This is a genomic window from Fibrobacter sp. UBA4309, from assembly GCF_002395745.1.
Classification (GTDB): domain Bacteria; phylum Fibrobacterota; class Fibrobacteria; order Fibrobacterales; family Fibrobacteraceae; genus Fibrobacter.
This window is the reverse complement of sequence record NZ_DGUN01000077.1, coordinates 1-57,671: the sequence shown is the minus strand read 5'-3', so window position 1 is coordinate 57,671 and position 57,671 is coordinate 1. Positions and strand designations below refer to the sequence as shown.

At 53.9% G+C, this 57,671-nt stretch carries 43 protein-coding genes (1 of these 43 running past the window's edge); 24 read left to right on the top strand and 19 right to left on the bottom strand.

All coding sequences use genetic code 11. From position 1 onward, the window contains the following. From B3M32_RS11380 to B3M32_RS11325, 12 genes are all read left to right on the top strand, one after another. On the top strand, window positions 1-1,031 hold the 3' portion of the coding sequence (locus tag B3M32_RS11380) for a radical SAM protein (RefSeq protein ID WP_290746976.1). 325 nt of this gene lie to the left of the window's left edge; only the last 1,031 of its 1,356 coding nucleotides appear in the window; the start codon falls outside the window, past its left edge; it ends in the stop codon at window positions 1,029-1,031. A 22-nt stretch (window positions 1,032-1,053) separates the two neighbouring features. Then, on the top strand, window positions 1,054-2,271 hold the full coding sequence (locus tag B3M32_RS11375) for a hypothetical protein (protein WP_290746973.1): 1,218 nt from the start codon (window positions 1,054-1,056) through the stop codon (window positions 2,269-2,271). Then, window positions 2,268-3,002 (top strand): WbqC family protein, encoded by a 735-nt coding sequence (locus tag B3M32_RS11370; RefSeq protein WP_290746971.1) that lies wholly within the window; start codon window positions 2,268-2,270, stop codon window positions 3,000-3,002. The genes B3M32_RS11375 and B3M32_RS11370 overlap by 4 nt, the downstream gene beginning before the upstream one ends. A gap of 81 nt (window positions 3,003-3,083) precedes the next feature. Then, the gene (locus B3M32_RS11365; RefSeq protein WP_073188957.1) at window positions 3,084-4,358 is read left to right on the top strand and encodes a saccharopine dehydrogenase family protein; all 1,275 of its coding nucleotides are present in this window, start codon (window positions 3,084-3,086) and stop codon (window positions 4,356-4,358) included. A 122-nt stretch (window positions 4,359-4,480) separates the two neighbouring features. Continuing rightward, window positions 4,481-6,379, top strand: a complete 1,899-nt coding sequence (gene speA / locus B3M32_RS11360; RefSeq protein WP_290746967.1) for a biosynthetic arginine decarboxylase — start codon at window positions 4,481-4,483, stop codon at window positions 6,377-6,379. 60 nt (window positions 6,380-6,439) lie between these two features. Beyond that, on the top strand, window positions 6,440-7,270 hold the full coding sequence (locus B3M32_RS11355) for a glycosyltransferase family 2 protein (protein ID WP_290746964.1): 831 nt from the start codon (window positions 6,440-6,442) through the stop codon (window positions 7,268-7,270). 8 nt (window positions 7,271-7,278) lie between these two features. Continuing rightward, a complete protein-coding gene (locus B3M32_RS11350) occupies window positions 7,279-7,977 on the top strand; it encodes a glycosyltransferase (protein ID WP_290746961.1) in 699 nt (232 codons plus the stop codon). 24 nt (window positions 7,978-8,001) lie between these two features. After that, complete coding sequence (locus B3M32_RS11345) at window positions 8,002-9,084, top strand: GGDEF domain-containing protein (protein ID WP_290746958.1); 1,083 nt, start codon at window positions 8,002-8,004, stop codon at window positions 9,082-9,084. Between the two features lie 15 nt (window positions 9,085-9,099). Next, the gene (nudC, locus tag B3M32_RS11340; RefSeq protein WP_290746955.1) at window positions 9,100-9,936 is read left to right on the top strand and encodes an NAD(+) diphosphatase; all 837 of its coding nucleotides are present in this window, start codon (window positions 9,100-9,102) and stop codon (window positions 9,934-9,936) included. Window positions 9,937-9,956: 20 nt separating this feature from the next. Continuing rightward, window positions 9,957-11,384, top strand: coding sequence for a ribosome biogenesis GTPase Der (gene der / locus B3M32_RS11335; protein ID WP_290746952.1), 1,428 nt, complete (start codon window positions 9,957-9,959; stop codon window positions 11,382-11,384). Next, window positions 11,290-11,967, top strand: coding sequence for a glycerol-3-phosphate 1-O-acyltransferase PlsY (plsY, locus tag B3M32_RS11330; RefSeq protein WP_290746950.1), 678 nt, complete (start codon window positions 11,290-11,292; stop codon window positions 11,965-11,967). The genes der and plsY overlap by 95 nt, the downstream gene beginning before the upstream one ends. A 158-nt stretch (window positions 11,968-12,125) precedes the next feature. Then, window positions 12,126-13,154 (top strand): NAD(P)H-dependent glycerol-3-phosphate dehydrogenase, encoded by a 1,029-nt coding sequence (locus tag B3M32_RS11325; protein WP_290746947.1) that lies wholly within the window; start codon window positions 12,126-12,128, stop codon window positions 13,152-13,154. A 12-nt stretch (window positions 13,155-13,166) separates the two neighbouring features. On the opposite strand, the gene B3M32_RS11320 is transcribed toward B3M32_RS11325, so the two are convergent. From B3M32_RS11320 to B3M32_RS11310, 3 genes are all read right to left on the bottom strand, one after another. After that, window positions 13,167-14,456: a hypothetical protein gene (locus B3M32_RS11320; RefSeq protein ID WP_290746944.1), complete on the bottom strand. Its 1,290-nt coding sequence runs from the start codon at window positions 14,454-14,456 to the stop codon at window positions 13,167-13,169. 91 nt (window positions 14,457-14,547) lie between these two features. Next, the gene (locus tag B3M32_RS11315) at window positions 14,548-16,431 is read right to left on the bottom strand and encodes a hypothetical protein (RefSeq protein ID WP_290746942.1); all 1,884 of its coding nucleotides are present in this window, start codon (window positions 16,429-16,431) and stop codon (window positions 14,548-14,550) included. Then, window positions 16,428-17,408 carry a lysylphosphatidylglycerol synthase transmembrane domain-containing protein gene (locus B3M32_RS11310; protein ID WP_290746939.1) on the bottom strand — a complete coding sequence of 327 codons (981 nt, stop codon included), beginning with the start codon at window positions 17,406-17,408 and terminating at the stop codon, window positions 16,428-16,430. The genes B3M32_RS11315 and B3M32_RS11310 overlap by 4 nt, the downstream gene beginning before the upstream one ends. A gap of 64 nt (window positions 17,409-17,472) precedes the next feature. Between B3M32_RS11310 and B3M32_RS11305 the strand changes: the two genes are divergently transcribed. Then, on the top strand, window positions 17,473-19,440 hold the full coding sequence (locus B3M32_RS11305) for a LamG-like jellyroll fold domain-containing protein (RefSeq protein ID WP_290746936.1): 1,968 nt from the start codon (window positions 17,473-17,475) through the stop codon (window positions 19,438-19,440). 11 nt (window positions 19,441-19,451) lie between these two features. Then, complete coding sequence (locus B3M32_RS11300; protein WP_290746933.1) at window positions 19,452-20,420, top strand: glycosyltransferase family 2 protein; 969 nt, start codon at window positions 19,452-19,454, stop codon at window positions 20,418-20,420. On the opposite strand, the gene B3M32_RS11295 is transcribed toward B3M32_RS11300, so the two are convergent. Together B3M32_RS11295 and gmd are read right to left on the bottom strand one after the other, a co-directional pair. Beyond that, the gene (locus B3M32_RS11295) at window positions 20,417-21,304 is read right to left on the bottom strand and encodes a GDP-mannose 4,6-dehydratase (protein WP_290746930.1); all 888 of its coding nucleotides are present in this window, start codon (window positions 21,302-21,304) and stop codon (window positions 20,417-20,419) included. The genes B3M32_RS11300 and B3M32_RS11295 overlap by 4 nt on opposite strands. Further along, window positions 21,304-22,323, bottom strand: a complete 1,020-nt coding sequence (gene gmd / locus B3M32_RS11290; RefSeq protein WP_290746927.1) for a GDP-mannose 4,6-dehydratase — start codon at window positions 22,321-22,323, stop codon at window positions 21,304-21,306. Before gmd ends, B3M32_RS11295 begins: the two co-directional genes overlap by 1 nt. A 177-nt stretch (window positions 22,324-22,500) precedes the next feature. On the opposite strand from gmd, the gene B3M32_RS11285 reads away from it, so the two are divergent. Further along, the gene (locus B3M32_RS11285) at window positions 22,501-26,373 is read left to right on the top strand and encodes a DNA polymerase III subunit alpha (protein WP_290746925.1); all 3,873 of its coding nucleotides are present in this window, start codon (window positions 22,501-22,503) and stop codon (window positions 26,371-26,373) included. After that, window positions 26,373-27,476, top strand: coding sequence for a hypothetical protein (locus B3M32_RS11280; RefSeq protein WP_290746923.1), 1,104 nt, complete (start codon window positions 26,373-26,375; stop codon window positions 27,474-27,476). The genes B3M32_RS11285 and B3M32_RS11280 overlap by 1 nt, the downstream gene beginning before the upstream one ends. On the opposite strand, the gene mutL is transcribed toward B3M32_RS11280, so the two are convergent. After that, window positions 27,429-29,216, bottom strand: a complete 1,788-nt coding sequence (mutL, locus tag B3M32_RS11275; RefSeq protein ID WP_290746920.1) for a DNA mismatch repair endonuclease MutL — start codon at window positions 29,214-29,216, stop codon at window positions 27,429-27,431. The two genes, B3M32_RS11280 and mutL, sit on opposite strands and share 48 nt — an antisense overlap. Window positions 29,217-29,350: 134 nt before the next feature. On the opposite strand from mutL, the gene B3M32_RS11270 reads away from it, so the two are divergent. Further along, window positions 29,351-30,625 (top strand): hypothetical protein, encoded by a 1,275-nt coding sequence (locus B3M32_RS11270; RefSeq protein WP_290746917.1) that lies wholly within the window; start codon window positions 29,351-29,353, stop codon window positions 30,623-30,625. A 608-nt stretch (window positions 30,626-31,233) separates the two neighbouring features. Here B3M32_RS11270 and thrC read toward each other — a convergent pair. After that, on the bottom strand, window positions 31,234-32,574 hold the full coding sequence (gene thrC, locus B3M32_RS11265) for a threonine synthase (protein ID WP_290746914.1): 1,341 nt from the start codon (window positions 32,572-32,574) through the stop codon (window positions 31,234-31,236). 137 nt (window positions 32,575-32,711) lie between these two features. Here thrC and B3M32_RS11260 point away from each other — a divergent pair, with 137 nt between their 5' ends. From B3M32_RS11260 to B3M32_RS11245, 4 genes are read left to right on the top strand one after another with little or no spacing between them, the layout of a single operon-like run. Further along, window positions 32,712-34,118 (top strand): hypothetical protein, encoded by a 1,407-nt coding sequence (locus tag B3M32_RS11260; protein ID WP_290746911.1) that lies wholly within the window; start codon window positions 32,712-32,714, stop codon window positions 34,116-34,118. Next, window positions 34,118-35,359 (top strand): hypothetical protein, encoded by a 1,242-nt coding sequence (locus B3M32_RS11255; protein ID WP_290746908.1) that lies wholly within the window; start codon window positions 34,118-34,120, stop codon window positions 35,357-35,359. Before B3M32_RS11260 ends, B3M32_RS11255 begins: the two co-directional genes overlap by 1 nt. Window positions 35,360-35,382: 23 nt before the next feature. After that, window positions 35,383-36,480 carry a DUF4912 domain-containing protein gene (locus B3M32_RS11250; protein WP_290746906.1) on the top strand — a complete coding sequence of 366 codons (1,098 nt, stop codon included), beginning with the start codon at window positions 35,383-35,385 and terminating at the stop codon, window positions 36,478-36,480. 27 nt (window positions 36,481-36,507) lie between these two features. After that, a complete protein-coding gene (locus B3M32_RS11245; RefSeq protein WP_290746904.1) occupies window positions 36,508-38,142 on the top strand; it encodes a glycoside hydrolase family 57 protein in 1,635 nt (544 codons plus the stop codon). Here B3M32_RS11245 and B3M32_RS11240 read toward each other — a convergent pair. The 6 genes from B3M32_RS11240 to B3M32_RS11215 are packed head-to-tail and all read right to left on the bottom strand — an operon-like array spanning window position 38,139 to window position 46,210. Next, window positions 38,139-39,767 (bottom strand): hypothetical protein, encoded by a 1,629-nt coding sequence (locus B3M32_RS11240; protein ID WP_290746902.1) that lies wholly within the window; start codon window positions 39,765-39,767, stop codon window positions 38,139-38,141. The two genes, B3M32_RS11245 and B3M32_RS11240, sit on opposite strands and share 4 nt — an antisense overlap. Continuing rightward, a complete protein-coding gene (locus B3M32_RS11235; RefSeq protein ID WP_290746899.1) occupies window positions 39,757-41,595 on the bottom strand; it encodes a UbiD family decarboxylase in 1,839 nt (612 codons plus the stop codon). Before B3M32_RS11235 ends, B3M32_RS11240 begins: the two co-directional genes overlap by 11 nt. Window positions 41,596-41,618: 23 nt before the next feature. Next, window positions 41,619-42,113 (bottom strand): hypothetical protein, encoded by a 495-nt coding sequence (locus B3M32_RS11230; protein WP_290746896.1) that lies wholly within the window; start codon window positions 42,111-42,113, stop codon window positions 41,619-41,621. Window positions 42,114-42,159: 46 nt separating this feature from the next. Continuing rightward, window positions 42,160-43,092, bottom strand: coding sequence for a glycosyltransferase (locus tag B3M32_RS11225; RefSeq protein WP_290746893.1), 933 nt, complete (start codon window positions 43,090-43,092; stop codon window positions 42,160-42,162). A gap of 17 nt (window positions 43,093-43,109) precedes the next feature. Next, window positions 43,110-44,327 carry a glycosyltransferase gene (locus B3M32_RS11220; protein ID WP_290746890.1) on the bottom strand — a complete coding sequence of 406 codons (1,218 nt, stop codon included), beginning with the start codon at window positions 44,325-44,327 and terminating at the stop codon, window positions 43,110-43,112. After that, entirely contained in the window at window positions 44,327-46,210 is a 1,884-nt protein-coding gene (locus B3M32_RS11215; RefSeq protein WP_290746887.1) for a CHC2 zinc finger domain-containing protein, read from the bottom strand. Before B3M32_RS11215 ends, B3M32_RS11220 begins: the two co-directional genes overlap by 1 nt. 100 nt (window positions 46,211-46,310) lie before the next feature. Here B3M32_RS11215 and ruvC point away from each other — a divergent pair, with 100 nt between their 5' ends. Genes ruvC through mpaA form a run of 3 tightly spaced genes read left to right on the top strand, consistent with a single transcriptional unit; the run spans window position 46,311 to window position 48,266 of the window. Beyond that, complete coding sequence (gene ruvC / locus B3M32_RS11210; RefSeq protein ID WP_290746884.1) at window positions 46,311-46,883, top strand: crossover junction endodeoxyribonuclease RuvC; 573 nt, start codon at window positions 46,311-46,313, stop codon at window positions 46,881-46,883. Beyond that, window positions 46,880-47,557 (top strand): M15 family metallopeptidase, encoded by a 678-nt coding sequence (locus tag B3M32_RS11205; RefSeq protein WP_290746881.1) that lies wholly within the window; start codon window positions 46,880-46,882, stop codon window positions 47,555-47,557. Before ruvC ends, B3M32_RS11205 begins: the two co-directional genes overlap by 4 nt. Before the next feature lie 10 nt (window positions 47,558-47,567). After that, the gene (gene mpaA / locus B3M32_RS11200; protein ID WP_290746878.1) at window positions 47,568-48,266 is read left to right on the top strand and encodes a murein tripeptide amidase MpaA; all 699 of its coding nucleotides are present in this window, start codon (window positions 47,568-47,570) and stop codon (window positions 48,264-48,266) included. On the opposite strand, the gene B3M32_RS11195 is transcribed toward mpaA, so the two are convergent. The 6 genes from B3M32_RS11195 to B3M32_RS11170 form a co-directional block, all read right to left on the bottom strand. Continuing rightward, window positions 48,263-49,051, bottom strand: a complete 789-nt coding sequence (locus tag B3M32_RS11195; RefSeq protein WP_290746875.1) for a CDP-alcohol phosphatidyltransferase family protein — start codon at window positions 49,049-49,051, stop codon at window positions 48,263-48,265. The genes mpaA and B3M32_RS11195 overlap by 4 nt on opposite strands. A gap of 77 nt (window positions 49,052-49,128) precedes the next feature. Beyond that, entirely contained in the window at window positions 49,129-50,904 is a 1,776-nt protein-coding gene (locus B3M32_RS11190; RefSeq protein WP_290746870.1) for an ABC transporter substrate-binding protein, read from the bottom strand. Window positions 50,905-51,055: 151 nt separating this feature from the next. After that, window positions 51,056-53,578 carry a tetratricopeptide repeat protein gene (locus tag B3M32_RS11185; protein WP_290746867.1) on the bottom strand — a complete coding sequence of 841 codons (2,523 nt, stop codon included), beginning with the start codon at window positions 53,576-53,578 and terminating at the stop codon, window positions 51,056-51,058. Between the two features lie 4 nt (window positions 53,579-53,582). Then, window positions 53,583-54,290, bottom strand: coding sequence for a response regulator transcription factor (locus B3M32_RS11180; RefSeq protein WP_290746864.1), 708 nt, complete (start codon window positions 54,288-54,290; stop codon window positions 53,583-53,585). A gap of 2 nt (window positions 54,291-54,292) precedes the next feature. Beyond that, a complete protein-coding gene (locus B3M32_RS11175) occupies window positions 54,293-56,356 on the bottom strand; it encodes a sensor histidine kinase (RefSeq protein WP_290746861.1) in 2,064 nt (687 codons plus the stop codon). A 122-nt stretch (window positions 56,357-56,478) separates the two neighbouring features. Further along, window positions 56,479-57,642, bottom strand: coding sequence for a LysM peptidoglycan-binding domain-containing protein (locus B3M32_RS11170; protein ID WP_290746859.1), 1,164 nt, complete (start codon window positions 57,640-57,642; stop codon window positions 56,479-56,481). Window positions 57,643-57,671: the final 29 nt, after the last annotated feature.

Sequence of the window (57,671 nt, the reverse complement as noted above, 5' to 3'; positions counted from 1 at the left end):
GCTGCCAGTACTGCTTGGTGACCGACGGCGTCCATGAACAGAAGTTGGTCGCTTACGAGAACTACCACCTGTACGTGCGCAAACTGCTCGAAGACATGAATGGAGACCCCTGGGGCCCGGTGACCGAAGAGGATATCCACAAGAAGAACGTCCTTCTGCAGGACCTCGCGACCGCCATCGAGGAAGCTCCGGAACGCAAGCAGGAAATCGAAGCGAAAATCGTAGGGCTGAGCCGCGGCAAGAACTGGAACCACTATTACTACTTCTCGCCCAAGACGGAAGCTTTCCAGGAACCGACGGTACAGACCGGCATTGCGCACAGGATTCTGAAGGAATTCATTGAACACTTCAAGAAACATCCCGATTCCAATGCGAGGCTCTTTATCGCATCGAAATCCGGCCCCAAGCACTTGATGTACGAGTACGAGGGCGAAACCATCCTCGACCTTTTCGAACAGCTCAAGGGGAAGATGCAGTTCAATACCAGCGTTTCCATTATGCCCACCGAGTTCAGGAACCTGCTGGAACCCTTTGCGGCTCCCATTGATGAACGCTTGCAATCCGTGAAGCTGTGCCGTGAACGTGGAATTCAGGCGAATTCGGCGCTTATCCAGCCGATTGTCATGCCCTACCTTACCGACGAACATATCAAGGAATTTTTCGACAAGTTGCACGACGCAGGCATTATCAACTACAAGCCGGAATTCCTGACCGCCTGCATGGAGAACCTGGCCATGCTCGGGCAGTGGCTCGGGCACTTTGACAAGAATCTGGAACGAGAACTTTACGAAGTCTACCTGAAACCCAGCAATGCTGACCACCGCAAGCAACGCGGGCGCACTGCCCCCGAAAGGGAACTCTGCATCGCCGCTATCAAGCGGATGATGGATTACACGCAGACGCTCGGCATGTCGACCAGTATTTGTTATTGGGTTCGCAAGCAGTTACAGATTCCGAACACGCTCATCCCCATTATAAACCAGAACGGGTTCCAGTGCCTTGGATACCAGTCCAAGCTGTTCCAGAAATAGCAACCCGTAATGAAGGTTTATGATGGCAAAGACTAACTTTTGGGAAGTCTGTAACGGGTTGTTCGGCGACCAGGAAAGCTATTACCACAGGTGGTATCACGAAAAACCTCTGGTCATTACCCCGGAACGCAACGAAGAACTGCGCGAGATGCACCGCGTCCTCTACAAGTGCGTTGAATATATGGCGGCCAACTATGCCGAATTTACGGACAAGTACATGCCGCTTTCCGAAAAGGAAATGGAAATCCTCGAATACCAGAGCAGGTATCCGTTCTTGGCGGGAACGTTCCGGCCCGATTACTTGATTGCCGATGACGGGGAACTCAAGCTTTGTGAGATTACAAGCCGATTCTTCGGACACGGGATATTCATGTCGTACTTTGCCGAGGCTGCCGCCAACAAGTTTATGGAAAAGCACCCCGGATGCCACAGGGAATCGCTTTACGAGCAGATGATGCAAAGCGCACTGGAAATCGTCGGTGACAAGGACGAAATCTTTGTGCTCAAGAGTTCCGATAAGACTTCCGAAATCAAGCTGTATAAGCCTTTCTACGAGCACTTCGGAAAAAAGGTCACCATCCTGGAAGCCGACGAGGTCGAAGCGCGCGTGAACGACTGGAACGGAAAATTCGTCATCAGCGCATTGAACCAGAAGGATATCCTCAGCTATTCCATGGACACCATCAAGGCCATGGTCGATTCCCGAATGTACAACGATTTCCGCACGGTATTCGTGATACACGACAAGCGGTTCATGCAACTCTGGTACACGCCCGAATTTACGCAGAAGTTCTTGACAGACAAGGAGGCGGAATTCCTAAGGGCGCATGCTATCGAAACGTACATTTGCAAGGACAAGGCTTCGGCCGGGATTCTAGAAAAAGCGTATGCGAACAAGGATGCCTATATCTTGAAGCATTACCGCTTGGGCAAGAGCGAAAAGGTTTATGCGGGTCCGCTGACAAGCGAAAGTGATTGGAAGGCGCTCTTTGATGGGGGTGACGTCAAGGACATGATTATCCAACCGTTCTTGCACCAGAAAACGTACCGCACCGTATGGGAAGGGACTCCTTTTGACGATTACATTTGCGGCATGATGCTTTGCATCGATGACAAGTATTTCGATTCCGGGCTTTTCCGTACGTCCAGTTGCCCGGTGACAAACATGGTCGACGATCGCAAGGCGTTCCCTGTAGTGACAAACGATGAGCGTATCATTTCTTGCGGAGACGTGCTTTGATTATCGCTGGAAACCAGCCCTATTTTTTCCCGTATATCGGCTTCTGGCAGCTCGTCAATGCTGTCGACCTGTTCCTGATTGGCGATAATTACAATTTCATCAAGCACGGGTGGATTCAACGGAACCGAATTCTCGTTTGTGGCAAACCTTTCTTTTGGGGCCTAGAAGTAAAGCATATCAGTTCGTTCAAGAAGATAAACGAAACAGAATTCACGGACTTTAACGTTTCTCAGAAACTGAACACAATCTACTACGCTTATTGCAGGGCCCCGCAATTCGATGCAGGTTACGCACTCATCAAGGAAATATTGAACTATCCCGAGCGCAATGTCGCAGAGTTCCTTTTCCATTCCATAAAGGCTGTCTGCCTGTATCTCGGAATAAACACGAAATTCGTAAAAAGTTCAGAAATAACGGGAAACGACAATTTCAAGCGGGAATACCGCATCTATGACTTCTGCCAACGGCTTGGGGGCGACACCTACATAAACGCCGTAGGCGGGCAGGACCTGTACCATTTTGAAGACTTCGAGAAGCACGGGGTCTCGTTGAAGTTCATACACCCCAATATCCGGCCATACAAGCAGTTCTCTAACGAATTCGTTCCGGGACTCTCGATTTTGGATGTCATCATGTTCAATCCGCTGGATGCAATAAAAGAGATGCTGGTCGATTGTAGCTTTATCGAGAAGGAGACTTCGCGGCAGGACAAGCCTCATTTGTGGTTTTAATCTTGACGTGCATCATTCGCCTTGCGTAAAAGTTCCTAAATTTATGGGGCTAACAATTCCATAATGAGGTAAAAACGAAAAATGGCAAGAGCATTGATTATCGGTTGTGGCGCTGTCGCCACGGTTGCTATCAAGAAGTGCTGCACGGCAAGCGAAGTGTTCAGCGAAATCTGCATCGCTAGCCGCCACCGCGAAAACTGCGAGAAGCTCGCCCAGGAACTGCGCCCGAACACGAAGACGGTCATCACGACTGCCGCCGTGGATGCGGACAAGGCCGAAAATGTCTCTAAGCTCATCAAGGAATACAAGCCCGACCTGGTGATGAACATCGCGCTCCCGTACCAGGACCTCGCCATCATGGACGCATGCCTCGAATGTGGCGTGAACTACATGGACACGGCGAACTACGAGCCCGAAAACATCGACGATCCGGAATGGCGCAAGGTCTACGACAAGCGCTGCAAGGAACAGGGCTTCAGCGCCTACTTCGACTACAGCTGGCAGTGGGCTTACAAGGAAAAGTTTGAAAAGGCCGGCCTCACGGCGCTGCTCGGTTCCGGCTTTGATCCGGGTGTTTCCCAGGCCTACTGCGCCTACGCTTTGAAGCACCAGTTCGACACCATCGAAGAAATCGACATCCTCGACTGCAACGGTGGCGATCACGGCTACAAGTTCGCGACGAACTTCAACCCCGAAATCAACCTGCGCGAAGTTTCCGCTCCGGGCAGCTACTGGGATACCGACGCAAACGGCAAGGGCCACTGGGTTGAAATCCCGGCCATGAGCATCAAGCGCGAATACGTGTTTGACGAAGTGGGCAAGAAGGACATGTACCTGCTGCACCACGAAGAAATCGAATCGCTCGCCCAGAATATTCCGGGCGTGAAGCGCATCCGCTTCTTCATGACGTTCGGCCAGAGCTACCTCGACCACATGCGCTGCCTCGAAGACGTGGGCATGCTCAGCACGCAGCCCATCAAGTTCCAGGGCCAGGAAATCGTGCCTATCCAGTTCCTCAAGGCCCTCCTCCCGGACCCGGCAAGCCTCGGCCCCCGCACCGTCGGCAAGACGAACATCGGTTGCATTTTCAAGGGCACCAAGGACGGCAAGCCGAAGACCTACTACCTCTACAACGTCTGCGACCACCAGGAATGCTACAAGGAACTCGGTAGCCAGGCTATCGCTTACACCACAGGCGTTCCTGCGATGTGCGGCGCCATGATGGTGCTTACCGGCAAGTGGAACAAGCCGGGCGTGCATACCGTGGAAGAATTTGACCCGGATCCGTTCATGGAAGCCCTCACCAAGTACGGCCTCCCGTGGAAGGAAAACTTCAACCCTGTGCTGGTGGATTAGACGAAAGAACGGCGCAAGCGCCTTTAGACGAAAGTTTTTTCAAAAAATCTTTCATAATAAGCATTCTCTTTCGTCTATCGTCTTTCGTCTATCGTCTAGATTTTAATACCTGAGGCCTAAAAATGAAAAAATGGCGCATTGACGATTCCCGTGACTTGTACAACGTCAAGGGTTGGGGCGTGAACTTCTTCGACATCAACGAGAAGGGCCACGCGACAGTTCACCCGCTCAAGGAAGGCGGCCCGGACATCGACCTGTACGAACTCGTTCAGGAACTTTCGCTCCGCGACGTCTCCACCCCGATGCTGCTTCGCTTCCCGGACATCCTGGACAGCCGCATCGAGAAGATAAACGAGTGCTTCAACAAGTCCCGCCAGGAATACGGTTTCAACGGAAGCTACTACAGCATCTTCCCGATCAAGGTGAACCAGCAACGCGCTGTTTTGGAAGAAATCGTCAGTCACGGCAAAAAGTACAACATCGGTCTCGAGGCCGGTTCCAAGCCGGAGCTGCATGCGGTGCTCGCGAACATGGACAACCCGGATTCGCTGATTATCTGCAACGGCTACAAGGACGAGGACTTCATTGAACTTGCCCTCCTCGCGCAGAAGATGGGCAAGAAGATTTTCATCGTCGTCGAGAAGATGAACGAGCTCCACTTGGTGGTGGAACTTTCCCGCCGTATCGGCGTGCGCCCGAACATCGGCATCCGCATCAAGCTTGCAAGTTCCGGTAGCGGCAAGTGGGAAGAATCTGGCGGATACCATAGCAAGTTCGGCCTCAACAGTTCCGAACTGCTTGAAGCGCTGGACTACATCAAGCAGGAGAAGATGGAAGACTGCATGAAGCTCATCCACTTCCACCTGGGTAGCCAGATTACGAACATCCGCCACATCAAATCGGGCCTGCGTGAAGTCTCGCAGTTTTACGTGCAGATTCGCAAGATGGGCATGAGCCTTGAATTTGTGGACGTGGGCGGCGGCCTCGGTGTTGATTACGACGGCACCCGCAGTTCCAATGCGAGCTCGGTGAACTACTCTATCCAGGAATACGCGAACGACGTGGTGTATGCCATGTTCGAAGCCTGCGAAAACGGCGATGTGCCGCACCCGAACATCATTGCGGAATCGGGCCGTGCTCTTGCGGCGCACCATTCCATATTGGTATTCAACGTGCTGGAAACCGCCGGCCAGGCGTTCTTTGACGAGAACGCTCACGAGATTGACGACGACGCTCCCGACGCATTGAAGGATTTGTACGGCATCTACAAGGGACTTACCCCGAAGAACCTGCTTGAAAGCTGGCACGATGCCATCCAGCTGAATGATGACGTGCTCAATGGTTTTAAGGTGGGCGATTACGACCTGCCGACGCGCGCCATGTGCGAACGCTTGTTCTGGAGCATCGTGCGCAAGGTGGACCAGCTCGCGAAGGATTTGCGCCATCCGCCTTACGAACTCGGCGAACTTCCGCGCCTCTTGGCACAGAAGTACTTCTGCAATTTCAGCTTGTTCCAGAGCCTGCCCGACAGCTGGGGCGTGGACCAGGTTTTCCCGCTCATGCCTATCCAGCGCCTGAACGAGGAACCGACGGTCGAGACGACTATCCAGGATGTCACTTGCGACTCCGATGGTAAAATCGACATGTTCGTCCGTGGTGGCGACGTGAGCCGCACGCTCCCGCTGCATGAACTCAAGAACGGCGAACCGTACTACATCGCGGTCTACCTCGTGGGCGCCTACCAGGAAATCCTCGGTGACCTGCACAACCTCTTTGGCGATACGAACGCGGTCCATATCGTGTGCAACGACAAGGGCGGTTACGAAATCGACAAGGTGATTGACGGCGAATCCGTGGAAGACGTGCTCGACTACGTGAACTTCAGCGACAAGGCGCTCGTGCGCACCATGGAAAACTGGGTGTCGCGCTCCGTGAAGGAAGGGAAGATTAGCCTGCAAGAAGGCAAGGAATTTCTAAACATCTACCGCGGCGGCCTTTACGGGTACACGTATCTGGAGTAATTCGGAATGGTACTTGAGCTGAAGCGAAAGTACAATTAGAAATAAGGAATTATCTAGTCAGTGGAACGGAATGGTCGACAGATTGCTGTGTTGCTTGCGACTTACAATGGCTCCAAGTATTTGGCAGCTCAGCTTGAATCGCTGTTCCGGCAGACTTGCAAAGATTTCCACCTGTATGTCCGTGACGACGGCTCTACCGACGATACGCTGAAAATCGTAGATGACTTTGTCCGCATGTATCCGGACCGCATTACCGTCGTGCGTGAATGCGTGAGCCATTGCGGTGCGGCACGCTCCTTTATTCGCCTGCTTCGGGCGGTGGACGCCGATTACTACATGTTCTGCGACCAGGACGATATTTGGCACGAAGATAAAATCGAAAAGACTTTTGCCTGCATGCGCAAGGTCGAAGAGGAAGTGGACAACGGGGTCCCTGTTGTGGTATCGACGGACCTCCGCGTGGTGGACGAGAATCTGGCCGTGATGAAGGAATCCTTCAACGCGAACTTGAAGATTGACGTGTTCAGGAAACATCCGCAGATGCTCTGCGTTCGCCATGTCGTTACGGGCTGCACCATGATGTTCAATGCCGATGCGAAGGCAGTTTCGTTCCCGATGTCGTCGCTTTCTACGATGCACGACGAGTGGGTCGCCCTATGTACGCAATTCAATGAAGGCAAGGTCTTCGTGATGGACGAGGTGACGGTTGACTACCGTCAGCATTCCTCCAATACGCTCGGCGCCGCGACGGCAGGTCGGGGATTTTTCAAGCGTGCGCTGGCACGCGAGGGCTGGAAGCAGTTCTTCCAGAGCGTTAGGTTGCTCCATAGGGAATTCGGCGTGTCGTTCCCGCGCTTTTTGCTCTACAAAATTTTATATAGTTGGATGTAGGTAACTATATGCGAAGCGTCTGCATGGCCACCTACAATGGCGAAAAATATATCCGTGAACAGCTGGATAGCATTATTCCGCAGCTGCGGGACGACGACGAACTGGTCGTTTCGGATGACGCTTCTACGGACCGTACGTTGGAAATTGTCCGCAGCTATAACGATCCGCGTATCAAGTTTTTTCAAAACGAGAACCACGGGGTCGCGCACAATTTCGAGAACGCCCTGCGCCATGCGTCTGGCGATATCCTCTATTTTGCCGACCAGGACGACGTGTGGCTCCCCGGCAAGCTCGACAAGATGGAAAAGTTTCTTGTGGATGGCGGTTACGACACTATCCTGTGCAACTGTTCCCGGACCGATGCGAACCTGAACATTGTCAAGAAACGTCATTATGACGACGCCTGGCCGATGAAGAAGTCCCTGCTGCAAAATCTCGTCAATAACTGCTGGCTTGGGGCCTGTATGGCCTTTACCCGGGAGGTAAAGGACGCCTGCCTGCCGTTTCCGCCCAAGGCGGTGGCTCACGACCTGTGGGTTTCGTACTATTCCCAGAAGCATTTTCGGTGCGGATACCTGGACGAAGTCCTTCAGTTGTACCGTCGCCATGACGGAACCGTATCCTTTACCGGCGGTAAGAGCAAAAATAGTCTATATTTTAAATTGTCCTATAGATTGTACCTGGCCTGGCATTTGCTTTGGACGTAGGATGAATCTATATTCCCTGATGTTATGTTCTATAATAGAATTGAACAGTTCCTGTCGAAGCAGAAGACCTTGGAAGAAAAGTTCTTCTGGTGTGTCGTTCTGTTCTCGGGAATTGCGGCGGGAATAGCGACCCTTTTTACCATATACGAGGATATCGGCTGGGCTCCCGTTGTCATGAGTGCGATTTGCGCATTGATGTTCGTTTTGGTTGGAGTTGCCGCGAAACTGACCGGTCGCGTGTCGGTTTGGTATTTTGTGTCGTGTATATTGCTGAACGTGATCATGCTTCCGCTCCTGTTTTTTATGACTGGCGGAGTTGCTAGCGGAACCATCTTCTATTGCTTTATGGGCATTTTCGTCTGCTCCCTGTACAATCACAAGAAGCGCCGCTTCCTTTTGATTGTTATTTCCTTGTGCTCTTACGAGATAATGTTCCTCCTGGCGAGGCTTTATCCGAATCTAGTGACGCAAGTGAAGCCGGAAATGACAAACCTGGACTACGCCTTGTCGTTCCTGTTCATGGCGGTTGTGCTTTACGCCGTAGTAGCCTTCTTGGTGAATGTGTTTGACAAGGAACGCCGACAGAAGGATGCCCTTCTGAAAAGACTCGATTTCTATTCGAAGCGGGATCCGATGACGGGCTTGTTCAATCGCAAGCATTTTATGAATTATCTCGACAAGATGATTTGGCCGGAACGCGACGGTTTTTATATGCTGATGTACGATATCGATGATTTTAAGCAAATTAACGATAAGTATGGACATGCCTTTGGAGACCTTATTTTGAGCGTCGTGGCCAAAAATGCCTCTGCCGAAAGGATTGTCGGTTTCGGTGAATGCGCCGTGCGCTACGGCGGCGAAGAGTTTGGCCAACTCTTCTATGCAAAGACTTTTGAGGAAGCCTTGCAGAGAGCCGAACAGCTGCGTAACAAGATTTCTGCGCTTTCTTTTGAAGAACATCCCGAGGTGCGAATCACTGTCAGTGGCGGCTTTGTGGATTGTACGAACGAAAGCTTCTATCATCCGAACAAGATGTTGAGTGTCTTGGATAAATTGCTCAATCTTGCAAAGTCACGTGGCAAGAACCAAATTTGCTTTAGGGAATAAAATTATATTTCGGCCATGCTGCACGAAATAGCTCCTCACAAGTTGCATAATGAATTCCGGACGCAATTGCCGAAACCCGACGATTGCGTGATTCTCTTTGATGGCGAAAAGAGCTTGTTGAAAAAACAGGGCGAATCCTTCGTGATTCCCAGGATCAAGGATTTTGGCGAATCGCCCTTGCCGTGCCATTATCTTTTTTGTGTGGACGATGTCGGCTATTTCTTGGCGGAACCCGCTTTTGCAGAAGCGATGGCGCGCTCGGTGCCAGCGGGTTTCGAGTTCAAGCCTGTCAGGACTTTCCGCTATATGGAAAGCCCGTTGGAACGTCTGGGCGGAGCTACGGCGGCCCATATCGCCAAGTGGGAATCCCTGAACCGTTTTTGCGGACGTTGCGGCTGTGCGACTGTACGCGGTGAACGTGAACGTTCTATAAATTGCCCGAAGTGCGGCAATGTCGTCTACCCGAAAATTTCCCCGGTGGTGATTGTTGCGGTCCATAATGGCGACGAACTCTTGATGGCTCGCAATCTGGACAATCCCGACAAGAGCCGACTGTTCTTGATTTCGGGATTTGTGGAAGTGGGAGAAAACTTGGAACAGGCGGTCCATCGCGAAGTCCTGGAAGAGGCAGGCGTGCATGTGAAAAATGTCCGCTATTTCGGTTCGCAACCTTGGCCGTTCAGCGAATCGCTTATTGCCGGTTTTACCGCCGAATTGGACGGGGATCCGACGCTTCGCGTCCAGGAATCGGAGTTGGCGACTGCGGCATGGGTCAAGCGCGAAGATATTCCTCCGTATGACACGAGCGTAAGTATCAGTTCGTGCCTCATCGAGAATTTCCGCCACGTCTAAAATTGCTAAATTTACAAACGATGAAATTACCTGTCGTTTGTATTATTGGACGCCCGAATGTGGGGAAGTCCTCTCTCTTTAACCGAATCCTGGGGCGACGTGCCGCGGTTGTCTCTGACCGTGACGGCGTTACCCGCGATAGGCATTACCAGACCGCAAACTACAAGGGTCACGAATTTACCGTTGTCGATACGGGTGGATTCTTGCCCGATGATTCGATTGACGTGTTGGCGGATAGTGTCCGTACGCAGATTTTCAATGCCGTGAAGGAATCCGACCTGGTGCTTTTCATGGTGGATGTCCGTGTGGGCATCACCAAGCTCGACCAGCAGTTTGCCCGTCTTGTCCATAAAGAAGACAAGAAGGTGATTCTCGTGGCGAACAAGAGCGAACAGCAGGGTGACCGTCAGGAAAGTTACGAGTTCCTGAAGCTGGGCTTCGGCTTGCCGCGTACGATCAGCGCCTTGACGGGTTACGCATGCCTTAGCCTGCTTGACGAAGTCGTGTCCGTGTTGCCGACACCCGTGCGCGGCGAACGCCGTGAAGAACGTCCGATCCGCTTTGCCATTCTGGGACGCCCGAACGCTGGCAAGAGCACCCTGTTGAACCGCCTTCTGAACGAAGAACGCGCCGTGGTTTCGGATATTCCGGGAACGACCCGCGATTCCATCGACTGCGATTTTATCATAGATGGCCAGAAGTTCGTGGTGACGGATACGGCCGGCCTCCGCAAGAAGGCGAAAGTCGAAGACGAAGTGGAAGTCTTCAGCAACATGCGTACGCTCGAAAGCATCCGCCGTTCAGACCTTTCCGTGCTGATGGTGGACTGCACCCGTGGCATGGAAGTCCAGGATTACCGCATCATTACCGAAATCCGCAAGGCGGGCAAGGGTCTTATCATCGTCTTGAACAAGTGGGATATTCTTCCCAACAAGACGGAAAAGTCCTTTGACCACATGATCAAGGACCTCCTGGAGAGGGACCCCATGCTGGAATATGTGCCAATCCTTTCGATCAGCGCCAAGGAAGGTTTGCGTATAGGTCGTGTCATCCAGGCGATTCGGACTGTCTATGCCAACTGCCGCAGGGTGCTGGGCCGTGACCGCGTTGTCGAGGCCTTTGCGAATTTCTTGCAAGAAAAGGCTCCGCCGAGCCACAACGGTCGCGTGGTGATGCTTACCCGAGCCTGCCAGATAATGGTGGAGCCGCCGGTAATCGCTATAGAGACGCGTACGCCGGATTCCGTTGACGAATCGTACAAGCGTTATTTGCTCAAGAAGTTTTATGAGGAATTCCAGTTGCAGGGTGCGCCCCTCCGCTTGAATTTCGATAGGAAGTTAACCCTTAGAAAGGATGAAGAACTTGAACAGTTTACTGAGTCTTCCAATAGCGTACTTGCTGGGGTCGATCCCCAGCGCCATATGGATCGCAAAACTCGCGAAAGGTAAAGATTTCGATATCCGCGATTACGGCTCCAAGAACGCGGGTTTGACTAATACTTTCCGCGTCTTGGGATGGAAGCCTGCGCTTCCGGTAGTTTTCATGGATTTGCTCAAGGGGTTCTTTGGCCCCTGGATTGCCATGAAGTTGTGCGAAATGCAGGTGGCGGCGGGCGGTGACGATTATTCGCACTGGGTGCCGCTTGTCGCGGGCATTCTCGTGATTCTTGGCCATAGCTTTACCTGCTTTGCCGGTTTCCGTGGTGGCAAGGGCGTGCTTGCCGCTTTGGGCGTGTTCCTCGCGCTCTGCCCGATTACCGCGCTTTCTGCGTTTGGCGTGTGGATTGTCCTCACGGCTTCAACAAAGTACGTTTCGGTGGGTAGCATCGGCGCGTGCGTCGCACTCGGCGTTTTTGCCGTGATGGGGTTCCTCAAGTTGCCTTTCCCGCCCGATGATATCAACCTCGGGCTCATGATTACCTGCCTGTTGGTGGCTGTTTTCGTGATTGTGAAGCACAAGTCGAACATCAAGCGCCTTTTGAACGGCACCGAGAACGGATTTGGCAGCAAGCGCAAGACCCCGAAGGCATAAATATTGTAGATTGTTAATATGAGACGAAAGAACGGTGCTTCGCACCTACAGACGAAAGACGAAAGAATAAAAATGACGCTTCGCGTAAAATATAAAGTGTTCTCTCTCGTCTCTCGTCTCTCGTCTCTCGTCTAACGTTTTTATTAGGGAAGAATACTATGAAGGTTACAGTTTTAGGTACAGGCGGTTGGGGACTGACTCTCGGTCAGGTGGTCTATGAAAATAAGTGCGAAGTTTCGTTCTGGACAAACTCGCAGGCCGAAGTTGATTTGCTCTCGACGGAACACCAGTACAAGGACAAGCTCCCCGGCGTAATTTTTCCGGCGGATTTCAAGTACACGACCGACATGAACGCGGCCCTGGATGGCTGTGACATGGTGCTCATCGTGGTGCCTTCGCAGTTCATGGGCGGTGTCGCGAAGAATCTGGGCAAGTGGACTCCGGCAAAGGGCAAGGAACCCATCGTCGTCTGCGCCACCAAGGGTATTCTCGAAGGTACGAACCAGCTGATGAGCGAAGTGCTGCTCTCGAACGTGCCGTGGCTCACCGACGACAAGATGGTCGCCTTCAGCGGGCCTTCGCATGCCGAAGAGGTTAGCCGCCATATCCTTACTGCGATTGTGGCCGCCTGCGTGAACGAGGAATCCGCGAAGTTCGTGCAGAAGGTGATGAGCTGTTCTTACCTGCGCGTTTACAGTTCTACCGACATCGTGGGCATCGAACTCTGCGGTTCCGTGAAGAACGTGATTGCGATTGCCTCCGGTGTGCTTTACGGGCTCGAGGCGAGCGGCAAGTACAAGATTGGCGACAATACGCGTGCAGCCCTCCTTACCCGTGGCCAGGCCGAAATGTGCCGCCTGGGCAAGGCTCTCGGTGCAAAGTCCGAAACGTTTGCGGGCCTTGCCGGCATGGGCGACCTTATCGTGACCTGCCTCTCGCAGCATAGCCGCAACCGCTATGTGGGCGAACACATCGGTAAAGGCGAAACCATCGATCAGGTGCTTGCCGGCATGAAGATGGTGGCCGAAGGCGTGCCCACCTGCAAGAGCACCAAGGCGCTCGCCGACAAGCTCGGAATCGAGATGCCCATCGTGAATGCCGTCCACGCGCTCCTCTTCGAAGGCAAGAAGGTCGACGACGTCATCAAGGACATGTGGGGCCGTGAGCTCAAGGAAGAAGTCTGGTAATCGGCAACCTGCCTAGAACGAATAGCGGATTGCGAGGCTGCTTGCAAATCCATTCCTGAAGAGCCCGGTCCCAGACCGGGTTTTTAACGATTTGTCGGAATTCCTTTCTGATTCGCCGTCGCTGTATTCCTTTGAAAAATCAAAATCCAGGGGGACGATCTGGCTGGCGTTCCAGTCGAGCGATATCGTGTGCGATGAACCGGCGAAAGATTTTTCCCAGGAAAGTCCGAGACTGATGATGGTCCCGAAGCTTTCCAATTGCCAGTGCCACGATTCCTTCCTGGAATCAAAGGCGATAAGCCTTGTCGTTTCGGATGTCTTTTCCACATCCATTTCGTCGTAGGTGTAATATCCCTGGATGTCAATGGAGGGGACGATAGTGTGCCCGGCAAAACTCAGGCGTGGGTTGATCTTGGCTCCGGCGGCAAAGGCGAAAATGTCGATGTCGGCGCCCACACGGTAGACCTGCTGGAGAAAGGTGAAGGAGAGCGCCTGTATGATGGACGGGGCGAGCAGACGGTTCGGAGCGAAGGTCTCGAAAAATCGTTCGTCTTTTTTTTCCATTTGTACGTTTGCCCGCAGTGCCGAAGCGTGCAGGGCGTAGTGGAGGCGTTCCCACGAGAGCTCTGCCAGATGCAGGTTCGCATCGAGCGGAACGAACATGAAACGCTTGGTGCTGCTGTCGCGGTAGGTGTTGCCGATGATATTCAGGTTGGCGATGACGTTCGTGTAATGAAGCCGGATGTCGTTGTCCGTTCCGTCGAAGGAATAGTGTATGTCGGCTATTGCCAGATGAGATGAATCCTTGACAAAGTATTCCCTGTTGGCGCTGTACGGGGTCGTAATGATGCTTTCAATTTTGGCGTTGACGTACTGCTTGCCGAATTGGGCGCCAATTATGACTCCCTTACGGAAGAAGTCTGTCTCCCAATCGGCAGCGATATGGCTTATTTCGCTATTGTCGTCGTCGGAATCCCAGCGGATGGACGCCAGGGTCGGGTGCCCCATGCCGATGAAGGAACCCATGTAGGCGGAAGAATCGGCCTTGTGAATGCGCATGCCCGATGTCATGGAATAAAGGCTGTTGGCGTCAACAGAAAAATCGATGTACTTGAAACCGACGCGAATGCCGGCGGAACCGATCAGGCCGTTGCTTTTTATGGAAAGTTCCCAGCCGTCGTTCCATGTCCCGCCAAACCGGTAGTGGCCGAAGCTTCCGAATGCGGTATATTTCCCTACGCTTACGGAGTCCGTCACATGGCACCGGGTACCGCTAACTTCGGCGGTTTCGGTGTCCAACAAAAAAAGCCCGCCGCATTGGGCGGTGCTTTTTGAAGAAACGGAACCATAAGCTACAGAAAAGGCTGTAATGCTTACCAGTCCAATGACGTATTTAATAGTCCCAGTCGTCATCCATCCAGTTTTCTTCCGAGGCTATCGGAGAAGAATAATCGTCGTCGTCATCGATAATCGCAGGGAGGAATTCGTTCCAGAACATTTCCACGGTCATGTCGGGCAGGACTCCGCCGAACGTGATATCGGGGAAGATGATTATCTTGCTGAGTTCGTCAAGCGTGTAGCTGCGGCGATCCCCGTCATCGTCTACGCCGTTGACAATGTCCTGCAGCGAATAGGTCTTGTTGCCGTCCTTGTCGGTGAAGTAGAGGATGTTGGGAACTTCGTTTTCGATATAGGCGGTAGCGTATTGCGTTTTGCCGCCTTCTGTCTTGCACATTCCTTCGGGGAGCGTAATTGAAGGAATGGTCCATGTCGTGGTGACGATATCTTCTTCTTCGAGGTAAGAGAAGTTATAGCCTTCTAAGTAGGATTCGATGGTAAAGTTTACTTTGCAACCTTCCACCTCGTAAGTGATTTCAACTTCAGCGTTGGGGTCGTAGGCGTCTAGCCAGATGGTTCCGTTGTAGGAACCGTCTTCCCAGCTTCCGACTTCCGGCTGAGATTCGGGATTGAACTTGTGGTACTCCTGCATTATATAGCGCTGCATGTATCTTTGGGCGTATGCCTGGTATTCCACCTCATCGGACCAGTAGAATCCGCCGTCCGGGGTGTCCCACTTGGAGTTGTCGTTGAGGACGTGGTACGGCAGGAATTTCAGGGTGCCGTCGGTATTTTCGAAGAACTTGGAAAAGTTGACTTTGATTTTCTTGCCTTCGGCATAGGGAATGTCGAAACCGGTCTTGAGTTTTTCGCGAATGATATCCAGCGAGTCGATAATCTTCTGTGCGTCCTTGGTGCTAAGATCAGAAAATTCGTCATTGCCTACGATATAGAGGTCGTTTTGCTGGGTGGTTATTCCCGTTTTTGCTTCTTCCAAGCCATATTGGATGCCGAACTGCACATAGGTAATGGCACTGTCCAAAAGGTTCGGGATGTTTTTGTATTCCGACTTCCAGGAATCCTGGACAGACGTGAACTTGCTGTCTTTGCCGACGAGCTTTGCCAGGTGCTTGATGCCGTAGTTGTTTTCGTAGTCGAACGTGTAGCCGAAATCTTCCAGGGAATCAATCCAGTCGTAATTTCCGTCGTCATCGATGTCAAAGTTCAAGCTGACGATGGAGGTGAGACCGGCCTTCGCGACAAAAAGCGCTGCGAGGGCGGGCGCAAATTCGCCACGGTCCAGTTCGACGGTGCGGTCATTGATATCGTATGTGCACGAGAATTGGTCGTCGTTGGCGATGTTTGTCATGTAAGTAATAGCGGAATCCAGGGACGGAATGACGCTGGCGATGGCGGATTGTATTTTCTTGACGGGGATGCCCCTCATTTCTTCGGTAGAATTGAGGGAGAAGTTCAAGGAAATGCTGCCGACATCTTCGACGTTTCCGGACAAGATGGAGGACTTGGGCATGCCCTTTCTCTTGTAGATGGTATCGAGAATGCTGTTGATGTCCTTGTTGTTCGAAATGTCCGAAATAATCGAGGCGACAAAGCCCAGCTGCGCTTCGCAGTTTCCGGGATACTTTGTGAGAATGGTGCGGAATGTTTCTTTTGTCTCGGCGCTTAGCGCTTGCGCTTTGGTCAAGTCGCCTTTGCCGAAGGTGGAGAAGACTTCTACGATTTCTTTCTTGGCGGCCTGGACTTCGGCCTTGTCCTTTTCGTTGGTAATTTCTTCACAGCCGGAAACAACGTCTACAGAGGTTTGTTTCGGGCCGTCGCCAGCGTTCGTGGGCGAGGATTCGCTGTCGTCGGACGAACAGCCGACGATGCAGGCAAATGCAAATATGGAAGCGATGCTTGCAAACTTGATTGGATTCATTGTGAGTCCTCCTTTCTTATAAAAATACTTGTTTTCCCTAAAAAAGCAAACACCAAAGCTCCCTGGGAGGCCTGGAAAAGCAATGGAAGGTAGCTTAAAAGGGTCGATGCCAGCACGATATCGGCCGGAATACCGAGCAAGCCAGTATAAAGGCTGACCTGTACGTTCTCGCGGATGCCGATGCCGTTGATGGAAATGGGAAGCATCGTGAACACGACCATGATGGTCGTGAAAACTGTTATGATGGCAATGTCTACGTCTATCCCGACGGCCCTGAAATAGGCGTAATGGATAAGGATGGTGACAATTTGCAGCCAGATGGAATCCAAACCGGAAAGCCAGAAGGCTTTAGGGTGACTTCTGTAAATGGAAAACGCGTTCTGCAGTTTTAGAAGAAAGGGAACCTGCAGTGCCAGTTTATCCGGAATTTTTAGTTTGTCCGAGAAAAGTCCGCCCACGATAACCAAGATGGCGACCAGGGCAAATGCGCTCACCGTGATGGTGTAGCTGAGGGGAACTTGGTATTTGGCTACGACAAAGGGGAACGCTATAAAGAAACTCAGGATCATGGCGAGTATCCCCATGATACGCGATATGGCGATGGCTGCAACCGAATTGGCTGTATTCCCGAACCGCTTTCCGAAAGCGATCGTCTTTACGGCATCGCCCCCGAATCCGCTAGGGAGCAGGTTGTTGAAAAAGTAACCTAGGGCGATATAGGCGTAAAATGTGTGAAATTTGATTTTTTTTCCATCATCGAGCAAAAGTCCGCGCCAGCGGTTCGCCTGAATGGCCATGAGAATTACTGTTAAGAATAAAATAACGGCAAGCCAGGGCCAGGTTGCTTGCGTCCAGTTGCCAATTGCTTCAAAAAACGGAACTTTTTTGAAAATGTATACGATGCCCCCGAGGGTTACGGCGATTTTTATCGTCGAAACAACAACTTTAGTCCATTTTTTTTCCTTGCGGGCTTGCATGAGTTTAATATAAAATATTATATTCATATAGAATGTTCAACATTCGGGTAAAATGGAGAAAAAAATGAAAAAATGGAAAGTCGCTTCTGCTATTGCGTCGATGACTTTGGCCGGGTTGTTTGGGTGCTCCTCGGAATCAACGGATGTGACGTCGCCCACCTCGATATCGGAAAAAACGGAACAATCTGAAGGGGTTGTTCTCGTCAATGCCAAGGGTGCCAAGACGCACTTGGCTATGTATAGGCGTTCTGTCGTAGATTTCAGACAGTTCGAAGGTCAGGTTTCTGAAGATACCGAAGGTGCTTCTATTGATATTGACTCTGTCCTTCAGGGCGAAAATTTTGCGATTGATGCAGATGTCACGGTTGAAGATGATTCTGTCTACACGATCGCTTCTGCCGGTGTCGACGGAGACGCTTTCGCCTGGATTATCCAGATCGAGAAGGGCGCCATTGTCTATTCCTGGCGCGAAAATGGAAACAGCGAATGGCAGGTGTTCAAGACCAACATGGTTCTCAGCAGGGATATACTGAACAATATCCGCGTGGAACGCGCCGACGATATGGTCGTTGTCTCCTTGAACGGCTCCATCAAGGCCGCCTTCCGTGACGGGGTGAAAGGCTCTATTACGCTGAAGGGTAAGTTCACTATCGGTTTCGACAAGAAGGACAAGGACAAGTGCCATTGCCATAACGGCCATGTGGACCAGATCGGTGTCGAATCTGTCGACGAGATGGAAGAAGGCTCCGAGATGGGCGATGTCGTCGATACGGATACGACCGAAGCCATCGATGATGTCGTCGATAGCACTGAAGTCGTCGATACCACGGCCGAGCTCCCGGTGACGGAATGGATTGCCGACTGGAATTTTGAAAACGCCGAGAACCTGGGACTCGATGCAACCGGTAACGGACACGATGCCGTTGTTGGAGAAGGTTCTGTTGCCGGCGAAAACGGTATCGCCAGCTTTGACGGACGCTCGGGCTTCACCATTGCTCTTGACTCTCTTATCAAGATTAACGAGTTCGTCGTCGAAGCTCGTGTAAAGCCGACGAAGTTCGGTACCATGCAGAATATTATTGTGGCAGAACCTCCCGGACGCGGCGTCGATGGCTGGCAGCTCCGCATAGACGAAGGTGTCTTGACGGTCCATCTGCGCGATACCGATATTGACGCCGATGACTGGAGCATTTTCCCGGGCAAGGCCATGACTCTTGACCAGTGGTGCGAAATCCGCCTGGAACGCAGCATTGACAGCGTCAAGCTTTTCCAGGATGGTGAATTGACTGTTGCTGCCGCTTACCATGGCGACCTGACCCAGATGCGCTATGACTGGAGCATCGGTTTTGACGGAATGGATCAGGCTTTCCATGACCGCTATTTTATCGGTGAAATGGATTTTGTCCGCTTCGGCAAGTTCGAAGGCTTTAGCAGCGGTACTGTGGTGCCGGTCAAAGAACGCCTGATTGCGGCTTGGGAATTCAACGAACCGCAGTTCATCGGTCTCGACCGTATGGCGAACAACTCTACGCATTACCTCGCTGGAACTCCGCGGATTGCCGATACTACGGTTTCTCTCGATGGGAATTCCGGCCTGCGTGTGAACCTTTCCAAGGCGTTCTTGCGCAATACGTTTGCTGTGGAAGCCCGCGTTAAGCCCGCCTCGTTTAGCGCCATGCAGAATATCGTTGTCGCAGAACCTCCCGGACGTTACGGCGACGGCTGGATTGTCCGTGTCGACAACGGCGTGCTGACGGTGCATTTCCGCGATGCCGATACCGATGGCACGGAATGGAACGTTTATACGGGTGCCGAGCTTGCTCTCGGTGAATGGAACGAAATCCGCGTGGAACGCAGTGCCGATTCCATCAAGGTGTTCCAGAATGGCGAACTGACGGTGAATGCCGTTGCCACCGGAGACATCTCGCAGCTGGGCTATGACATCGGAATCGGTTACGACGCCATGAACCAGGCCAAGCACGACCGATTCTTTGATGGCGAAATCGACTATGTCCGTTACTATGGGCTTTAATTGCGATTAAAATGGATGTTGGTATAATCAATTATAATGGCGGACAGGAGCTTGCGACTTGTGTCCGCAGTTTGTTAAATCAGTCTGTCCCCGTAAGGGTCTTTGTTCTGGACAATGCTTCGAGCGATGACTCGATTGCTGAATTGAGAGAGCAACACCTGGATTGCAGGATTATCGAAAGTTGCACCAATTTGGGATACGCGGGGGCCTGCAACAAACTTCTCGAAAATATGGATGACGATATCCAGGTGCTTTGCAACATGGACCTGGAATTTGATTCTTCGTGGGCGGCAAGTTTACAGAGGTGCTTTGACCATCATCCCGAAGCGGGTTCGGTGGCGAGTCTCGTGATGGAAAAGAGCGGGGTCGTCAATGCCATTGGCGTGCAGTTCGGCCCCGATCTGTTTGCCAGGAACGAGGCGAGCGGCTTGGACCTTTCCGAAGCGGACGCCCGTGAAAAAGAGGTTTTCGGCTGTTATGGTGCCGTGATGAGCTTCCGCAAGAAGGCCGCCCTTGCCGCAGGCAAGATGGACGCGAGCTTTTTCTTGTTCTTTGAAGAAACGGAATGGTATTTCAGGCACAACCTGGCCGGTTTCAAGACGATCTTTTGCCCGGACGCCAAGGTGTTCCATGAACGCTCCCTGACGACGGTGCGCTATTCTCCGCGCAAGCTGTTCTATTCGGAACGCAATCGTCTGCGTACGGCTGTCCGCTTGCTGCCTTTGGCGGATATCTGCAGGTTGCCGGCCCGAGGCATCTCCCGTTATCTCAAGATGGCGAAGGGCGGCGTGCCCGGAGCTTCGGGAGACGGAAAGAAGCTTTCGAAAGTCGCCATTTGCTTTGCCCTGGCCAGGGCTTGGATCCAGGCTTTCTGGATGTTGCCGGTTGATTTCAAGATGCGTCACCATTACCGCAAGAAGTTCGGTAACGTGAACCAGATGACGCAGGAAATTCTGGAAAAGTACAGTATTAAGGATTAGGGGCGGGCTAGTTCGTAATCGAACATCCATTTCAGGGTGTCTTCGATTTTAGTTCCCTTCCAGTAACCGAGTTTTACGATGCGCGAGTTGTCGCAGCATTGGTAAGGAACGTCTACAGGGCGCATTTTTTCGGGATCCTGTGCGACGTCTATTTTTACGGATGCAAAGCCGATGATGGTCTCGAGCAGCTGGCCGACCTTGTAGGCGTTTCCGGACCCGACGTTATAGCAGTCGTATTCCGTATTGTTTTCGAGCAGCATGCGGTAGACATGCGCGATGTCGCGGACGTCCGAGAAATCGCGGTAGGCTTCCAGGTTGCCGACTTTGATTGTTCCCGGTGTGCCGGATTTTTCGATATCGGCAACTTGTTGCACGAAGCTGGGCAGGGCGAATGTCGTGCGTTGGCCGACTCCCGTGTGGTTGAAAGACCTGGTGCAGACGATTTGCAGACCGTGCTTTTGGCGGTAGAGGCTTGCGAAGTTTTCCTGCGCTATTTTCGAAATTCCGTAGGGGTTGCTTGCTTCGAGTTCGTCGTCTTCCGAAAGTTTTTCGTCTTTTTTCGCGTATTCCTCGGCTGAGCCGATCAGGAGCGTCTTTGCCCTGGGCGCATGCTTGACGATGGCGTCAAGAAGGTTCAGCGTACCGACAACATTGACCTGGATGGCCGCGGAAGGATTTTTCCAGGACATGCCTACCGAACTGATGGCGGCGAGGTTCACGATGTAATCCGGCTTTACGGATTCGACAGTCTTCTCGACGCTGCCCTTGTCAAGCAGGTCCATTTCGGGAATGTCTACGGCAAAGACTTCGTGTCCGGCATCTTTAAGTTCGGAAACGAGATAATTGCCAACAAAGCCCTTTGCCCCGATGACGAGGGTTTTCATTAAATTTTCCCTTCGGCAAGGAGAGCCATGTCGCTCTTGACCATGCGGGTGACGAGCTCTTCGTAAGAAATCTGCGGCTTCCAGCCCAGGATTTTCTTGGCCTTGCTGGCGTCCCCGATGAGCAGGTCGACTTCGGCCGGGCGGAAGAACTGCGGGTTGACTTTAACGACGACCTTGTCCGTTCCCTTGATGGTGGCGTATTCGTTGATGCCCTTGTCGTGGAATTCGATTTCCATGTCGGCAGCCTTGAAGGCGAGCGTTACGAAATCGCGGACGGTGTGCGTTTTTCCGGAAGCGATGACGAAATCGTCGGCTTCCGGCTGCTGGAGCATGAGCCACATGGCACGGACGTAGTCGGCGCTGTGTCCCCAGTCGCGGCTGGCGTCCATGTTGCCAAGTTCAAGTACTTCCTGCTTGCCGGCCTTGATCTTGGCGACGGCGATGGTGATTTTGCGCGTGACGAATTCGGCTCCGCGACGTTCGGATTCGTGGTTGAAAAGAATCCCGGAACAGGCGAACATGTTATAGCTTTCGCGGTAGTTCTTGGTAATCCAGTGACCGTACAGCTTGGAGACTCCGTAGGGGCTACGCGGATAGAACGGTGTCGTTTCGTTCTGGGGCACGGCCTGTACCTTTCCGAACATTTCGCTGGTAGATGCCTGGTAAACGCGGGTATCCGGTTTGCAGAGACGGACAGCTTCCAAGAGCTTGGTGACGCCGATGGCGTTGATGTCGGCGGTGGAAAGCGGCGTTTCCCAGGAGGTGGTCACGAAGGACTGAGCGGCGAGATTGTAGATTTCGTCGGGCTTTGCGATTTCCATGGCTCGGATGAGCGATGCGGAATCGGTCATGTCCCCGAAAATGAATTCCACCTTGCCTTTCAAGTGCTCGGCGTTGTTGAAGTCCAGCTTGCTCTTGCGGCGTACGAGTCCATAGACTGCGTATCCTTTTTCGAGAAGAAATTCGGCAAGATAGGATCCATCCTGGCCGGTGATACCTGTAATAAGTGCGCGTTTCATGCTATAAAGTTACAAAAAAACAAATGGTCGGTTGTAGAATGCACGTAAAATGCGGCTGCGTAAAGACATAGGATTGTTTTTCCCCTTTAGGCGACAGTATTTTTCGCATGTGGTATCTATATTAGGCGTCGGGCTTCTAACCACCAACCGCTAACCACTATTTACTAAATTACGGATATGGCTTTTGTTCATCTGCAAGTGCATTCTGAATTTTCTGTGTTGAAGTCGTCGGCTCGTCTCGATGGCATCTTGAACGCCGCAGCTGCGGATAACGCCCCGGCGGTCGCCCTTACGGACCACGGCGCCATGTTCGGTATCCTGGAAATTCAGACGCGCGGCAAGGACCTGAACAAGAGCCGCAAAGAAAAGGGGCTTCCGCCCATAAAGACGATATACGGCTGCCATGTCTATATCGATTCCGCGAGTGCAACCCAAAAGGATCCGTCGTCTTTTGAACGGTTGACCCTGCTTGTCGAAAACGAGAAAGGTTACTACAACCTGCTGCGCATCGTAAGCTACCGCTACGAGGAGTCCGACCGCTGGGCCGAAATCCCGTCGGTGCCGCTGGAAGTGGTGAACCAGCACAAGGAAGGCCTTATCGCCATCGCTGGGGACTTCTTTAGCCGTTACGGGCAGAACGTGGTGGCGGGCCGTTTCACCCAGGCGCGTGAATACATGGATGCGCTGGACAAGATTTTTGACCGCGACCATCTGTACATTTCGGTTTGCGACAATGGGATTCCGCTTCAGAAGGGGCTGAACAAATACAACGTGGAGCTTGCCAAGGAAACGGGCCGCGAGGTCGTGGCCGTTGCCGATGTACATTACATCAATCCCGAAGATTCAATGGCGCACAAGGTGCTGCGTTGCATTTCGCTGAAGACAACCCTCAACGACTTTACGGATGCGCGTTTCCCTACGGACCAGTTCTATTTTCGTTCCGAAGAAGAAATGGTCAAGCTTTTCGGCGATATCCCGGGCGCTATCGAGAATACGGTCAAGATTGCGGAACGCTGCAACTTTACTGTAAAGACAGGCATCGGTGACGACTTCTGGCCGCGATTCAAGATTCCCGAAGATTTCCTTGCTTCTGAGGAATACCAGAAAATCAAGGCGATCATGAAGGCGGAATACGATGCCGAATATCCGGTAATCCGCGAGCGTGAGCTGAAGGGCGTTATCAAGGACAAGAAGAAAAAGGTCACGGAGCGGTACTGCGCCGACAAGGGCATTGCCGAAGACTCCCTGACCGAAGACGACAAGGCCGAAATAGAGCGCCTGTCCCAGCCGGAATTCTTTGATGAAGACGACAATAAGGCCTGGGACAAGAATGTGCGCCGTTGGTGCAAGCCGGGCGGCGATGCCGACATCTACATTACGCATCTGTGCAACGAGCGCCTAAAGTGGCGCTTCCCCGACGAAGATTTCAAGTTCCCCGCGCACGAGACCGACGTGGCCAAGCGCATGTACAAGGAGTTGAACTGTATCCGCAACATGAACGTTGCCGGCTACCTCCTGATTGTGTGGGACTTCATCAACTGGTCTCGCGAGCACGGGATTCCCGTGGGCCCGGGGCGTGGTTCCGCGGCGGGCTCGCTCGTAACCTACATCATCGGCATTACCGACATTGACCCGCTCAAGTTCGACTTGCTTTTCGAAAGATTCCTGAACCCCGAGCGCGTGAGCATGCCGGATATCGATACCGACTTTGCGGACCGTGACCGCGGGCGCGTTATCCAGTACGTGACCGACAAGTACGGCTACGATTGCGTGGGGCAGATTATCACCTACGGTATGCTCAAGTCCAAGGCGGTGATTACCGATGTGGCGCGCGTGCTGGGCTTTGCCCCCCAGGAGGCGAAGGTCATCACCAAGCTGTTCCCGCAGCGAACGTTGAACTTCAGCTTGAACCAGGCCTGGACGGGTAAGGACAAGAAGGGCAACAACCTCGAAGACGGTTATAGCCCGGAACCCTTGCAGGCGCTCATCAACAGCCGTCCCAGCTACCAGAACCTTTGGGACATTGCTAAGAAACTCGAGGATTTGCCGCGACAGACGGGCGTGCATGCGTGCGGCGTGGTGATTACGCCGACTCCGATATATAACTTGGCTCCCTTGTACAGGGCCGCACCTGCCGATACTCCGGTGGTGATGTACGACAAACACTACGCCGAAGACATAGGCTTGCTGAAGATGGACTTCTTGGGGCTCATCAACTTGTCCATCATCCAGGACACGGTCAACATGGTCAAGAAAAATCGCGGGATCGACCTGGACATGGGCCATATCCCGCTCGACGACAAGTTGACCTTCGACCTTCTGGGCAAGGGCATGACGACGACGGTGTTCCAGTTTGAATCTCCGGGTATGCAGAAGTACCTGCGCGAACTGAAGCCGACGCGAATTTTTGACCTGATCGCTATGAACGCCCTGTACCGTCCGGGGCCTATCGACCAGATTCCGCACTTTATTGCGCGTAAGAACGGCAAGGAAGAAATCGACTGCTACCATCCGGACTTGGAACAGGTGCTGGGCGAAACCTACGGCGTTATCGTCTACCAGGAACAGGTGATGAAGCTCGCCCAGATTCTGGGCGGGTACACGCTGGGCGGCGCTGACAACATCCGCCGCATCATGGCGAAGAAAATGCCCGAGAAGATGGCAAAGCTCGAACCGGAGTTTTTCCAGAAGTGCCTGGACAAGGGTTACGACCGCGCCATGATCCAGAAGGTATGGGATGCGGTGCTCCCGTTCTGCGGATACGCGTTCAACAAGAGCCATGCGGCGGCTTACGCCTATGTGGCTTACCAGACGGCTTACTTGAAGGCAAATTACGGCCCCGAATACATGGCGGCCTCCATGACCTCGAAGATGGGCAAGACGGAAGACATCGTCACCATTATCCAGGAATGCAAGCGTCTGGGAATCGAGGTGGTTTCGCCGAACATCAATACCTCTTACGGAGTGTTCACGGCCAACGAGAAGGGGCAGATTCTGTACGGCCTCGCGGGTATCCGCAACGTAGGCCTCGCGGTTATCGAGGACGTTGTCGCCGAACGCGAGAAGAACGGGCCGTTCAAGGACATCTTCGACTTCTGCAAGCGCGTGGCAGCCTACCAGGGAAGCCTCAAGGAAAAGCATCCGCCCCTGAGCAAGAAATTGCTCGAGTGTCTCGTGATGGCGGGCGCTTTGGATGACCTGCCCGGTAGCCGCGCCGTTCTCATGGCCACCGTGGATCGCGCGATGGAAGTTGCCGCCAAGGATCAGGAAGACAAGTCCAAGGGACAGATGTCGCTGTTCGACCTGGGCGGTGCCGCCGAGATGCCGAACATTGCCGAGGTCCTGGAAGACGCCGAAGAATGGAGCTGCATGGAAATGCTCAACAAGGAACGCGAAGTCCTTGGCATGTTCCTTTCCGGGCATCCGCTCGATGAATTCCGACCGGAATTGCAGGGGTTCACAACGACAAGCCTCGCTCCCGACGAATTGGAACGCAAGGTGGGCGGAACGGTCTTTGTGGGCGGAGTCGTCACCAAGATGCGCTCGGTAGAAACCAAGCGTGGCGATACGATCGGCTTTGGACAAATCCAGGATTTCCATGGGGAAACCGGCCTGTTCTTCAAGAAAGACGAATGGGAAAAGTACCGCGATATCATATCGCAGGATGACCGCATCCTGGTCAAGGGCATCCTGGAACACCAGCGCGACAAGGACCGGAAGGAAATCGAAGAAACGCAGATTGTTGTGGAAGAGGCCTATCAGCTGGATTACGTGCGTAGCGCGATGGTGAACTATATCCACGTGTCCGTTTTCTCGCAGATGCTGAATGACGAATTCATCGCGAAACTGGAAGAAGGCATGCAGCGTTTCGAGGCTTTCAGTGGGGAGCATTCCTGTCAGCTGGTATGCCATGTGGAAACGAATTCGAACTATGAGCACGGCATTGTCTTGCGCAAGTACAAGCTGGAATACAACCAGGAATTGATGAACTGGCTCAAGAGAGATATGGGCGTGCTGAAACTTTGGGTTTCGGGGAAGCCCCGGCGTTGATGAAGTACATATTGCTTTGCGCCGGGGAGGATTCCGGCGATATCCTGGGAGAATCTTTCGTCCGTGCGGCAGTCTCCGGCGGCTATGCGGCTCGCGGTACGGGCGGCCGACGGATGTGTTCTTCTGGGATGGAGTCCGTTGCCGATTTCGAGAGCCTTCCGGTATCGGGGTTTGGCGATGTCTTGCCCCATTACTTTCAACTGCGGCGTATTTTTGGACGCCTGGTAGAGGCGTTGGAATCTCCGGATTGTGCCGGCTTTATCGCCATTGACTACCCGGGCTTCAACATGAAGCTCTGCGCCTTGGCAAAACGTCTGGGTAAGCCCGTCCTTTATGTCGCTCCGCCTCAGGTCTGGGCCTGGAAAAAATCCCGAGCAATGCGTTTGCGGGGAATTCCGCTGGCGGTACTTTTTGAGTTCGAACGCAGGGCGTACGAAGCTTTGGGTTGCCAGGCTGGGGTGCTGAAGCATCCTTTCGATGTCGGCGCGACATCTCCGCAGGCGGCGCCGGGAAACGCTTATGCACTGCTGCTTCCCGGAAGCAGGAAAAGGCAGGCCGTGCGTAACCTGAAAGCATTCCTGCAAATGTTCAAGGATTCGCATGATGCCGTGAAGGTCGTCGCTGCGAGGCGATCCCTGGTTCGCGTTTTCGAAGACGTCATCTGTAGCAGTTTCCGTGGTGGCGCATCCGATCGGATTACGGTGGAAGTGTCTCCAGACGACGCTGCCGCCCGGGCTGCTTTATATGGGGGCGCCCGCTACGCTCTGTCTGCTCCCGGTACGGCGACCTTGGAACTTGCTCTTTCGGGAAGCCCGCTTGTCGTGGCTACGGTTCCCGACTCCCTGACTTATGTGCTGGGCTCGCTGTTCGTGAAATCCCGGTATTTCGCGATGCCGAACATCTTGCTTTCGCGCGAGGCAGTCAAGGAGTACATCTGCGCTCCATGGAAGGTCCGGAAAACGGTGTCGCTGATTGCGGAATCGGCCCAAAAGGCCGACAGACAAACTGCCGGGGACATTGCGGGAGAATTGGCTGAGATTGTCGGGGCGGGCAAGCTAGCGTCTGAATTTTTTAGCGAGCTCGTCCAGGGTAATCCGCATTAGCGTCGGAGTCCCGAAAGGAGACTTGAGCGGGTCCGTCATTGTCATGAGCTGGTCCATGAGACTCGCCATTTCTTCTGGATTGAGCTTGTCCCCGGCCTGGAACGCATTCGATTTTGCCCAAGCCTTGGCTACGGAATCCTGGATTTTCACCATGTCCGTTTCGCCATCTACGAGACAGGCGTCAAAAAATTCATGAACGGCCTTGGCGACGCGGGAAAGCGGCAGCGAACTGGGGATGGCTCGTACCTGGTAGGTTGAACCTCCGAACGATTCTATGTGGAATCCGAACTGCTTCAATTGGGATTCTACGCTGGGGAAAAGTTCCTTTTCGTCTTTTGAAAATTCGACAAGTTCAGGGAACAGCAGTTCCTGGCTGTTCAGGGAAACTCCGCTTTGCAGGCTTTCGAGAGCCTGTTCGTACAGGACGCGCGTATGGGCGGCGTGCTGGTCGATAATCAGTAATCCCTCGGCATCTTCGCAGGCGATATAGGTGTTGGCTATCTGGAACAGTGTCGGGGGTGTCCAGGGGGCGGGTTCCTTAGGGGGCGGAGGCGGGGCGTATCCCTGCTCCGGTTCCAGCGAGATGATTTTCCCGGTTTCGGGCTGCGAAAACAGGTCCTGGACCTCGTCGCGTTCGGGAATCCGCGGTTTGCTCGTGACGATACTGCGGGGCTTGCTTTCGTGGACGGCCTGGATGGGGTCGGGGATGTCGAGCCCGGCATCGCTCAAATCAATAAATGCCGAATTTTTCTTGATTTGCTGGGTCAGGGTCTCGCGGATGGCGTGCGTCACGACAAGGAACACGAGGCTCTGGTTGGCGAACCGGACTTCGCGCTTGGCGGGGTGGACGTTGACGTCGAATTCCATGTCCGGCATGTCGAGGAATAGAACGGTGACGGGCTTGCATTGCGCTCCATACGGCTCGTAGGTCTGCGAGATGGCCTTGGCGATGGTCTTGTTCTCGATGGGGCGGTTGCGCATGAAGAGGAACTGGTGGTGCCTCTTGCCGTTAGTTTCCGAGGTGGGGGAGATAAACCCCGTGACGTGAATCCCTGATTCCGTGAAGTCCACGGGCAGCAGTTTTTTGGCAATGCCGGAGCCGATGGTTTCGGCGAGCCTTGTGCGCAGTTCACCCGGGACTCCGATAAATACCGATTTTTCGCCCAACTTGTAGTCAAAACGGATTTCGGGATGGGCGATGGCGATCTTGATGATGACGTCGAGGATCTTGGTGCTTTCGGAGGTCTCGCTACCGAGGAACGTACGGCGGACAGGCGTGTTGAAGAACAGGTCTTCAACCAGGAAGGTCGTTCCCCTGCTGGCGGCGCATTTCTCTTTTGAAACAACGTTGCCACCGTTTAGGATAATCCGGTTGCTTTCACCGTCTTCGGTGGTGCTGGTGATTGTCATCTTGGAAACGGCCGCGATGGAGGCTACGGCTTCTCCGCGGAACCCGTTCGTCTGCAGGTGGAAAAGGTCTTCGGCGGCAAACAGCTTGGAGGTGGTGTGACGGAGATAGCAGAGGTCGAGGTCTGCTTCGTTCATTCCTTTTCCGTTGTCTGAAACCAAAATCTTTTTTTTGCCGCCCTGTTCAATCTGAATTGAAATTCGGCTTGCGCCAGCATCGATAGCGTTTTCGACTAGTTCCTTGACTGCCGATGCCGGTCGCTCAATAACTTCGCCTGCAGCAATTTTATTGATGATTTCATCTGTTAAAATGTGTATTTTAGCGGAATTCACTGCCAAAATATACACTTTTGTAGGAATCTTGCGTGGTTTTTTGTTAAATTTGGGGCAATGGAGCGAACTTGCATCTTATTTAAACAAAAGCAAGTTCGAGTGAGGTTAATGTGCTTTCAAATCTATTTTTACAGTTGACTCATATTGAGTTGTTGATTTCGTATCCGGTCAAGGACATATTGACATTGGTAAAACGCGATTCTCGCTTTACTGTAAAAACCTTGAACGACATCTATTTCGAGGATTCTTTCGTGGACGAAGGCACCCACCGCCTCATTATGAACAATGTGGTGAACTGGCTTTATGAACGCGGCGAGAACCCGGATGCGTTCGTGCAGCGTATTATTGACCGCTGTGCCGCGTTCGAAGGCGTTCCGGCCCGTAGCGTGCTCCGCTCCTATCTGCCCTATGTGTCGCAGTTCTACGCGACCAAGGATGTCCGCCAGCTTTGCCTTGATATCATCCCCAAGCGCTATCCGTTGCTTACGGATTCGAAGTTCCTCAAACGCGACGTGGTGGATGGCTACCGCAAGGAGTATTTCGCATTCCGCTTTGAAACGCCGGGCGTGCTCATTACGAACCCCATGCGCTGGTTCAATGGTCTGGTCCAGATCGGTGCCGTTCTTTTGGGAACGCCTCCTTACGAGCACCTGACATTCAAGGCTTCCCAGACGTCTTTTGTCGAAGCGCTTGAAGGCCGCGAAACGGCAGAAATCAGGGATGATGGCTTTGTATATGTGAAAGGCCGTCGTGTTGGTCAGAATATGTCATTTGGCGACTGCATTGCAGAGAATGACCTGACATGGGATGTCGATGCCGAAAAGAAGATGACCTGTGTCAAGGCTCTCGAAGAAGTGGTTGACGAAAAGACGGGTGCGCATCTGATCCAGAAGGGCTGCTACTACGGAGCCCCCGCAAGCATCGTATTTATCGACTATAAGGCCGACGTGGTGACTCCGGAACCGTTCAACAAGCTGATGAGTGCCGTGGTGAAGCAGGAATTCGATTCCTGGCAGCCGATCCAGAAGGCACAGGAACAGCTGTTGGAAGCGATGAACGATTCCGTGACGATTGTCTACTATAAGAGCGACGATTCCATTTCCGTGAACAACAAGCACTTGATGAGAAACGTTCCCGCTCGAATCCTCCGCAACCTGCTCCGCGAATATACGGCGACGGGTCGAGAAGAATACGAAAACCGTGAATTCAAGCGTGATCCGGCAATCTGCATGGACCCGCTCCGCCCGAATTTCGAAAGCAGGCTCAACCGCGTTATCGCCCATATCAACGGGTGCGATGATCCGAGCAAGCCGACCGAAGGCGTGAAGAAGTATTTCGAAATCGAACGTCACCGCCGTGGCGGTTTCCGTTTCGTGCCCAAGAGCAAGATTATCTTCCGCGAAGAATAAAACCTGTTCTGCAAACGGAACCGTAAGTTTTTTCTGATACGAAAAATAAGTAAAACGGAAGGTTCGGTATGCCGAAAGAATGGTATATTTTAGGGCGTTGGGAGCTGCTAGTGAATTTAAAGCGATCTGTCAGTTTTTCCCCTCTTGATTAGATTTGCTGATCTGGAAGACTCTCAATATTTTCTCCTTCTTAGGAAAGGGCTCTCGCAAGAGGGCCCTTTCTTTTTTTGTGATCTCGAGGATCACAAAAAAAGCATATTCTGGGCCTCGGTCATGCCCAAGCGAGCTTGGACGCGACACTCGGCCTGCGAATATGTCTTTATATAAAAAATCGGGTCAAATAATAAAGCATGTTCTTCGGCTCGGTCATGTCCGTGCAAGCACGGCCGCGACTCGGACGCTTACGCGTCATGCTGAACGGCTCGGACATAGAATCGCGAGCGATTCTGCGTCTCTCGCCTTGAGGCATACTCGCCTTACGAGTTGGTCTTTCAGCCTATTCTTCGGCTCGGGAAAAGACAAAAAAACTCCGCGGAGCGGAGCTTTTTAATTCTGGTTTGGATGACGCTATTAGCGCCTACTGGGGGCCATTTGCTAATGCTTGCGCATTAGCGACGGCGTTCAGCCATCTCTTTCTTCAAGATGTCCATGACGGCGCCGAGGTCTGCCGGGGCCTTGAACACGGGGTTCGCGAACTTGGAGGCTATGTTCTCGAGCTTCTTTTCGTGGTAGCCGACCTTGAATTCGGTGAACTTGAGGCCGTGTGCCGTGCTGATGACGACCACGTTCTCTTCCTTGTCGATCTTGCCCGCGGCTACGAGCTTTTCGAGGGCGCCGAGGGCGACACCCGTATGCGGGCAGCAGTAGAGACCGATGCGGTCGCCGCGGTGGGCGGCGTTCGCGAGTTCTTCTTCGGTGACGCTCACGACCATGCCGTTTGTCTTCTGGATGGCGCGTACGGCCTTCGGGTAGCTGACCGGGTTACCGATCTGGATGGCAGAGGCAAGCGTCTTCTTGGCCTGCACGGGAACGAGCTTGTCAAAACCGCGTTCGTAAGCCTGGAAGAACGGGTTGGCGTTTTCGGCCTGCGCGACGATGATGCGCGGGATGCGGTCGATGAGGCCCATGGCCTTGCAGTCTTCGAAACCCTTGGCCAAAGCGCTCACGTTGCCGAGGTTTCCGCCCGGGATAATCACGGTGTCGGGAACCTTCCAGCCCAATTCCTGGCAGATTTCCGGAGAAATCGTCTTCTGGCCTTCCACGCGGAGGCTGTTCATGGAGTTCGCGAGGTAGATGCGGTTGTCGGCGGTGACCTGCTGCACGATCTTCATGCAACCGTCAAAGTCGGTGTCGAGAGCCAAGACGATGCTGCCGTTAGAAATCGGCTGGATCAGCTGTGCGACGCTCGTCTTGCCGGCGGGGAGGAACACGATGCTCGGGATGCCGGCCTTCGCGCAGTAGGCGCTCAAGGCTGCCGAGGTGTCGCCGGTAGAGGCGCAGGCCACGGCGTCGATTTCGTGAATCTTCTTCTTGATGATGTGGTTCACCTGGCTTACGAGAACCGTCATGCCGAGGTCCTTGAAGCTACCCGTGTGGGAGTTGCCGCAGAGCTTCACCTTGAGGCTCTTGATGCCCATTTCCTTGGCGAGCGGGGCCGCGTCAAAGAGCGGGCTCCAGCCTTCGCGCATCGTCACGATGTCTTCGAGGGGCATGTCGGGGAGCACCATTTCGCGCTTGCTCCAGATGCCGCTCATGTCGGCGGGTTCAAAGCTCATGCGGCGTTCGGCAAAGAGCTTCTTCCATTCGTCGGGGCTCTTGCTCGCAAGCGCCTTGCGGTCGTGTTCCACTTCGAGCAGGCTTCCGTCCACCTTACTGCGGTAAATGACGTCGGTCAGCGGGTAAGTATCGTCCCCGTTGATGTTCCTAAAGTGCGCGTTAAACTGAGACATAACAATCCTTTTGATTTTCGAACGCAAATATAGCAAAAGTGTTCAAGACTCCAAAGTACAGATGGATGTTTTCTCGTGGGCAGGTCGTTTTTGCTATATTATCGGTCGAAAAAGTCTAACACGATTCGGAGTTCCGCGTGAAGAAGAAAAAACTGCTTTTTTTGACGATATTGTTCTTTTTGACGGCAATACTTACGTCTTGCCTGTTTGATTCCGAGGACTCTGCCTTGAGTAGCTGGCTTTCGGATCAGGGCCTGCCAGATAGCTACAAGGTGCAAACGCTAAGCGTTAGCGACTTGACGCCTATATCTGCGGAGGCTTTCCTGAACATGACGCCCCGTTCCGCTAACGACCGCTCCCTGCTGGGACGCTATTCGAATATCGAACACGACATGGTCCTGGATTTCGGATTCGAATCGGGCCTGTTGTCTTCTCTCAAGTCGGCGGATTCGGCGGCATCGTTCCTCTTTTTCCGCCTAATCCCGTCTCTCTACCGTTCCAAGTATTTCCCCAAGGACTCGTTCCCGATTACAGAGGAACTGGCCTTGAATGTCAGCTGGAAACTGAGCCGCAGTACCAAGTCCGATTTTCTGGAAGACCTCAAGGAAATCTCTGATTCTTCCTGGTTCGATAGCTTGAAGGACTGGAATCCGGATGGTTCCGTCGATACCACGTACTCCATTTCTATCGGGTCGAAGGATTCCACGTTGACTCTTGTGCTGCCGCATGCGCTGATCGACGACATCCGTAGCGAGATCAGCAATTGCCGTTTGCAGATTCGCCTTTCTGCTCCCGATGCAAAGCATGTTTACCGTTTCTACGGTCCAAACTATATCTATGGGCCTCAGTTCCGCATGACGACGCTTTCGGATACGTTGTACAAGTACAGGAACCTGACGCCGTTCCGCGTGGCCGATGCCATTGTGAACCACGAAGAATGCTCCGACTGCCTTGTCCTGCATGGCGGCGTGACCGATTCCCTCGTTGTGGAACTGCCGTCGGAGCCTATCATGAAGAGCCTGTCGGATTTCTACGGGGATGAATTCCCGTATAACATGGGAGACGGAGATGATGTTCGCCAGGCGGTCGTCCGTGCCCAGGTGACGTTCTCCCGCGATGATTCACAGGGTTCCTCCGAACTGGGTCTTCCCATCCAGGTTGTCGTGGGTACGTATAGGGACAGTGCCGACAAGGAACTCCGCCGTATTGAAGACTACAAGCCGAACGATTCCCTGGTCAAGAAGTCGGGACACCCGAACATGGTTTTCCATGAAGGCGATTCTCTGACATTGCAGGTCACGTACGGCATGCGGGAATTCATCAACAAGGCCAGCGACGGAAGGACGTTCAAGCTGATGATGCGCATGGGATACCCCGTTTTGCAAGAAAAGGATCCTTCTTACGAGAACTACATTACGTCGAAGGGGGACACGAGTTACGTGTTCTTCTCGCAGTTCGATTACGCGCGTTACGATTTTACGGAAGTGATGAAGAAACCGGCAACGCTTAAGCTTTGGCTTGCCTCTAAGAGAGGAGAAGACTAATGAAAAAGTTTTTAGGCGTCTTGCTTTGTTTTTCTGCTTTGGCTTCGGCATCCATGATCGGTCTAGACGCTCTCGGTGAAGAACAGACTCTTGGCGGCATGACCTCCATGGCCGGCCGCGGTTTTGCCGGCAGTGCCAAGACGGGCGAGGCCGAAGGCATTTCGCTAGCGAACCCGGCGCGCATTGCTTTCGATGCGAAGGTGGTGTTCAACATCAACTTCTTGATGGAATATCTTTCCATCGAAAAGAGCAGCGAATTCTATTCTACGAACACGGTGTCCATTCCGTCGTTCAATCTTTCGTTCCCCATGGGGAACTATGGCGCTTTCGGTGTTTCCCTGTGGCAGCACTATGCGTCTATTCTCGATGTGGAATCCGTGGATTCCGCCGCTTCTGTCAATGCTCATCTGAAATACCAGAGCAGCGTTTACGAAGTCGTGCCCAGCTATGCGGTGCGTATCCCTTACCTGCGTAATTTCTCGGTGGGTGCGTCTGCCCATTTCGTGATGGGCAATCTGGAACGCAGCCTGAAACTCGGTCCGAACAAGAGCGAAGTTTCCGACGAAGATCTGTGGGCGACCAACGATGCGAAGATTTCGGACTATGTGGATGGAACGTGGGAAATCAAGCACCATCCGGCTTATTACACGGTCGGTTTGCAGTACCGCGGACGTCAGTCGTCATATTTCTTCTCTTTCACGACCCCGTACACGTTGGAAAATAAGTTGAACTACAATTTCCGCTTTAGCGAAATCGATACGCTTTCGCCGACGACGTACACGAGGGAAATCAAGGTCCCGATGACTCTTGCGACAGGTGTCAACTACCGTCTCAAGAAGCGCAACAACATTATGCTCGACTTGCAGTGGCGTTCGTGGGACGACAATGTGGAAAACATTGGCAGGTCCTTCAACATGGAACAGTTTACTGAAACGCAGGACGACATTGTCCTGTCGCTCGGTTTCCAGCGTGATGGCAGTCCGCTTTTCTACGACAAGTACTGGGACCGCATTACCTACCGTGCAGGAGCGTGGTACAAGGGCTGGTACGTGAACGAGGGTCATGAACTGGGCGGCTCCATTGGTGCCGGTTTCCCGTTGGGCAGAAAAGGCACTTCAGTCGACCTTGCTTTCCTGGGTGGAAAGCGCTTTGTCGATGATGGGCATAACTGGGAAGAAACGTTTATTGGCATCAGGCTTGGCCTGATGGGCATTGGCAACTGGGGATCGACCAGCAGATAAGTTTTATTTGAAGGAGGCTTATTATGGCTACGAAGAAGACCAATACAGCGAAGGTCGCGAAGAAGGCGGCCAAGCCGGCCGCAAAGAAGGTCGCTGAAAAAACATCTACGGCAAAACCCGCTGCCGCAAAGAAGACTGTTTCCTCCAAGGTCAAGACCGTGGTGAAAAAAGCCGTGGCGAAGACGGTTTCGAAAATCGTTCCCGGCAAGAAGACGGTGCAGAAAGCCAAGTCCGCTCCGACCGCTTCGGAACAGACGGATGTCGTCGTAAAGTCTACTGTCAAGAAACCCGCGAAGGTGTCCTCCGTAAAGGCTGCCGCCAAGCCGGTTATCAAGAGCTCTACGCTTGCCCAGTCCTTCGACCCGGAATACCTGGTGCTCATGCAGAAGGATCCGAACTGGATGCAGGCCTTCTGGGAAGTTTCCGAAAAGAGAATCAAGAATGCCAAGAAGGGCAAGGGCAAGCTCGTGCTTCGCCTGTTCGACGTTTCTGGTGACCTTACCGTGAAGCGCGCCAAGAAGAGAAAGTTCCGCGATATCGTGGTGCCTGCCGATGCCCGCAGCTGGTATGTTGAAAACAAGGCTAGCGACAATACGGTTGCCGTACTCGGCTTTGCCAGCGGCAAGAACTTTATGCCGCTCGTCGAATCGGTGCCGGTGCAGGCCTACTCTCCGGAAGGCTCCGACGTGAATGTCGACGACGTGTTCGTGCGCGCCTCCCTCGGCGGTGCCGCCATGGGCGGCTTCGGCAGTTCGGGCCTTTCTAGCATGTCGGCCAAGAACTGGCTCGAATCGCTTTCCAGCTCGTCGGGTTCCATGTTCTCGGGAGCGCTTTCCAGCGCTGCCCTCAAGAGCAACAAGCTTGAACTCCCGAAGGATTCCGTGAACTACGGCAAGGATTTCTTCCTTTGGGTCAAGACACGCCTTATCGTTTACGGCGGAACCCGCCCGGATGCACACCTCCAGGTGCGTGGCGAACCGTTCCCGCTGAATCCGGATGGTACCTTCAGCTTCGAAGAAGACCTCCCGGATTCCACGAAGATCATCCCGGTGTTCGCGACCGACAAGGATGGCGATTTCCCGACGACCATCGTCCCGATAGTCGTGAAGCGCACTGAGTAATCCCGCTTTATTGGCCTCGAGGACCAGATGTCTGCGCCCGGCAAGATACACCTGCTGTTGCATGCGCACCTGCCGTTTGTGCGCGAGCCCTCATACGACCGGTTCCTGGAAGAGAACTGGTTTTTCGAGGCTATGGCGGAAACGTACCTGCCGATTGTACAGATGCTTTGGCGCCTGCATGAACGCGGCGTTCCCGGTACACTCAATCTGAGCGTGTCCTCGTCGCTTTTGGCGATGCTTACGGATGGACTCCTGCTCCAGAAATTCACCCGCCACCTTCACAAGCAGGCGGAACTTTTGCAGAAGGAGAAAGAACGCAACCGCGAAAACGACGATGTTATGACGGTCGTGGAATTCTATGCCCGGCGCCAGGATGCCCTGATAGATTTTTGGGAAAGCGTGTGTGCATGCGAAATCGTCCCGGCTTTCAAGCGCCTTGAAGAAGTCGGCAAGCTTTCTCTTTTGACGTGCGTGGGCACGCACCCGTTTTTGCCTGCTTACCAGTCCGATCCCGAAGCCGTGCGCCTGCAGCTCGGCGTCACGGTACGTGCATTCGAAGAAGCGTTCGGGCGGAGACCCCGCGGGCTTTGGCTCCCGGAGTGCGGTTACTACGAAGGGCTAGACTCCATTCTTGCCGAATTCGGTTTCGAGTATTTTTTCGTGGAAACGCATGGAGTGCTTTTGGCAAAGCCCGCGCCCAAATACGGAGTATTTGCGCCGATAAAGACCCCTGCGGGACTTTATTGCATGGGCCGAGAGCAGAGCAGTTCCATGGAAGTCTGGAGCCGCCGTACGGGATACCCCGGGCATCCCGAATACCGCGAGTTCTTCAAGGACATCGCCTACGAGCGCGGCCGCGACTACCTGGGCGAATACTTCATGGCGGGCGAGACACCTATCGAAACAGGCCTCAAGTACTGCCGCATTACCGGCAGCGAAGACAAGCAGATTTACCGCCCGTGGAACGCGATGCGCCTGGCCGAAGACCACGCGCGCCTCTTTGTCGCTAACCGCGAGGCGACCGTCACGGAACTCTTGCCCAAGATGGAAGGCAACAAGGTTTCCATCCTTTGCCCCTACGATGCGGAACTCTTTGGACACTGGTGGTTCGAGGGCCCCGAATTCATCGAGCGCATGTTCGAACGTGCGGCGGGTTCGGGAACCGTCGAGATGGCATCGGTGGAACGTACCATTGCCGAACAAAAATCCCGTGAAGCGGCCGAGCCTGCGTTGGCTCAAACACGTCGTCCCGCATTCTCGTCGTGGGGCGAGGGCGGCTTTGGCGAAGTCTGGATGAACGACGAGGTTAGCTGGGAATATCCGCTGTTCTTCCGCATGCGCGCCATGCAGAAGAGCCTCAAAAAGGCCGTCGCGAAATCCCGCAAAAACGCAAAGATCTATGCGCTCGGCCGCCGCTATCTGGCCCAGGTCGCGCGCGAAATCCTCTTGTTCCAGGCGTCGGACTGGGCGTTCATGATTCACAACAAGTCGGCCGCGGACTACGCGCGCGCCCGCCTTAACGCACACTCCCGCAATGTGGAAATGTTGTATGCGGAGGCCCTTGCGGCGCTCTCTGGCGCCACCAAACGCCCCGACACGTCGCTGCTCCAGGAACTTGAAAACAAGGACAATCTCTTCCCGTGGATCGGGGAGATGCTTTAATAGACAATCAGGAATTTTTCGGTCTTGCCGCTTGCGCCTGCGCGGAAGCGGTACACGCCCGGTTTCATTTTCGACTTGACTTCGTCACCGTCAATGCAGTGCGTCGTGTGCGTATACGGAATGCGCATCACGAGGTCGCCGCGCGCATTCCTGATTTCGATGTATTCCTTGCTGAGCGGGAGCGGTGTAAAGCACAGGTTCCCGTGGCGCCATGGAGTGGGGAAGGCGCGTAGCGTGGAATCTTTCACGACTTCGGGAATGTGTTCGCTTTCTCCGAAACGGCTCAGGATCCATGTGAGGGAATCGTACTGGAAAGCCTTGATCTTGACGGAATCGAGGGACAACGTGTTATTTATCGGGAAGACGGTCGCCTTGCCGTTCTTGTACAAGGAAACGCTCGCATTTCCGTAGAAATTGTTCAAGTCAATGTCAATTCCGCTGTAGAATTTATAAGAGAACTGGGGAATGTCCGGCGATTCGTCTTTGGCTTGGGCGTACGGCGCTTCTGGCCATAGCGACTGGTCCTTGTTTATCCAAGACGAGGAATCTGTGGCAGAGGTGCGACTGCCGGAAAAGGCGATTTTCGTGGCGAAACCATGGAAAACACTATCGGGCGACTGTTTCCTTGCCAAGATGACTTGCTGGAGCTGTGTCCTGAAATCCTTGGACGGGTTCTTGGAGAATCCTTCCCATATGTTCTTGTCGAAGCGCTTGTCGAAATGGTTGTAGAGGTAGATGAACAGGACGCCTGCACCGTATTCGGCGGATGTCTGGTCCAGTGGCGTTCCCCTGGTACCGAAGAAGAAATCGCCCAGGTACCTGATGTAGTCGTCGATATCCGGTGCCGCGATTTCTTCGATGCCGGAAGCGGAAGCCTCTAGCCAGAACGAAGAGAACGAATTGTAGTCGATGTACCGCAGCTGCACGGCATGGTAAAGCTCGTGGAATGCCGTCACCCGGATAGCTTTCGCCCATTCGTCGTTGTAGGCGTAATTGTGTGTCTTGTTGTAGATGGTTCCGGTAGATACGGGGTAGGAGCACTGCTTGCCGTCATGTTCGATGGATGCTTTCGTGATGTTGGCTTGCGGGACATGCATGAAGTCGTTATCGATGATGATGGCTGATTTTTGGCTATCGCGGCTACCCGTGTAAGTGACGCCGAAGCATCCGTTGCAAGTTTTGCTGTGGAGTACGCTGTAGGGGTCGCGCAAGAAATCGATTTCGGCGATTTCGATGGGGTATAGGCCTTTTTTGACGGGCTTTTGGTAATGACTCGTCGTGTCGATCCCTTGCGGGACGAGCATGCCCAAGGTTTTGGTGTGGAAAACGTAGGCGTTCTCGAACGAGGTAGCGATGGAATCTACGAATTCCGGCGTGGTCGAATGCGGGCCTTTGCCGAGGGTGTAGAAAATCTGGAAGTGATCTGTTTCTCGCGTGTAGACAGAATCGTAGTATGCGTCTGCTTCGCAAGTGTTGGCGTCTTTTGCGTAAATTCTTGCCGCAGACCCGGAGGGTTTCTGCCTCTTGTTCTGCATGGCGAATGCCGTCCCGCACTTGTGCGCGGCGGCCGAACCCCAAAGCAGGAGCAACGTTACTGCCAATGATGTGATGAACCTAGCGCGCATGCCCCTCCCTTGCAGGGATGCCCGCTCTTTCGAGAATCTTGGTGGCCGCCTGTGCGACGCTGTCCGGGACGTCGAGCGGCTTCTGGTGACGCGGCTTTGTTCGGGCGTCGACAACGAGCGGTGCCTGGATTGCCCAATGCTTGTCTACGAAATGGGCGTCGACTCCATAGATGTCCTGGGCGGGGTCGGAACGCGTAAACGTTATCCACAAGAAGTCAGCGAGACTCTTTTTCGCGTCGCTCCCGCCGATGTTTCCGAGATTGTCGACAACGCTTATCCAGGGATAGTTCTCGCGGTAATCCCAGCCATTGAACGCTTCGACCAGTGCCATGATATCGCCGTTGCCCTGTATGGCTAAGACGCCTTTCATCGCGATTTTTGCAACCGGGAATCCTGTAGGGAGGTTGAGGCTCTTGAGATCTGAGTCGTTTTCCCGGAGTTCACGACGCTTGGGGCCTGCCACCGTTATCACGAGCTTTGAACCGTGATTGAGGCTTGTGCCGGTGTAGTCTAGCGTATCGATTGTCGTGGATGTCTGGAAATGCAAATCGCGCGTGAAGTCGATCCTTTCCAGGATGTGCGCAAAAAATTCCGGGATATTGGCCGTATCCAGGGACGGATTGTCTTCTTTGGCGGCGAGCAACAGGTATTTGCTCAGGCTGACCTGGTTGAATCCCAGGAGAGCGTTTGCCGTTTTCAGGAGTTCCATGGGTTCGCGGTCTTCCGGACGGGCGTACGGAAGGAACCTCTCGCTGCCGATGGCAAGGCAGAGCGGGTGGACTCCGGCTTCGTCGACGGCGTGGACGGCATGGACTCCGGGGAGCGATGACGGCACCATGGGGCGGGTCAGCTCGTGTACAAAGTTGCCGAACTGGGTGTCTTCTTTCGGGGGGCGGCCGACGGCGGTAAACGGGTAAACGGCGCCTTTCTTGCAGAGGACCTTTTTTACACGAAGGTAGGGAAATTCGTGCTTGCCGGAATAGTAACCGATGTGGTCGCCGAACGGTCCTTCTGGTTTCAAGTCTGGAGCCATCTCTCCCAAGATACAAAATTCCGCATCGCTAGAAACGATATAGCCTTCGTGCATGAAATAGCGGAACCGGCTGCCAGAAAGCATGCCTGCTAGCGTGAGTTCCGAAAGCTTCTCGGGCATGGGCGTGATCGCGGCGATAGTGTGTGCCGGGTCGCCGCCAATGAAAATGCTCACCTTGAGTGCGCGGTTTTCGTTCAGGGCCTTCTGGTGGTGGGCGGCGATGTCGCGGTTAATCTGGTAATGGATACCGCATTCGTCCTTGCCGTAGTCGTTTCCCGAAATCTGGATGCGGTACATGCCCAGGTTTGTCTGCAATATGTTCCCGTTCTCGCTAGGGAGTGTCGCTACGAGCGGCAGCGTGATGAACGCTCCGCCGTCTTCGGGCCAGCAGACGATTTGCGGCAGGTCGGCGAGGCTGCATTCCTCGAAGCTGCGGATGCTTCCGGAGCGTTTCGGGAGAGAATGGATCCCTGCCGCGGCGGCCTTCAGTAACTTGGCGGGCGAGGCGTGCCTGAAAAAATCTACCGGATTCGACTTGAACTGTACCGCCAGGCGCGTGCTTTCGATGGTCCTGCGGAAAAGGAAATCCATGCGCTCCTTGGAGCCGAAAATATTCGCTGCCGCCTGGAAACGGCTTCCCTTGACCTTTTCGAACAGGAGCGCGGGGCCATTGTTGTCGTAGGCCTGCCTTGCGATTTCTGCCATTTCGAGGTAGGGGTCGACTTCTTCGCGGATGCGTTTGAGCATGCCTGCTTTTTCAAGTTCCAGCAGCGCCTGTCTGAGATTGCGGCTCATGGGAAACCTATCTCCGGGATGTGCTAGCCTGCGGAGACGTTCTGGTCCAGGGTCTCGAAAACCTGCGTCTTTTTCTGGGCTTCTACGGCGAGAATGATGTCGCGGGCGCTCTTGCGGGCCTGAATGCCGTAGACAATGCTAGTCTTTTCGGCGATTCCGGCAAAGACATCTTCGGGAATCGAGGTGAATCCCTGGAACGAGAATTCGTCGTAGCAGGCGGTCATGGTGCCTTCCGAAACAAAGAGATGGCTTGCGGTAAAACCGCGGAACGGCCCGTCGCCCAGGCGGACGGTAATCTTGTTGTCGGCGAAGGAACTGATAATGCCGGTCCACTTTATAGCCTTGAAGCCACACTGAATGTGGTAGTTGACACTTGCTCCGGGAGCAAGTTCGCCTGGCAGGGTGTAGTGGAGGATCGGGGTTTTGGATATGGCCAGGTTCATCGGTGCGTAGCGTAGCGTTTCCAGGACGTTGGGAAGCGAATACTCTTGCCACGATGTTTGACTTATCTGTACCATACTATCTCAAATGTAGTAAAAAAACACGAAACCAGATAATATTTTCTTAAGGTTCTGCAAATTCTTTTGCGAGCGCGCTGAAGGCGGTAGTCGGATTCTTTTCGACCCATTCCGCAGACACCTTTGTTTTCAAGAATCGTCCTTCGACAGAGTTGTACCAATGCACGATTCTCGTGTCCTTCAGGATTAGCTTATCTAACTTGTTGTTGGTCTTCGGTTTAAACCAGTGTGCGCTGATTTCGGGGCCGAGAGGGTAGAAAAACCTTGCCGGCAACACAAGCATGGACTTGGAACTCTTGTTGTGCGTGACGTTCTGCATCAGGCGGGTCCCGAGCCTGTAACGTTTGAGCCTTTCGGCTTCCGGCATCGTCTTGATGTACTGGAAAGCCTGGTGGATAGTTCCGTTGCCGGGTTCCGCCCCGATGACCGCGTTGTTCACGGACGCAGAAAAGCCGCGTTCCGCCAAACGGAACAGCCTGTAGCCGCCCGGCAGGCGCGCGCAGAACTCACGGAAGGCGAATTGCAGCCCGCAGTAAATCCAGCGGAACGGATTGATGCCCTTGAAAAGGTCGGCGGGGAGCGCCACCGGTTCGACGCCGATAAAGCCTTCGTATTCGAGCAGGTCGTTGAACGGCTTCACTGCAATGATGTCGGTATCCAGGTATACGCCGCCGTACTTGAACAGCAATGCCAGGCGCAACAGGTTCGCCCTGCTCGCAGGGGCCTTCAGCTCCTTGAAGAGCTTGAGACACAGTCCGTCGTCATTCAGGCCGTCGAAATGCGAGTCTTCTACCGGGATGACTTCTAGTCCCGGGATGTCCTTGATGAGTTCCCAGCCGTCGCCTTCCTGCTTCATGCCTTCGTGGACAAGCCAGATGGATTGCGGCTTCTGTACCTGGAATGCGGAACGGATGGCGATGCCCCCGCTCCAGGGAAACTTCTGTCCGAGCCAGATAAAGATAAGACGGTTGGGAATCATAGTCGGTTGTAGACGGGTTAAGTTTTATTTTGGGCGATTTTGCGGTAGAGGTTCAGCTGCCGCGTAAAGCATTCATTCCAGCTGAACTTTTCGGCATAGGCGCGAGCCTTGAGCTTCATCGCCTGCAGGTCGGAATGGTAGAGTTCGACAATGGCGTCGGCGAGAGCCTGCGGCGTGCGTTCCTTGAGAACCGTACCGGCACCGGATTCGGTGACGTGTTCGAATGCGGCGCCTGCGGCGGCCCCGACAAGGGCATTCCCGCTAGCCATGCTTTCGAGGATAGAAAGTCCGAAGGTTTCCCAGCCAGAAAGGGCGAGTCCCATGTCGACGCTGGCGTAATAGCGGGCCATTTCGTCGACGGAATTCACGAAGCCGATGTATTGGATATGTCTGTATTTTTCGGCGGCTTCCTGGACAAGCGGAAGACTCGGACCCGTGCCGGCAAAGACGATGGCGGGCTCGTGGCCGAGTTCCTTCACGAGAATGTCGTATGCCCCGAGAACCAGGTCGACGCCCTTTTCGTTGCAGTGCCTGTGCGGGAAAAATATGGTCAGCCGTTCCGGATTGCCGTCTTTCAGCTGTGTTACAAGCGCTTCGTCGCGCTTTGACGGGGAAAACATCCCGATATCGCAGCCGAGCGGAATCCATTGTGGGTCGGGGAGGCCGTTCTTTTTGAGACGGGCCATGGCTTCTTTCGAAGAAGCTTGTATGCAGTCGAAATCCTTGTATTCCTTGCGAGCGTACCAGAAAGCCCTGTTGCGGCTGAACGTACCGATTTTGGCTCCGAGCTTCTTGGCGACGGGCCTTCCGACATACGTAACCGGAAAATCGGCATGCCAGAATCCGACAAGGGCGGAATCTGGCGAAACCTTTTTGGCCGCATGGCGTACGACCGTGGGCAATATATACGGGGAGCCGACTTCAATGACGTCGGGCAGGTAACGCGAAAGAATCGGGATGATCTGCGAACGTTTCCATATAAAGCGGTATTCCCAGTTTCCGGGGAAGCGGAAAGCTTCGACATGTTCGATGATGAGGTTGTCGTTGCGCTGTTCCGTGAATGTCTTGCTGTCGGGCATCACGAAAACCGACAGGATGTCCTGTGCAGGGCAGTTCTGTTCGATGTTCTCGTAGAAGGCCATCTTTTGCAGGTGGTATCTGCGGACTCCGCCTCCGGAAGGACTCCAGAAGTTGTTGAAGTCGACGATGGTGAACGGTCTTGATACGCCCGGCATTAGGTTTCTTGCATCCTGTTGGATTCCGGATCAATGGAAAGCGTACCGCGGTAGAGATTGTTGGATCCGAGACGCTTGGAATTGACCGTGAGGAACAGGTTCCCGCCCTTGGATTCGAGCCAGTAGATGGCGTCGGAATCGCGCAGGTAGGCTCGCGGACCGACAAGACCGTTTTCGGAATCGATGAGTTCGCCGCCGAGGAACAGCGGAATGTCCAGTGCCTTGTAAAGATCGAGCATGACAGAGGAACGGCGTTCGTGGATGTCGACAAGGTCGGGGCGATCCGAAATCTTGAGATGGTCGATGCCGTCGATGATGACGACGAGGTCCGGGTGTTCCTTCTGTTCGTCCTTGAGGATAGACAGAAGTTCGGTATTGTCGAATGCCGGCAGGTCTTCCCAGATTTCGAGTCGGTTGCTGCGCACGTAGGCCATGAGGTCGCGTGTCGCTTCGAGAACCATCTGGTTGACTTCGTCAGATTCGTTCTGCTTGCGGACGGTGAGCACGGACTTGCCGATCATCATGGCGACCATGCGGTCGAAAATCTGGCGGCGCGGCGTCTCGAGCGCAAGGTAGATGAGCTTGAGCTTGGGGTTGCTTTTCAGCAAGTCGAGGGCGAAGCTCGAAAGGAGCGTCGTCTTGAGCCCGAACGGGCTGGAAGATACGTAGAAACACCCTGACTGGATGCCGTCAATTTCCTTCGTGAGCTTGGGGAAAGAATTCATGGCGTAGCCGACGCTTACGTCGGGCGGACAACCCATGGCGGTGTCAAAGTTTTCCTTGATGTCCTGCAGCAGCATGGAGCGGCGGTGCGTATGGACAGTGTCTTCTTCGGTCTGGTCGATAAGGGAGATGAGCTGGTCGGCTCCGTTCTTGCGGACGACCTGGTCGATAGTCTCGTCCTTCGGCAGCACGATGGACTTAAACTTCAGATCCAGCTCCTTGGCCATCTTGAGGTAGCGCTGGATACGGAATTCCTGTTCCCTGCGGTTCTGCTCGCGGCGCAAGATAAGCGTGACGGATTCGGCGCCACAGGCCTTGAGCTTGTACAGGTGGCTCAGCGAGAGTTCCTGGTACATCGTGGAGACGACTCCGGGAATGCCGGCGAGGTCCGCAGTCAGCGCATCGAAGAATCCTTCGACGATAATTGGCTTGTCGTTGTCGGGCTGGATGTTGAACGGGATGTCGCTTGGCCCGGATGCATAGGAAACGTACGGATGCCCATGGTTGTCGTCGTCCATCAGGCGGCCATAGACGGAATGGATAAGTCCCTTGGAGTTACGGGCCGGGATAGTGATGCGCGGTTCGTGATAGGCTTCGAGGTTATCCAGGTAGAAACTGATCTGGTGGCGTTCGATACCGGAGAGCATGCAGTAGCTCACGAACGGCTCGGGGTCGCCGCTGTAATAGCCGAGGCCGTAGAGCTGCGCCTGGCCGATGCTCCAGCCGCGGCTGGAGAGGTATTCTGCCGAAGACGGACTCCTGCAGGCGGCCCAGTGGCAGTAACGAACAAAGCTTTCGAGGACTTTCGATTTCTCGCCGCCGATTTCCTTGATCCACGGATGTTCATCCTGGAACGTATCGTTGTTTTCGGTTTCCAGACCGCCGAGGAATTCGATGGCTTCGGCCCTGGCCTGGGGTTCTTCCATGCCATTGAAACGGCTGCGCATCACGAATTCGACCAGGTCGCCTTCGCTACCGCATTGCAGGCAGCGGTAACGCCAATAACCAAGCGCATCGTAGAAGAACAGCGACGTCTCTTCGGGAGAGTGGAACGGACAGCAGGCAATGAGGTTTCGTCCCCAACGGCTCAGGGGAATACCCAACTGTCTCGGATGGGTCTTGATGCGTATGAGGCCGGCATGTTCTTGGTCGATAATCATGATATCCTCCACTAGAAAATCTAATAAAGAAAAGGAAAAAAGAATGATATTTTTTGTCTAATTTTGGTATTTAATGCACAATGAATTGTAAATTTGTCGTATGGTGATTCTCGGCATAGACCCCGGGTCGATTACGACCGGATATGCGTTCCTCGATGCGAGCGGTACGGATTTCCGCGTGCTCTCTTATGGAGTAATCCATGCTCCTGCGTCCGGCGCCCTCGAAGATCGCCTCTTGAAAATTGTCACCAAGCTGGAAGAGCTGGTGGAGCAGTTCCGTCCGCAGGCCCTGGCCATGGAAGGAGTATTCTTTGCGAAGAATCCGAAGAGCGCCCTGGTGCTCGGCCACATCCGCGGAGCCATTCTCGTCGCCTGCCGTAAGCGTGGCATGACCTACAACGAGTATCCGCCCCGACTGGTCAAGCAGTCGATAACCGGTGACGGCTCCGCCTCGAAGGAGCATGTGGCGAACATGGTCTTCGCCCGTCTTGGCATCGAACCGGGAGACCTCCCTCTCGACGCCTCCGACGCCTTGGCCATCGCGCTGACGCATGCGACTCCGGCCCCGCTCGCCGTTGCCCTCAAGGGCAAGATCCCTGCCCGCAAAAAGAAGAAACCGTCGGTGCAGCAATGGAAAGACTTGATAGAAAAAATGGGTGGGAGTGTCCAATGAGTACAGAAAACGCCCTGTTGCCGTACGGCCTCGGTTCGCCGGATCTCGTAGAAATCCAGAAAGGTTACCTGGTCGATTCCGCCATTGCGGAAGATTTGAATAAATTAATTGAATGCTGCCGCGAGAACGGGTTTGAACTGCGTCTCGAATCTGCTTACCGTCCTTTCGAAAAGCAATTGTCGATATGGAACCGCAAGGCGAGGGGAGAACTCCCTCTGCTCGACGAAAGCGGCAACCCGATGCAGCGCCCGAGCGGCGAAGAAGACTTGATGCATGCCATCTTGACCTGGTCGGCGCTGCCCGGCGCGAGTCGCCACCATCTGGGAACCGACATCGACGTGGTCGACGCCCTGTCGTGTCCGCCCGGCTACGAAGTGCAGTTGACTCCTGCGGAATGTACGGGAATGTTCGCCAGGTTCCATGCGTTCCTCGACGGGCTCTTCGGTTCCGGAAGGTCGTTTGGATTTAACCGTGTGTTTGTGCCGGGACGCGGCAAGATCCGCCCCGAAGGCTGGCATATTGCCCATATTCCCGCATCGCGCAGACTCCTGGAACAGTTCTCGGTAAAAACGCTTCGCGGCATCTACGAACGTACAGATATCGCCTGCAAAGACGCCTTGCTCAAGAACCTGGACGCCCTCGCCGAAGACTATATCTATCCCTATTTCCTATAGGCGGTCGAAGATGTTTGAACCGGAAACGCGCGGAATCTTGCAGATGGAATCGGAGGCTTACGGAGTTTCTGTCCTCGGGACGACGCTGCGCTACATCCCGTGTCTTGGCAAATGCCGGCTGCTGGTAGTAGCCGCCATCCACGGCGAAGAACCGGATACCACGTTCCTTCTCAGCCGTTCCCTGCGCGCGTTCCGTTCGAATTTCAACTCCGTTGTGTTCGTCCTGTGCGCCAATCCGGACGGCGTCGCTCTCGGAACGCGCGGCAACGCCAACGGGGTCGACCTGAACCGCAACTTTGCCACGTCCAACTGGAGTGCCGACAAGACTCCTTCGCGCTCCGTTCTGGAAGCCCCGCGCGACACGCTGCTTTCGCCGGGAACCTCTGCCGGGAGCGAGCCGGAGACCCGCGCCCTCGTGTCGCTTGTCGAGAAACTCGACCCGGAAAGCATCGTCTCGATGCATTCGCCCATAGGCTGTATCGACGCCCCCGCGGCCACCGGGCTGGTCCGCGAACTTGGCGACGTCTTCGGCCTCCCGTATGTCGCCGATATCGGCTACGGGACTCCCGGAAGCTTTGGAACCTGGTGCAAGGAACACAAAAAAGAATGCGTGACGCTCGAACTGCCACGCATGCCTTTGGAATTGCTTTTTGATAGGTTCGGTCGCGGATTTTCCGAATTCCTGGCCAACCGCGACATTCACGACTAGTTCTTGCTGCCCTTCGCTTCTTCGATGATGTTCTTGCGCTGGATGAGGCCCACCGCAAGACCGATGCTCATGTAGCAGCCCACCAGCAAGAGCAGGAATGCGAGTACGATCGGCTTCTCGGTGATGAACATGAATCCTGCCACGTAGGTAATCACGATGAGGACCGCCTGGAAAATATTGAACGCCTTGTTCTTGCGCGGCTGCAGCTTGGGCAAGAAGAGCGGCGAGACCATCAGGAGGCCGGTGATAAAGAGGACCACGACGGGAATGTAGATGGTGGCGCTGGCGGTATCGGCAAAGAAACCTTCGCGGTTCTTGAGGAACACGAGCAGAATGACGTTGATGGCTCCGACGAACGTTGTGGGGACGCCGGAAAAGTGATGGTGGTAGCAGTCGGAATCGCAGGCGTTGTACTTGGCGAGACGCATGGCGGCGCAGAGTACGTACACGGCGAAGGCAACGGCCATAAGGGCGGTGTTCGCCTCGAAGAAGCTGGGTGCGAGGTTCTTGTAGGCGAAAATAATACAGAATGCCGGTGCGAGGCCGAATGCGATAAGGTCGGCGAGGCTGTCGAACTGGGCCCCGAATTCCGAGCTCGCGTTTACGAGGCGTGCGGCGAACCCGTCAAGCTTGTCGAGGAGCACGCAGAGGATCACGAAATAGGTGCCCATGAGAATCGGGTCGGAGGTCGAGAAGGCGCCGGTGGTCCAGCAAATGGAAAAAGCGCCAAGCAAAAAGTTAAGGCTGGTAAAAATATTCGGCAGAATAAAACGAGCTTTGCCCACGACGGTACTCCTTGTATTTTTCTCTTCAAAGATAAATAAAAAAGCGCCCGAAGGCGCTTCAAAAAGACCGAAAAAAGCTATTTGACTGGTTTAATTTGCCAAAGAGCCTTCACCGCGGCGGCCACGATCAGGTGCTGCGGCGGCGCATACGGATTCTCTTCCGTCGGGAAGTTGGTCCAGTGCTTGGTGGAGAACTGGTAGTACTGCGTCGGGCGGTACATCACCGGGAGAACCGGGACCGTCTCCATGAAAATCTTGTTCAGTTCGCGATAGGCCTGGACCAATTCCTTCTCGTCGGTGATGGTCGGGATCTTGTCCAGGAGCTTGTTTGCGTTCTCGTCCTTGAAGCGTCCCTGGTTCGAGAAAGCGTCTTCGCCGAAGGGCTTCACGCCGCCGATGGAACCCATGATCTGTTCGAACCTGGCCCACGGGGTGGCTGCGGAGAGTTCCGCGGTCTGCGTCTTCATGGCGAGGTCGAACGTGCCCACGCGCAGGTCCTTATCCCACACGCTGTAGTCCACGAAATTTTCCCTGGCCGGGATGCCGATCTCGTTGAAGGATTCCACGACCACCTTGATCACGTCTTCCCAGTCGGTCCAGCCGGAGGGGCACTCGATGGTGATGTCGCGGACGGGGGCGCCCTTCGGGTCGAGGAGCTTGCCTTCGCTATCCCAGCTGTAGCCCGCATCGGTGAGAATCTTCTTCGCGAGGTCCACGTTGTATCCGAAAGCGTTGTCGTCGGAGTCCTGCTTGTTGAAGAACTTGCTTTCGGCACCGAAGGGGAGGATGAATCCGCCCATGATGGCCGGCGTGTAGTTCGACACGGCACGGGTCTTGATCTTCTCGAAGTTGATCGCGTGGATCATGGCTTGGCGGAAGGCAACGTCGGTGAGCGGCGCGCTCTTGAACGACACGATGAGCGTGGTGATGGAGCCCGGCAGATGGTAGGGTTCCTCGCGGCTCCAGGCGCGGATGCTGTCCTTGGCCTTGTCCCAGATGCGGGGCAGGAAGATGGACGAGATGTCCAGGTTGCCCTTGGTCATCGCGCTGTTGAAATGGTTGTTCCCGTTGTAGAGGGAATGGATTATATACTTGGGAGCCGGGAGGGCGCCGTTGTACTTCGCGAGTCCCCAGTAGTTCGTGTCGCGTTCCAGCACAATCTTGTCGGGAGAGAACGTCTTGAGGTTGTAGGGACCCGAAACGACCGGAGCTTCGTCGTTCTTGAATTCCGTAATCTTGCTGAAATCGTAGTTCTTGCCGCTCTTGGCCGATTGTACCAGCGGTTCGAATACCGCCTTCGGGAGAATCGAGGTCTCGGCGATGGCGTTGAGGATAATCAGCGGGTTCTTGTTGTTCTTGGAGAAGTTGAACGAAATCTTGTTGTCGCCCTCGGAGGTGACGGACTTGATATAGTGCCAGTTGCCGTTACGGGGGGTAGGGAGGATGGAGTCGATGTGGAACGTGTAGATGACATCGTCTACGGTGACGGGTTCCCCGTTGTTCCATTTGGCCCTGGGATCCAGGTGTACCACGATGGAAGAATCCGTCTGCACGAAGCTGTCGGCGAGCATCGGTTCCAGGTTGCCGTCAAGCTGGTTGTAGGTGACCAGCGTCTCGTACATCAGGCGGACGTTGCCGTCAATGGGAAAATTCGGGTCGTAGTCAAGCGGGTTGAAGGTTGTTGGCGGAGCCCAGTCGAAACCGCCGATGTATAGGGTCTCTTCACGCGGATACTCTGACTGCTGCGCAACGGTTGTTTCTTGTTTTGTATCTTCGCATGCGACCAAAGCCACCGCCGACATAGCGACGGCCGCATTGGCGAGGATGCCTGTTATTTTTTTTAGTGCGCTCATAATCCACTTACCCACAAAAGAGATGCAACATAAAAAAAAATACTTTATAATGAAAATTTAGTGACATTTGTCCGAATTTGCCACTAAAAAAACTTTACAGATTATAATAATATGGAATAATTCGGGTTGTTTTAAACACTTTTAGGAATATTTACAGAGAAAATCCGTAAAGGAGGCGCCTGGCCGATGCGCTGTAGAGGGTCCGATTCAGTACAAACGGGGTTCCCGCCCCGCCTGGGGTACTGAATTTCTGGTGGACCTTGCCGTCCCTGAGCGAAATGCCGACAACTTCGTTCCCCTGGTCTAGCCAGGCGAGGTCGTTGTTGACGAAGGGGGTGTTGAAGATGGTGCTCTTGCCCTGGAACTTCCACAGGGGCGCTCCGTTGGACGAATAGAAGAGAAGCGTCTGGTCGGCCAGGCCGACAAGGATGTGCTTCTTGCCCTGGAAAGAAATTGTCTGCAGCGAGGAAACGGAAGATTCCATGAGGAGCTGTATAGGTTCCTTTGTGGAATCGGTTGTGTTGTATAGGTAAATCCTATTGCTGTTAGTCGCTATGGCGAGCATGTTGTCCACTTGCGCGAGGAGCGCTATGCCGCTCTTGATTTTCAGCCCGTTGCCGCGAATCTGTCCGGAGCCGTCCCAAAGATGCTGGATATCGCCGTCAAGACTCGCGACATGGAGCTCCGCCTCGTATTTGGTGAAGAGGAACGGGACGGAGAAGATTTTGCGGGACCAGGCCAGCTTGTTTTCGGGGCGGAGCACCTTCAGAAGGAATCCGTTCCACGTAGAAATATAGATGGCGTTGTCGATGATCTGGATGTTGAATGCTTTTCCGGGGAGCTGTATGGACGAAGCCACGCCGTCTTTGGCCAGATCGTAGATATGTAGCGAGAAACCGGAAGAAAGGGCGAGGATGTTGTCGTCGTTGGCCATGACCGGGCTGTTGTCCATCTTGGCAAGAGCCTTGCTCCACTTGAAATCCCCGGATTCGGAATTGATGCAGATGAGACGCTCTGCGGCGGGGTCTACCGTGAACAGGTTCTTTTTGCTTCCGAACAGCTGCGGGTACTTGGTCTTGGGCGAAATGTTCAGCAGGTTTACGAACTTGGCGCCAATCGCCTTGCTGTAGCGGCTGAGAATAAGCGGTGTTGCATACGGGTTGCTGACGGAAAGGCGGACGGCTTCGGACCAGGCCTTCTGTTTTTCCTTGTCGCTGCCCTTGTTGTTCTCGAGATACAGCGCCTTGAACAGCCACGCTTCTGCATTGCCGGGTTCCAGCTTGAATATGGAATCGAGAATGGCGGGGAGGGCATCCCATTCCGCACTTTCGACGAGGTTGGCGGCACGTTTTGCCAGGTAGTCCGACTGTAGGGCGCGCTGGCCGTAGTAATGCGGGGAAATGCTTTGCAGGTGGTTGTTGTCGAATATCAGGTAGATGCTGCCCTTGGTGCGGATGACATCGGAAGAAATCGGCTTGGCGAAGTTGAAATGCCAAAGCGGGTGGAGGATCGTGTCCACCACGGTCAGCGCGCCTTCGTTGGTGAATAGCCCGAGCGTTCCCTGCGCGAGTTCCTGGATGTCCGCCGCATCGCTACGGATAAACGATTTTACTTGGCCCGATTCCTTGTCCAGGAGAATGACCCTTCCCGAAGCTTCCAGCACGACTATGCGCCCTTCGAACGACATTATCTTTTCGGCGTTGCTGAAGGCGAACTTCCATCGCGGAGCCGTACTGATCTTGGGCTGGTAACAGAACAGCGTGTTCCCGGAAAGCAGAAGGATGTTGCTCTTGTCGACAAGGACGTTCCGGATGGGCTCGAAAAGCGTGATGGTGTATGTTTCGGAAGCGTCTTCGCCCGAAATGAAATGCAAGGCGTTATCCGGGCAGTTCAAAATGTAGTGGCCGGTTACCGGGTAGAAAGCCTCGATGTTGCAGCCGCTGTATTTTTCGCTCACCTGGAACTTGATGGATTTCTTGTTCAGCAACGTGAGCGTGTGGGAACTCTGGGCGAGGGCGTTGTCGCCCTTGGTAAAGAGGCTGGTCGTGGCGGCTATCGGGAATGCCTTCTTGACCTTGTTGGCGCGCGACTGGTAATAGAGGCTGTCCTTGTTGCTGTTCTGGAACCAGATTCCCTGATCGTCTATTTTCAGGATGTCCAGTTCGGCGCTGTGCGGGAAATGCACGGGGACGATGGAATCGGATTCCACCTTCACTATCCTGCCGTTCTGCAGCTGGATATAGGTGGACTGCTCCTTGAAAATCTTCTTGATGCCCGAAGTGAGGGTAATGTTCTTGCGGAGCAGCGTTTCGTTCATGCGGGTCGTCGCCGCTTCGCGTTCGGCAAGCCAGTATGCCTTAGATGTTTCCTTGGTATTGTCGAGGCTCTGGTTGTAGTAGAAGTTTGCCGAAGTCTTGTTGCCGGCGAGTTCCTGGATTTTGCCGAGGTAGAAGAAGGCGCTTTCCTTGTCTTCGGCGTCGCCCTTGCTAACGACTTTTTCGAGAATGCGGACGGCTTCCTCGGTTTCGCCCTTCATCTCGAACAGATAGATGGCTTCCTGGAGGGAGTACGCCATCTTGCTGGCGCTGGCGATTCCTACGAATGCACAGAGGAACACGGACAGCGCTTTCGCTGCCGAAGAAAGAGTCCCTGTTCTGTACATTCTCAGTTTCATAGGCCTAGGCGTCGAACTTGTAACCGGCTCCGCGGATAGAAAGGATGATCTTGGGGTTCGCCTGGTCGTCTTCCAGTTTCTTGCGGAGGTTGACGATATGGTTGTCGATAGTGCGGGTAGAAGGCATGTTGTCGGGCGTATAGCCCCAGATTTCTTGCAGCAGGTCTTCGCGGAGAACGACTTCGCCGCGATGCATCCAGAAGTACTTGAGAATCTGGAATTCCCTTGCCGACATTTCGAGAGGCTCGCCGCCCTTGGTGGCTTCGTACTTCTTGAAATCCAGGTGGATGTCGGCGAAGTCGATGGAATCCTGGGAGGTTACGGCAACTTCCTTTTTCTCGGAGGTCTCGGCGCGGCGGAGGAACGCCTTGACGCGGGCGAGCAGTTCCAGGATAGAGAACGGCTTGGTCACGTAGTCGTCGGCACCCATCTCGAGACCTGCCACCTTGCTTGTCTCCTCGGTCTTGGCCGTGAGCATGATGATGAAAGTGCCGGGGTGCTTCTTGCGGATGACGCGGCATACCTCGAATCCGCTCTTTTTGGGAATCATCAGGTCGAGTAGTACCAGATGCGGTTCAAAGGAGTCTGCCTTGACGATGGCTTCTTCGCCGTCGCATGCGGTTTCCACGATATAGTTTTCCAGCTCGAAGTTGTCCTGGAGACCTAGGCGGATGATTTCTTCGTCTTCGACGATGAGAATTTTGTACTGCATTGTCAGTCTACCTTCTTGAATTTGATGGTAAAGGTCGAACCTTTGCCGGGTTTACTTGAAAGCGAAATGGAGGCCTTGTGGGTTTCCGCGACGCGCTTGACGATGGCGAGCCCAAGTCCGGAGCCCTTCGTGCTGCGGGTCATTTCGTCGCCCACCCTGTAGAAATCATTAAATATATTTTTTTGCTCAGATAGCGGGATGCCGACACCGGTGTCGGTCACGGAAAAGACTCCGCGCCCTTCTTCGTTGTAAACGCAGATAGTGATTTCTCCAGGCGGGTTCGTATACTTGATGGCGTTCTCAATGAGGTTTTGCGCTAGGCTGTAGAGGGCGGTGTAGTCGCCCATGACCAATACGTTGGGCTCGAACCTGGTATGGAATTCTAGACCTTTTTCTACGCCGATGTCCTCGATGGCGTCAAAGACCTTCTGGGCACAGATGGAAAAATCCAGTTTTTCCCACTTGAACGCTCCGGTCCCGTGTTCCATGCGGGTGTAGTTTAGAATGGCGCCAATCAGGTTTTCAAGTCGGGAAGCCTCCTTGCCGATAAGCCCGGAGTATTCCTGAACCTTTTCGACCTTCTGCACGCGGCCGCGCGCCATCATTTCGGCAAACATCTTGATAGAGGTCAGGGGAGTCTTGAGCTCGTGCGAAACGCTGGAGAGGAAGTTCGCCTTCATGGCGAGCAGCTTGTGTTCCTGCGTGATGAATCGCAGCATGAAGAATGAACCGAGAATGACCGTGATGAGCGAGAACGAAAGGAGTCCGTACATCAGGAACATGCGCTGGCGCGATTCCTTGCGGATTTCCTTGACGTCTTTTTCGTAAAGAGAGAAATCCCAGTCCAAGGCGTCGCTGATACGTACCTGCGTAAGAACGGCGGCGCTGTCGGGAATGCTCCCCATGAGTAGCGTGTTGTTGTCGTCGACAATGGAGAAGGGAATGTTTTTCCAACTCTGGGAGGCTGCTTTTATTTTGTCTAGGATGCGGTTCTGGAACGCTTCGTTGTCGACTTTTGCAATGACTATCTGGTTCCCGGAGAGCTGCGGGTAGCTCATTTTGAATAAGGTAATCGGACCTTCCTTGCTGTACAGGATTCCGTCCTTCGATGTCAGTTCGTTGTCGAGAAGCTCCGAGAAAAGGTCCCTGTACTTGGCCAGGATGTCCATGTACCCCAGCTGGTGGTTGAAGTTGGAGCGGAGATTCCAGAAGGCTTCGCGCTTGTCCTGGCTCAGGTCTTCGAACGAAAGGATTTGCGTGAAAGCCTCTTCAAAGAAGAATCTCGCCGAAGAGATATTCTCGATGTGCTCGCTTTGCAGGAACTGCGTGAGTACGGAGAGCGTGTAATCCTCGGCTTCCTGGTGTTTTTTCTGCTTGACGAGAATCTCGAAATGCAACAGGTTCACGGAACGGGTCAGGTCGGCGTGCAGATACCCCTGCAGGTGCGGGTGCTGTTCTAGAATGCGCAGCAGCCGGAGGGCCTCGTTGTAGTTGCCGGCCCTGTAGGCGAGCCTTGTCATGCCGAGGATGTTCTGCACCTGGTCGTCGGTCGTCTCGAACGGGGAGTGCAGCATCCTGAACGAACGCGCCATGTACGACCGCTCGCTGTTCTTCGGATTCTTTTTGCTGAACTGCTCCTCCTGGAACATCTGCTGTTCTACCAGGCTGGGTCTAGTGCTGGAAAAGTCGGCTGTCTTGTAGAAGTGCCTTGTAGAGATGTCCGGATAGACGAGCTTGTTGTTGTTGTAGAGGAAAATCGCCTCGATGCCGTTCACGTCCTTGAATGCGGTTGCGTTACCGAATTCAAGCAGGCTGCGCGGCTGTTCGTAGAGGAACAACGATGCGGCTTTGGTTTCCTGGTAGATTTTTTCCTGTTCCTTGTGGACGGCGTCTTCTACGTCTTTTTGAAAGGACGCACGGTTCTCGTCGAACGTCTTCTGGGCGAGAAAAATTTCGTTCTGGATGTTGCGGAAACTCAGAAACGAAAGAATGGCCGTAGGCAATACGATGCCTCCGGCAAAGAGCGCGAAAAAGAGAAGGTTGTTTCTGGAAAACCGGATTGCCATGCCGCCTCGCTACAGGGGCAGGCTCGCCGAGATGCTGGGGAATAACAGTATGAGAACGCTACTCCCCATGAGGAGCGTTACTAGCGTAAATGCCGCGACGGCTATGATGACTAGGGCCTTGGTCACTTGCTCACGGTTGCCGAATGGGTGACTGAAACCTTGTGTCCCATCTCGATTCGGCGGTTGTTGGAATAGATTTCGCGAATCAGCACGGCAGATTCGTTTTCGGCGGCGCGGACGATGATGCCGCGTCCGAGCAGGCGGGGCGGAATGGTCGCGTCGGAGAGATCCTTTTCCCAGACGGCAACGGCGTCGCCGGAATTGTAGTTCTGGGCGGAACCCTTGTCAATCAGCACGTAGGAGTAGGCGCCAATGATGAGCATGGGGTCCATGGCATAACGGATTATGGCCATGGAGTCGATCTGCGCTTCCTTGACGGTCTTGTAGCCGGTGACGTTGATAGACTGGAGCGGCTGTTTCAGACGGGCCTTGGACTGGTTGATGCGGATGTCGCGGAAACTCTGGACAATCTGCGCACGGGAGAGCGTGTCGCCGACTGCGGTAATCTTGGCGATACCGGAGATGCGGAGGAGGGCGAACTTGTCAAAGCTCTTGCCCTTTGCAGCAGGCACGTCGATGGCGCGTGCGTCGAAAATCTCGACCAAGTCGCCCTTCTTTGCCTTGATGGAAGTCTTCTTGCCGATGCCTACGACAACTTCGGATTCGGGCAGGTGGATAAGCGGTTCTTTCTTTTCTCCGGAACGGATGGTAAAGAACGAGCTGTCCTTCTTGAGGCTGTCGATGGTATAGATAATCGGCGCATGCATCTGGTAGTAGCCGTTGAAAATCTTGGGAGCGGGGCGCTGTGTATAGTAGTAGGAATCAGTCGGCTTGCTCTTCTTTTTCTTCTTGTCGCGGTTGCGCAGGTCGCCGAGCATGTTTTCGAAATCGCCGTCACGCGCGTCGGCGTCGTCACATCCGACTGCGGAGACGCCCTTCGGAAGGTTGGAGTCCGCAACAGCCGTGCGGCAGGGATTCTTTCCGCCCGGAACCTGGAGAACTTGTTCGTCGCGGATGCTGTCGCCAAAGTAGATGGAATCGCCCGGATAGATCCAGTGCGGGTCCTGGATGTGGCGGTTGTTTTCCCAGAGGTCCGGCCATGCGAACGGGTCGTGCAGGAATTCGTCGCTCAGGTCCCAGAGGGTATCGCCTTCCTTGACGATATAGGCCGATGCGAGCAGGGCGGTAAGGCCCAGGCAAAGTGTCGCACATTTGAAAAATCGCATAATGATCCTTGTAACTCTTTGAACGTGAA

Excerpts from the sequence above, each read along its gene's own strand:
- B3M32_RS11220 (WP_290746890.1), bottom strand. The coding sequence starts at position 44,327 with ATGCCGGGCGTATCAAGACCGTTCACCATCGTCGACTTCAACAACTTC.
- B3M32_RS11250 (WP_290746906.1), top strand. The coding sequence starts at position 35,383 with ATGGCTACGAAGAAGACCAATACAGCGAAGGTCGCGAAGAAGGCGGCC.
- B3M32_RS11345 (WP_290746958.1), top strand. The coding sequence starts at position 8,002 with ATGTTCTATAATAGAATTGAACAGTTCCTGTCGAAGCAGAAGACCTTG.
- B3M32_RS11190 (WP_290746870.1), bottom strand. The coding sequence starts at position 50,904 with ATGAGCGCACTAAAAAAAATAACAGGCATCCTCGCCAATGCGGCCGTC.
- B3M32_RS11215 (WP_290746887.1), bottom strand. The coding sequence starts at position 46,210 with ATGATTATCGACCAAGAACATGCCGGCCTCATACGCATCAAGACCCAT.
- B3M32_RS11285 (WP_290746925.1), top strand. The coding sequence starts at position 22,501 with ATGGCTTTTGTTCATCTGCAAGTGCATTCTGAATTTTCTGTGTTGAAG.
- B3M32_RS11175 (WP_290746861.1), bottom strand. The coding sequence starts at position 56,356 with ATGGCAATCCGGTTTTCCAGAAACAACCTTCTCTTTTTCGCGCTCTTT.
- der (WP_290746952.1), top strand. The coding sequence starts at position 9,957 with ATGAAATTACCTGTCGTTTGTATTATTGGACGCCCGAATGTGGGGAAG.
- B3M32_RS11225 (WP_290746893.1), bottom strand. The coding sequence starts at position 43,092 with ATGATTCCCAACCGTCTTATCTTTATCTGGCTCGGACAGAAGTTTCCC.
- B3M32_RS11295 (WP_290746930.1), bottom strand. The coding sequence starts at position 21,304 with ATGAAAACCCTCGTCATCGGGGCAAAGGGCTTTGTTGGCAATTATCTC.
- B3M32_RS11240 (WP_290746902.1), bottom strand. The coding sequence starts at position 39,767 with ATGCGCGCTAGGTTCATCACATCATTGGCAGTAACGTTGCTCCTGCTT.
- gmd (WP_290746927.1), bottom strand. The coding sequence starts at position 22,323 with ATGAAACGCGCACTTATTACAGGTATCACCGGCCAGGATGGATCCTAT.
- B3M32_RS11280 (WP_290746923.1), top strand. The coding sequence starts at position 26,373 with ATGAAGTACATATTGCTTTGCGCCGGGGAGGATTCCGGCGATATCCTG.
- B3M32_RS11325 (WP_290746947.1), top strand. The coding sequence starts at position 12,126 with ATGAAGGTTACAGTTTTAGGTACAGGCGGTTGGGGACTGACTCTCGGT.
- mpaA (WP_290746878.1), top strand. The coding sequence starts at position 47,568 with ATGTTTGAACCGGAAACGCGCGGAATCTTGCAGATGGAATCGGAGGCT.
- B3M32_RS11205 (WP_290746881.1), top strand. The coding sequence starts at position 46,880 with ATGAGTACAGAAAACGCCCTGTTGCCGTACGGCCTCGGTTCGCCGGAT.
- B3M32_RS11180 (WP_290746864.1), bottom strand. The coding sequence starts at position 54,290 with ATGCAGTACAAAATTCTCATCGTCGAAGACGAAGAAATCATCCGCCTA.
- B3M32_RS11305 (WP_290746936.1), top strand. The coding sequence starts at position 17,473 with ATGAAAAAATGGAAAGTCGCTTCTGCTATTGCGTCGATGACTTTGGCC.
- B3M32_RS11185 (WP_290746867.1), bottom strand. The coding sequence starts at position 53,578 with ATGAAACTGAGAATGTACAGAACAGGGACTCTTTCTTCGGCAGCGAAA.
- B3M32_RS11255 (WP_290746908.1), top strand. The coding sequence starts at position 34,118 with ATGAAAAAGTTTTTAGGCGTCTTGCTTTGTTTTTCTGCTTTGGCTTCG.
- B3M32_RS11300 (WP_290746933.1), top strand. The coding sequence starts at position 19,452 with ATGGATGTTGGTATAATCAATTATAATGGCGGACAGGAGCTTGCGACT.
- plsY (WP_290746950.1), top strand. The coding sequence starts at position 11,290 with ATGAAGAACTTGAACAGTTTACTGAGTCTTCCAATAGCGTACTTGCTG.
- B3M32_RS11315 (WP_290746942.1), bottom strand. The coding sequence starts at position 16,431 with ATGAATCCAATCAAGTTTGCAAGCATCGCTTCCATATTTGCATTTGCC.
- B3M32_RS11235 (WP_290746899.1), bottom strand. The coding sequence starts at position 41,595 with ATGAGCCGCAATCTCAGACAGGCGCTGCTGGAACTTGAAAAAGCAGGC.
- B3M32_RS11170 (WP_290746859.1), bottom strand. The coding sequence starts at position 57,642 with ATGCGATTTTTCAAATGTGCGACACTTTGCCTGGGCCTTACCGCCCTG.
- B3M32_RS11310 (WP_290746939.1), bottom strand. The coding sequence starts at position 17,408 with ATGCAAGCCCGCAAGGAAAAAAAATGGACTAAAGTTGTTGTTTCGACG.
- B3M32_RS11365 (WP_073188957.1), top strand. The coding sequence starts at position 3,084 with ATGGCAAGAGCATTGATTATCGGTTGTGGCGCTGTCGCCACGGTTGCT.
- B3M32_RS11350 (WP_290746961.1), top strand. The coding sequence starts at position 7,279 with ATGCGAAGCGTCTGCATGGCCACCTACAATGGCGAAAAATATATCCGT.
- B3M32_RS11230 (WP_290746896.1), bottom strand. The coding sequence starts at position 42,113 with ATGGTACAGATAAGTCAAACATCGTGGCAAGAGTATTCGCTTCCCAAC.
- B3M32_RS11245 (WP_290746904.1), top strand. The coding sequence starts at position 36,508 with ATGTCTGCGCCCGGCAAGATACACCTGCTGTTGCATGCGCACCTGCCG.
- speA (WP_290746967.1), top strand. The coding sequence starts at position 4,481 with ATGAAAAAATGGCGCATTGACGATTCCCGTGACTTGTACAACGTCAAG.
- B3M32_RS11375 (WP_290746973.1), top strand. The coding sequence starts at position 1,054 with ATGGCAAAGACTAACTTTTGGGAAGTCTGTAACGGGTTGTTCGGCGAC.
- thrC (WP_290746914.1), bottom strand. The coding sequence starts at position 32,574 with ATGTCTCAGTTTAACGCGCACTTTAGGAACATCAACGGGGACGATACT.
- ruvC (WP_290746884.1), top strand. The coding sequence starts at position 46,311 with ATGGTGATTCTCGGCATAGACCCCGGGTCGATTACGACCGGATATGCG.
- nudC (WP_290746955.1), top strand. The coding sequence starts at position 9,100 with ATGCTGCACGAAATAGCTCCTCACAAGTTGCATAATGAATTCCGGACG.